The sequence below is a fragment of the Bacillus sp. CDB3 genome (assembly GCF_002081505.1).
In the GTDB taxonomy this organism is placed as follows: Bacteria; Bacillota; Bacilli; order Bacillales; family Bacillaceae_G; genus Bacillus_A; species Bacillus_A cereus_AT.
In genome coordinates this window covers 1-57,671 of sequence record NZ_ALBR01000075.1, presented here as the reverse complement: position 1 = coordinate 57,671, position 57,671 = coordinate 1, and the positions used below count along the sequence as shown (strand labels likewise).

Genomic DNA, 57,671 nt, shown 5'->3' with positions numbered 1-57,671 from the left:
TTGGAATTGCAGCTGAAATCGCTAATACTAATACCGCAAGAACAACTGAGAAAATAGACGCTTGGTTAAAATCGTATGTACCGCCAGTCATAGAGCCGATTACATAGCTCATCATATGTACAAGCGCGAACGACCAAATTAATGCCCAAATGAAACGCATATTTTACACCTCTATTCGTTCAATCTGTCCTTATTGTAACACAATTGAAAAAAGAATATAGAAAAATATTTGTAGATTTTTCAACGCAAATTTGCATTCCGTTCATACATTATAAAAGAGTGGTTTTATACGTTTAGAAAATAAGGCGGGGGAAAAATGAGTATTACGGAACGTTTTTTTTACTTAGAAAAAGAACCATGTGTCATTTATTTACCGGAGAAGCCAAATGGGTTTTCAGTTATGCTCCTCGGTGATTACAACTACTTTATTGAGAATGGTACAAGTTTATGGACACAGCATGCGGGAAGATCTTATTTTTTACATGGCCTTATTGAGGAAGGCTACACGGTCTTTTCTTCTAATTTATATGGAAGACACTGGGGGAATGACCAATCTGTTCGCCTAGCGAAACGTTTATATGATGTTGTTTTGAGAAAAGAGACATTAAATACGAAAATGCACATTATGGCAGATGGTATGGGTGCGCTTGTAGCGCTTGAAATGATGAACAAATACCCTGAAAGTATACGTTCTGTCATTATGTTAAATCCGTGTTTAGATTTGCCAGAATATGTGGAGTTCGAAAAAGAGCATAAGTTTTTTTACAAAAGATTAGTGAAGGAATTAAGTTTGGCGTATGATTCCAAAGAAGAGGAATTAGAATCAAAAATAAATAAGAAATCATTTACGCTTCTTCCGTCTTGTGTACCTGTTAAAATTTTCGTATCAACACAAGAAAAAAGAGGAAGAAAACAATTGTTACGTAAATACGAGAAAATGAGGCAATTCAATCAATGTGATACTTCTGTCTTATTCCATCTTCAAGATGTGAAATATAAAATGGTTAGACAAACGACGGATTTCTTTAAAAAATATGAAGAAGAATTGTGAAGCTCCCATATACATAAATGAGGAGCTATTTGTTTCAAGGGGAAAGGGTTGGTGGTATGGAACGCGTGCTGATTATAGGTGCACTTACGTTTGTAGGTTATCACCTTGTGAATAAAATGATTGCAGAAGAAGTAGAAGTATATGGTCTTGATTTTGATGAATTTGATAGTATGACAAAAATTAATGAAGAGAAATTATTGTTGATTGGGCGAAATGCGTTATTTACGTACTATTCTATAAGGGATGAAGACGGATGGCGATCGGTAGAGGAAGAGAGTTTCGATACAGTTTATTTTTGTTTGTATGAGCCGAATCAGCAAAGTGGCTTTCGGAATGAAAGAGTCATATTACAATATTTAAAACGAATCGTAAGAATGTGTGAAAAAAATAAAGTAAAGTTAAATCTAATTTCTTCTATTGAAATAGGAAGCGCTGAAGAATCTGAAAACAAACGTCTGTTTTCGAAAGTGGAAGAAGGGTTGAAAAAAGGAGAATTACAGTATAGTGCATATCGAGTTCCTACAGTATATGGGCCATGGCAACCGTCGTTTATGATGTATCATCAGCTCATTTTATCAGAACTCGATGAAAAAGAGTGCCGTTGTATAAGTGGAGAAAAAGGAAGTGATTTACTTTACGTTGAAGATGTATGTGAATACTTATGGGAAAATGGAATGAATGTAAAGCACCTCGGTATATATAATTTACTTAGTGGAAAAGAAGCATTATGGGAAAAAGGTATGAGCCTTTTACATGCAGATGGTAAGGTAAACAAAAAAGATGAGCATATAAGAAATGAAGCGGTAGAGGTTGTTTCTCTTAAAAGAAATACGCCGTTAGAATTTGGTTTAAATAAACAATTGGCACATATGAAAAAATATAAAGAGTTATACGAAGGGTAGTGTACGTGTTACACTATTGTATGGACTATAAATTTAAAGTTTTATTGGAGAGGAAGAGCATATATGAACGAAAAAAGCATGCAATTTTTACAAATCGCAATGAAGCATTTACCAGAAGCTAAGGCAATTTTAGATGATAATGGAATTGCACTTGATATGGAGAAAGCACAGCCGGTGTTAGAGCTATTGATGAAAGTAATGGGCGAAGCATATGAGCTTGGGAAAGCTGATAAAGAATAAAAAAACCTTCTTTTTTGAGAGGGAAAGAGGCTCAAGCCGTATGTAGAAGCGGTAAGGGCCTTTTTTTGTTTCGAGCGAGGTAAGGCCAGAGCGGTGATGAGGAGAAGGTCTTAGTTTTGAAGGGAAGCTGATAAAGAATTAACCCGTCTTTTGGAGGGGAGGAGGCTCAAGCCGTGAGTAGAAGCGGTAAGGGCCTTTTTGTTTTGAGTGAAGTAAGGACAAGATGATGGAATAATTTGTATTTCAAAAAGGAGGGGATTTTTCTGTTTCTTTTAATGAAAAATAAAGTTGGTAATACGCCGTCTTTATTTTTTAGCTGAAATATATTCTAGACAAAAGTACATTTATGTTTTAAAATTAGTACCAAGTCATAATAATTGATATAAAACGGAGGGCTGCGATGTGAACGTGGGCATTTTAGGGATCGGAAGATATGTGCCAGAAAAAGTAGTCACAAATCACGATTTAGAGAAAATCGTAGATACATCTGATGAATGGATTCGTACGAGAACGGGAATTGCAGAAAGACGCATTGCCGATGATACAATAGATACTTCATATATGGCGGTAGAGGCTTCTAAAAAAGCACTTGAAGATGCAGGAATTAGCGGAGAGGATATCGATCTTATTTTAGTCGCAACAGTAACGCCGGATCGCGCATTCCCAGCAGTAGCTTGTGTAATTCAGGAAGCAATTGGTGCAAAACATGCAGCTGCAATGGATTTAAGTGCAGCGTGTGCTGGCTTTATGTACGGAATGATTACAGCGCAGCAATTTATTCAAACGGGAACTTATAAAAATGTATTAGTAGTTGGTAGTGACAAACTATCCAAAATTGTAGATTGGAACGACCGAAATACAGCAGTACTATTTGGGGACGGAGCAGGTGCTATCGTAATGGGAGCTGTTTCGGAAGGAAAAGGTGTACTTTCATTCGAATTAGGAGCGGACGGAAGTGGTGGTAAGCATCTTTATCAAGACGAGTATGTTATGATGAATGGCAGAGAAGTCTTTAAATTTGCCGTTCGTCAACTTGGTGATTCTTGTCTTCGTGTGTTAGAAAAAGCAGGACTTACGAAAGAGGATGTGGACTTCTTAGTACCACATCAAGCGAATATTCGTATTATGGAATCTGCAAGAGAGAGATTAAATTTACCGAAAGAAAAAATGAGTATGACAATTGAAAAGTTCGGTAATACATCAGCCTCTTCAATTCCAATTGCGATGGTAGAGGAATTGCAAAATGGACGTATTCAAGACGGTGATTTAATTATACTTGTTGGTTTTGGCGGCGGATTAACATGGGGAGCAGTCGCTCTTCGTTGGGGTAAATAAGGACTGAGAGAAAAAAAGGAGTGTATTTTGTATGGAAAAAAAGAGGGTCGTAATTACAGGATTAGGAGCTGTTACACCGATCGGAACAGATGTTGAAACAGCGTGGGAAAACATTAAAAAGGGTGTATCTGGAATCGGACGACTTACAAGAATTGATCCAGAACTGTTTCCAGCAAAAGTAGCAGCAGAAATTAACGACTTTGAAGTTGAGAAATATATTGATAAAAAAGAAGCGCGCCGTATGGATCGCTTTACACAATATGCAGTAGCAGCAGCGAAAATGGCAGTTGCGGATGCGAACCTTGAAATTACAGAAGAAAACGGACCTCGAATTGGTGTATGGATTGGTTCTGGTATTGGCGGTATGGAAACATACGAAGAACAATTTAAGATTTTTACTGAAAAAGGTCCACGCCGTGTGAGTCCATTCTTCGTACCAATGATGATTCCAGATATGGCAGCAGGTCAAGTATCAATCGCTACAGGAGCAAAAGGAATTAACACTTGTTCTGTAACGGCTTGTGCATCTGGTGCAAACTCAATTGGAGATGCATTTAAAGCAATTCAGCGTGGTGATGCTGACGCGATGATAACGGGCGGAGCAGAAGCACCGTTAACAAGTATGGCATTTGCTGGATTTAGTTCAGCGAAAGCATTAACATTTAATGAAGATCCAGCGACGGCTTGCCGTCCGTTCGATAAAAACCGTAGCGGTTTTGTAATGGGTGAAGGATCAGGAATTCTTATTCTTGAAGAATTAGAGCACGCGTTAGCACGTGGTGCCCATATTTATGCGGAAATTGCTGGTTATGGTGCAACGGGTGATGCGTTCCATATTACAATGCCTGCTCCTGGCGGTGAAGGCGGAGTGCGTGCAATGCGTCAAGCTTTAGCTGATGCAGGTCTAGAGCCAGAAGATATTGATTACATTAATGCGCATGGTACAAGTACAGATGCGAATGAAAAGTATGAAACGATGGCAATTAAAGAAACTTTCGGCGAGCATGCATATAAAGTAGCGATTAGCTCAACGAAATCAATGACAGGTCACTTATTAGGAGCAGCGGGTGCTGTTGAGGCGATCTTCTCTATTAAAACAATTACAGACGGAGTGATTCCTCCGACAATTAACTATGAAACGCCAGATCCAGATTGTGATTTAGATTACGTACCAAATAAAGCGAGACATCAAGAAGTAAACGCGGTATTGAGTAATTCATTAGGATTCGGTGGTCATAACGCAGTATTAGTATTTAAATCGTATAAATAATAGATAAAATAAGGTGTTTTTTCGTAACAAACTACGAAAAAACACCTTATTTATTTTTACGCTCTTTCCTTTTTTCGCATATACATAAAAAAAGGAGGGATGAAGATGGGGGTTGTTGATACGACAAAATGGTTACACCTGTATTATGGACGCCCAGAAAAACTTTGTGAGAAATTTACAAAGTATATTCCATTGCCAAAAGAGAGGTTGTATCGCTTTTTAATCTCTAGAGGTATGTATCGCCCGGTAATGCGGGGTGAGCAGGAAATTAAAGAATTAGAGAAAAAAGAAATTTGGAAAGAACTTAGCATGGAGTATGAAAAATTAAAAAGTTGGTTAAAAGGTCCGGATGTTCCTATCTTTATTTTATTATCAGATTCATATAATCGAACTGTACAAGAAGAGTATAACGGAAAGGCTGGTTTATCTATGCGTCACGTTATTTTCTTATTCGTATGTGGACGTAATTCAGTAGAGGAACTAAAAGCTTTATTAACGCATGAATATCACCATATATGTAGATTGCATCAAATTGAGACGAAAGAAACAGAGTATACATTACTTGATACGATGATTATGGAAGGATTAGCTGAGCAAGCTGTATATGAAAGGTATACAGAAAAAAGATGCGCACCGTGGACTACTTACATTTCAAAAGAAGATGCTATTTATTATTGGAGAAATTCAATACAAGAACGAATAGATGTAAAGAGAGGTACGAGGGAGCATGATGTTTTATTAAATGGACTGCACCCGTATCCGAAAATGCTTGGCTATGCACTTGGATTCCATATTGTAAAAGATTGCGTAGCTTTTGAAGGAGAAGATACACTTTCTTTATTATCTATAGATGCGAAAGAAATATTGAATAAAGCAAATACATTTCATGTTTCGTAAAAAAACAGGAGAGCTATCTCTTGTTTTTTTTATATATTATAGAAGAAAAAATAATAATTAGAATATATTTCCTCAAGTGGAATAAAGTTAAGCAAAAATGAACATAATGATTGGTACAAACAGTAGTGAAGTGAGGGGTAGAGAATGTTATATCTACATGATGTATGGGTAAATTGGTTTGAAGGTGAAGAGAATGGGTATAACGTTTGTCATTTTTACGAGTGGCGGAAAGATGATACGATTGAGCTATTAGATCAAGTGCCATTATTAAAAGTAGATTCCACATTATATCATTACATCGAGAACGAATTGTTAGAGCTTCCGCAAAAGTTACTGGAAGACGTACATCATAAGGCTTATATTCGTAAAAATCACGAACGTTTGCAACAAGAATATTGTTTTGTAGTTACAGATGGAAAAGGAATTATTGCGATTGATTCAATCGGCTATAATGTGCCAATTAGAAAAAGTAGGCTTATACCTCGTCAAGAGCAGATGGTATATGAGATGGTAGAAAATGTGCAAGCAGAAAAGTATGAGTTCCAGGTAGAAGAAATTGAAAAAGAACATCATATTTTATCACCATCTCCTTTCATTATGAATGGCTTGACTCGTAAAGAAAGACAGCTAAAACAATTATTATTTATGGCGTTAGATCAATTACATACAACGAAAAATCCAGCTGAAATTCGCTACTGGTTCACAGAGTGGGATCCATCAGCATACGGAATGGTTCAACATATGGAATTTGAAGATATTTGGGCTAAACTTTATGATGAAGCGAAAACTGGATGGTCTGAGAAACACGAACAATTATGTGAGCGTCTTGTAAAAGGACAGCCGTTTTTTGAAAAGCTATGGGAAATGGAAAATGAGCAGAAGGTAAATTAAAAAACCGCCAATTGGCGGTTTTTTTATGGAGTTGGCAAGAATGTTCGGTGGCTTCGCGCCTCTAGGTCAGGAGCTCCATCCTCCTCACATTCTAAGCGAGCCGCTTCCGCTTTTTAGTAATCCAGCTCCAGCGGCAAGCTCTTCGTGTCTAAGAACCTTCCGCATAAGAAGGCAAAAAGCGCCTTTTATGCGAAAGAACCTTAGCCAGTCAGAGCTGAACGAGCCGCTTCCGCTTTATAATAAAATCCAGCTCCGGCTCCTAGCCCTTCACGTCTAAGAACCTTCCCCACGAGAAGGTAAAAAGCACCTTCTGTGGGAAAGAACCTTAGCCGTCAGGGCTAAACAGTCGCCTCCGCTTTATAAGTTACCTACGTTTTCTACTTAATCCCATTGCGTTTTCTACTTTGCGTAGTTGTTTGAATGCAACGCGGTTTGCTTTTTCTGCACCTTTGTCTAGAATTTCGTCTAGTTCTGGGGAGCTGATTAGTTCGTTATATTTGTCTTGGATTGGGCGAATTGCTTCTACGACTACTTGTGCTAGGTCGCCTTTGAAGTCGCCGTATCCTTTTCCTTCGTACATTGCTTCTATTTCTTCAACTGTTTTTCCAGAGAATGAAGAATAGATTGTTAATAAGTTAGAGATACCAGGTTTATTTTCTTTATCGAATTTCACGATACCTTCAGAGTCAGTTACAGCACTTTTAATTTTCTTTTCAATTGTTTTTGGTTCATCAAGCATACTGATCATTGATTTTGGATTTGGATCAGATTTACTCATTTTTTTCGTAGGTTCTGTTAATGACATAACGCGAGCTCCTACTTTTGGAATGCGAATTTCAGGAACTGTGAACACTTCACGGAAACGTTTGTTGAAACGCTCTGCTAGATCACGTGTTAATTCCATATGTTGTTTTTGATCATCACCAACAGGCACGATTTCAGTGTTGTAAAGTAAAATATCAGCAGCCATTAATGGTGGATACGTAAGTAATCCAGCCGGAACTGAATCTCTACCAGAAGCTTTATCTTTATATTGTGTCATACGCTCCAATTCTCCAACGTAAGCAACTGATTGCATGATCCATCCTAGTTGAGCGTGTGCTGGTACTTCTGACTGTACAAATAAAGTAGCTTTTTCAGGATCGATGCCGCATGCAACATATAGTGCAGCAAGACTGCGGATGTTTTTACGAAGTTGTACTGGATCTTGGGGTACTGTAATTGCATGTTGGTTTACAATGCAGAAATAACAGTCGTGTTCGTTTTGAAGCTCTGTAAATTGCTTCATAGCTCCTAAATAGTTTCCAAGTGTAATTGTTCCACTTGGCTGAATACCAGAAAAGATAACTGACATAAGTAATTCCTCCTAAATTTGAATGTGTGATAGGGAAGAGAAGGCATACAAAAAAGCCCATTCATCCCAAATTACATAGGGACGAATGGACCGCGGTACCACCCTAATTATTTCACCGTTGTGAAATCTCTCAGATCCATAATAACGTCTGGATATAACGCCAAAGCCTACTACTCACGGTTCGGTTTGGTGCTCAAAAGCCCATTCCATATTGCACAATTACTTGTTCACACCAGCCACAAGCTCTCTGAAATTGCCTCAATATGTACTCTTCTTTATCATCGCATACATATAAATTTATTTATTGTTAACTGAGCCCTTTTAATATGAAAGAACTAAAGTTTTATAACAAAATGTTTTGCTGATTATTATATCATATGGAATAGCGTTTGCAAACTACATCAAAATAGTAAAGCTAATGAGAGTCGAGAACAGACCAAGTACGATACCAGTAATACAAATCGGATACGTCCATTTGAATGAATATGTTTTATAAATACGTTCTTTTTTATCGGTAGGTTCCTCTGCTTCTTCAATTAAAGAGTCAATTTTTTTGTTCGTACCAAATACTCTTTGGAATGCGTAAATTGTTACGTTAAAAAATCCATTTTGAAATATGTATAAAAAACCACCTATAAGAATAAAAAACAATGAGATATAGAATGAGATGTTGACAAAATTCAACAAAAACTGAGATGAAACGAGGAATGCGCCAACACTAGAAGCGATTATCGCTACAAAAAATAGTATACAAGAATGAAAAAAAACTTTATTCAAAATATTCCCCTCCGTCAAAATATTACTAGAATTATTATACTATAAAAGTTATAATAAGTAATATAAATAATTTTTTGAAAATTATACGCAATTGAAGCCCTAATTTCAAGATGATGGTAGCAATGTTAATGTATTCCTTTACAAAAAATAAAAAATAAATAATTTATTAAAAATTTTAACAAAAAACAAAAAACTATATTCACAATCGTCATATTATATGTATAATGAAAATTGTAGAAACTTGGAGATTATTCTTTCAATTCTACTTTTTTACAAGTGAGGGTACAGGAAGTGCAATTAGGGGAGGCAATACAACATGAAGAAAAAGATACCGTTATTAATTGCATCAACGTTGACAGTGAGTATGTTAGGAGCTTGTAGTTACCAAAAAGAAGATAACAAAGCAGGCGCAAAAGAAAAAGCCTCAAATAAGCAAGTGTTAAACCTAACTGAAACAGCTGAGATTCCAACAATGGATACGACGTTATCAACAGATGCAGCATCTTCTAACATCATGAATAATACAATGGAAGGATTATATCGTCTGGGGAAAGATGATAAACTCGTTCCAGGTGTCGCTAAATCCTATGAGAAATCAGAGGATGGTAAAAAGTACGTATTTAAATTACGTGAAGATGCGAAATGGTCTAACGGTGAGCCTGTAACAGCTAAAGACTTCGTTTATTCTTGGAGAAGAGCTGTAGATTCAAATACGGGTGCCAAGTTTGCTTACATACTATTTGATGTTAAAAATGTGGAGAAAGTTAACAAAAAAGAGTTACCAGTTGAAGAACTTGGTGTAAAGGCCGTTGATGATCACACACTTGAAGTGGAATTAGACAACCCTGTTCCTTATTTTGTAAGTTTAACAGTCTATCCAACATTTTATCCTTTGAATGAGAAGTTTGTAAAAGAACAAGGAGATAAATTCGGATTAGAATCCAATACGACACTTTACAATGGACCATTCGTTTTAAATGAATGGAAGCATGAACAAAGTTTCAAATTGACGAAGAACCCGACGTATTGGGAAAATAAAGTAGTAAAACTTGAGGAAGTAAACTTCAATATTGTTAAGGATCGTTCAACGGCTATAAATTTATATGAAACAAAAGCAATTGATCGTGTAGTATTAACATCAGAGTTTGTAGATAAATACAAATCAGATGCTGATTTTAAAACAATTAAGAGACCATCTACACAATTCATTCGCTTAAATGAAAAAAATAAGTTTTTAGCAAATAAAAATATCCGAAAAGCAATTGCGATGTCCTTTGAACGTGAAAATATCGGAAAAGTTATCTTAAACGATGGTTCAGAAGGAATGTATGGTTTTGTTCCGAAAGGTTTGGCAAAAGGACCTAACGGAAAAGACTTCCGTGAAGAGAACGGAAAGCTTATAAAAGAGGATGTTAAAGAAGCTCAAAAATATTGGGAAGCTGGTAAAAAAGAACTGGGTGTAGACAAAGTAGAGTTAGAGTTATTAAACTTTGATACTGATGATGCTAAAAAAATCGGAGAGTATTTAAAAGGACAATTCGAAAAGAACTTACCAGGTTTAACAGTTTCAACAAAAATGCAGCCATTTGCACAAAAATTAAAACTTGAAGCAAGTGGAGATTATGCGATGTCATATGCGGGATGGAGTCCAGATTATATGGATCCAATGTCATTCCTTGAAATGTATACAACAGGTAATTCGCAAAATAAAGTGAATTACGCAAATCCAGCATATGATGCACTAATTAAGAAAGCCAAAACAGAAGTAGATGTACAAGCTCGTTGGGATGCTCTATTAAAAGCAGAACAACAACTGCTTGAGGATGCAGCGATTGCTCCAGTATATCAACCTGGAAAGGCATATTTACAACGTAGTTCAATTACTGGCCTATTAGAACATAAATATGGCGGAGAATTTAGTTATAAGTGGGTTGAACTCAAAAACTAAAAATGGTTTCCATCATGAATAAGGGTATATGCCTATGATGGGCATATGCTCTTATTTTAAAAAAATAAAAGTAAGAATATTTTAAACTATCTTATTGCTTTTGAGAAAAACGGGGAGGTGCTTGACTATGGGACGTTATGTATTAAAACGTTTCGTGTACATGGCTTTGACATTATTTTTAATTACTACACTGACTTTCTTTTTGATGAAATTACTTCCGGGTTCTCCGCTTAAAAATCAGGAGAAGTTATCACCGGCACAAAAAGAAATCATTCTTGAAAAATATGGTTTAAATGATCCAGTACCAGTTCAATACGCACGTTACTTAGGTAACTTAGCAAAAGGTGATTTAGGGGTATCATTCCAATATGATAACCGTCCAGTAACAGATATGATTGTGGATCGCATTGGACCATCAGCACAACTTGGTTTACAAGCGATTATATTAGGAACATTTATCGGATTAATTTTAGGAATCGTTGCGGCACTTCGTAACAATACGTGGGTCGATTATGGGGCGACAATAATTTCCGTACTCGGTATGTCGGTACCATCGTTCGTATTTGCCGCATTACTACAATATTTCGTAGGGGTAAAACTTGGTTGGTTCCCAGTAGCATTTTGGAAAGGACCAGAGTTTACAGTAATGCCTACAATTGCTTTATCGATGGCAGTTATCGCAACAATCGCACGTTTCGCTCGTGCAGAGTTAATTGAAGTTATGCAAGCGGATTATATTTTAACAGCGAAAGCGAAAGGAATTAGCCAAGGCGTTATCATTATCAAGCACGCACTTCGTAACGCATTAATTCCAGTTGTAACAATTTTAGGACCAATGGTTGCAGGATTAATTACAGGGACACTAGTTATCGAGCAAATTTATGCTGTACCTGGACTTGGGGAACAATTCGTTAAATCGATTACAGTGAATGACTATACAGTTATTATGGGAACTACAATTTTCTATAGTGCGATCTTCATCTTAGTTATTTTCATTGTCGATATTTTATACGGAATTATTGATCCTCGTATTCGTTTAGCGGGAGGGAAAAAATGATGAAAGATGTACAAAAATTATCTCCAGATTTATTTCAACAAGCCAATCAAAGTAATGTTGATAATGAAGTCATTGCCCGTCCAAGCTTAACGTTTTGGCAAGATGTAAGAAGACGTTTGTTCCAACATAAAGGTGCAATGTTTGGTTTCGTATTATTAATGCTTATTGTACTACTAGCAATTATAGGACCGATGGTAAGTAAGCATTCTTATAAAGAGCAGGATTTAGGTCGTGCGAAAATGCCACCAAAAATTCCAGTGATTGAAAATATTCATTGGCTACCATTTGACGGTACAGATCAATATGGTGTTGACCAATATGAAAAACGTGATATTAAAGAGTACTTCTGGTTTGGTACAGATGATCTTGGCCGTGATTTATGGACAAGAACATGGGAAGGTACACGCGTATCATTATATATCGCTCTTTTAGCAGCAGCAATTGATTTAGTAATTGGGGTTGCATACGGAGGTATTTCAGCATTCTACGGAGGTAGAGTAGATAATATTATGCAACGTATTATGGAGATTATTAACGGTATTCCATATTTAATCATCGTTATTTTAATGGTAATCATTATGGGATCAGGTATATGGTCGATCACACTTGCGATGGCAATTACAGGTTGGATAGGGATGTCGCGTATCGTTCGTGGACAAATCCTAAAATTAAAAAACCAAGAATACGTATTAGCATCTCGTACATTAGGAGCAACGAATACACAATTAATTGTGAAACACTTAATACCGAACGTAATGGGACCAATTATCGTAATGACAATGTTTACAATTCCAACAGCGGTATTTGGTGAAGCATTCTTAAGCTTCATCGGGCTAGGCATTCAGCCACCATTCGCATCACTTGGTTCTCTTGTAAACGATGGTTATAAATCAATTCAAACGTATCCACATATGATGTTCATCCCAGCGGTTGTCATCAGTATGTTAATCTTAGCATTCAACTTAATGGCAGACGGATTACGCGACGCGTTAGATCCAAAAATGCGTAAGTAAAAGAGGGGAGAAGTAAAAATGAAAACATTGCTAGAGGTAAAAGATTTGCAAGTCTCCTTTGATACACATGCAGGTGAAGTACAAGCTGTACGCGGTGTTACTTTTGATTTAAAAAAAGGAGAAACATTAGCGATTGTAGGAGAATCTGGTTCTGGTAAATCAGTTACTTCTAAAGCGTTAATGGGATTAATTCCGAATCCTCCAGGACGTATTAAAAACGGTGAAATCGTATTTGAAGGTCGTGACTTAACGAAATTAACAGAAAAAGAAATGCAGCAAGTACGCGGTAAAGATATTGCGATGATTTTCCAAGATCCAATGACATCATTAAATCCAACGATGACAATTGGTAATCAGATTATGGAAGGTCTTATTAAACACCAAGGGATGAGTAAAGCAGACGCACGTAAAGTTGCTTTAGAATTAATCGACCTTGTAGGTATTCCAAATCCAGAAGCACGCTTAAAACAATATCCTCACCAATTCTCAGGTGGTATGAGACAACGTGTAGTTATTGCGATGGCGTTAGCTTGTAATCCGAAATTATTAATTGCCGATGAGCCGACAACAGCGCTAGACGTTACAATTCAGGCGCAAATTTTAGAGCTTATGAAGGACATTCAGCAAAAAACAGAAGCAGCAATCATTTTCATTACGCATGATTTAGGTGTAGTGGCAAACGTTGCAGACCGAGTTGCGGTTATGTACGCTGGTAAAGTTGTTGAAATTGGAACTGTTGATGAAATTTTCTACAATCCAAAACATCCATACACATGGGGCTTAATCGCATCTATGCCAAGCTTAGATGGTTCAGAGGACGAACTATATGCGATTCCAGGAACGCCTCCTGACTTATTAAAACCGCCAAAGGGTGATGCTTTTGCACCACGTAACCCGCAGGCGCTGAAAATTGATTTTGAAATGGAACCACCTTTATTTAAAGTAAGTGATACACATTATGCGGCAACTTGGTTACTTCATGAGCAAGCGCCAGAAGTAAAACCACCAGCAGTTGTTGAAAAACGTATTCTTCAAATGAAAGCAGGTGAACAACATGACTAAACAACGTGAGAAATTAATTGAAGTAAAAAATGTGAAACAACACTTTGATGTGAGTGGTGGTGTTGTTAAAGCAGTTAATGATATTTCATTTGATATTTACCGCGGTGAAACATTTGGACTTGTAGGAGAATCTGGTTGTGGTAAGTCAACAACTGGAAGAACGATCATTCGTTTATACGACGCAACTGCCGGTGAAGTGTTGTTCGATGGTGAAAATGTACATGGTAAAAAATCACGCGCAGAACTTAAGAAGTTCAACCGTAAAATGCAAATGATTTTCCAAGATCCATACGCATCACTAAATCCTCGTATGACAGTAGGGGATATTATCGCAGAAGGTATTGATATTCACGGACTGGCAAAAGGTAAAAAAGAGCGTATGGACCGTGTTCACGAGCTGTTAAATACAGTTGGTTTAAATAAAGAACACGCGAACCGTTTCCCGCATGAATTCTCAGGCGGACAACGTCAACGTATCGGTATCGCTCGTGCGCTAGCTGTAGAACCTGAATTTATCATTGCGGATGAACCAATCTCAGCACTTGACGTATCGATTCAGGCGCAAGTTGTAAACTTACTAAAACAGTTACAAAGAGAAAAAGGTTTAACATACTTATTCATCGCCCATGATTTATCGATGGTAAAATACATTAGTGATCGCATCGGTGTAATGTACCGTGGTCAAATCGTCGAGCTGACAACAAGTGAAGAGTTATATGAGAATCCAATGCATCCATATACAAAATCACTACTATCAGCAATTCCACTTCCAGACCCAGATTATGAGCGCAATCGTAAACGTATCGTATACGATCCAACTCAGCATGATTATGGTAGCGAAGTACCAACAATGCGTGAAATTCGCCCAGGACATTTCGTATTATGTTCTGAAGCGGAGTATAAGAAATATAAAGAAATCTATCAATAATAAAAAAAAGCCATTCTTCCATTAAGGAAGGGTGGCTTTTTTCTACTATATAAATGAGTTGTCAACATTGTCGGTAAGTCGATATATTGAAAGAATCGCCCATATAAATTTCATTCACTAATAACTACATCTTGATCAAACAAGTGTTACTGCGCCTGAACAGAAACACTGTCTTCTTGCTCATTCGGTTTAACAAGTGCATAACGTTCCCACGCTCTACTTTTCCAGCGGAAGAACATAATAATGGCACGCGTCCATTCGTCGATAGCAATCGCTAACCAAATACCAACGAGTCCCATATCTAAATGGAAGGCGAAAAAGTAACCGAGTGGTAAACTCATTAACACCATAGAGAATGCGCCGATTAAAACAGGGTATTTTGCATCACCAGCTGCACGAAGTGAATTAATGATGACGATGTTCATCGTGCGTCCCGTTTCAAGTAGTACACTTAGTAAAAGAACGCTTGCACCTAATTTAATAATGTGCGGATTATCTGTAAACAGTCCCATTAATTGTGTGCGGAATGTAATAACGAGAACAACCATACATAAAGTTACGCCAATTGCCCATTTTACACTTTTCCATACACGTTCATATGCTTCATCTTTTTCACCGCCGCCAACAAGGCGCCCGATAATAATTGCTGTTCCCATACCAATCGCAATGGCAAATAAATAAGTGAACATGGAAATGTTAGTAGCGTATTGCCTTGCTGCTAATGATTCCGTACCTAAGTATGTTGCGTAATATAAGAAGACAATTTGACAAGCTTGATACATGACTTGTTCGAATGCAGATGGAATGCCGATCTTTAATATTTTGCCAACGTATTCTTTTGATAAAGTGAAGTAATATTGTAATTTCACACGGTATTCCATAACGCGGTATAGTAACCAGAAGAACACAATAAGTGCCAGTAGTCGACTGACAGCGGAAGAAATCGCGGCCCCTTGCACACCGAGTTCAGGAAAACCGAATTTCCCGAAAATAAGTACGTAGTTTCCGGCGATATGAATAATATTCATTCCGAGCGAAACAAACATTGCTTGCTTTGTAAAGCCGTGAACGCGGATAATTGCGGCTAACGAGTTAATAATAGCTTGAAGGAAAATAGCTCCTCCGACGATGGATAAATAGCTTTGTGCATACATTAGTACATCGCCTTGTAAATTCATTGCCATCATCATATGTTTTGAAAATAAAAGAAAACCAGCGCTTATAACGAGTCCGACCACTAAATTTAATGTGACGGCTAATGCTGATATTTTAGATGCTTCCATAAAACGTTTGGAACCGAGGTATTGAGATACGACGATCGCAGCGCCATTCCCGATTACTTCTAGTACCAAAATAGCGATATGAAGATATTGATTTGCTGCACCAACCCCAGATACAGCATCGTCTGATAATGCACTTAACATGAAAGTATCAGCGATCCCCATCAACATAAAAAGAAAAACTTCTAGAAAAATAGGCCATGTTAATAGGAATAAACTTAGTTTCTCAGTTGGCCCACTTTTTGAGTGAATTGCTGTCATATCTGTCCCCTCTTTACCGATATCTATTTTTAGCAAAGTGTATCGTAACATACTTTCATAGCCATTGCACTCATTTTAACCTACATATTTTTAATATGAAGAGACCTCCATTTTATGTTAATAAGAGAAGGATAATTATACGTAAAATATTATAGAATATAAAATTTATTTTTCTCTGATAATTTAGAAAAATATAAAAATAGTGTTTTTTGACGTTTTAGTCAGGAAAAATAGCAATGTGAAACGTTTACAAAGGTTTATTTTTTAACAGAAAATTTTAATAAAATAGAAATATAAATATACAAAGAATATATTTGTGTGTATAATATGAATTATTAGAACATATATATATTTCTTTCTGTTTGAAAATGAAAGGGCTAACATTTTTTTGAGGGGTGGAAGTATGAAAAAAAAGATACCAGTTTTTGTAGCATCAACAGTAGCGATGAGCATGGTTTTAGGGGCATGTAGTTATCAAAAAGATGAGCCGCAAGCGAACGCAAAAGGGGATAGCGGGAAAAGCGGTGCGAAGCAAGTTATAAACTTAATTGAAACACAAGAAATTCCAACGATGGATCCAGCTTTGTCAGCTGATGCAGTTTCTTCGAAAGTAATGAACAACACGATGGAAGGACTATACCGTCTTGGAAAAGATGATAAGTTAGTTCCAGGTGTAGCGAAAGAATTCCAAAAGTCAGAAGACGGTAAAAAGTATACATTTAAATTACGTGAAGATGCAAAATGGTCAAATGGTGAACCTGTAACAGCGAAAGATTTCGTATATGGATGGCAAAGAGCGATTAATCCAGATACAGCTGCAAAATCAGCGTACATTATGTATGATATAAAAAATGCAGAAAAAATTAATAAAAAAGAGATGAGTCCAGATCAATTAGGCGTAAAAGCAATTGATGATCACACATTAGAAGTGGAATTAGACAACTCGATTCCGTATCTTGTTGATTTAATGGTATATCCAATCTTCTATCCTGTGAATGAAAAGTATGTAAAAGAGCAAGGTACGAAGTTTGGTTTAGAGGCAAACACAACACTTTATAATGGTCCATTTACATTAAGTGATTGGCAGCATGAACGTAGCTTCAAGATGACAAAGAGCTCATCATATTGGGACAATAAAGAAGTGAAGCTTGAGGAAGTAAACTTTAATATTGTAAAGGATACGTCTACGCCAATTAATTTATATGAAACAAACGCAGTCGATCGAGCGACGTTATTAGCTGAGTTCATCGATAAATATAAAGGGAAACCAGATTTCAAAACGGTAGAAGATACTTCTGTATTCTTCCTTCGCTTAAATCAAAAAGACCCAGCTTTAGCAAATAAAAATATTCGTAAAGCAATTTCTCTTGGTTTTGACCGTAAACCATTCGTTGATACATTATTAAATAACGGTTCTAAGCCAGCGACGGGATTAATTCCTGACAATTTCATTAAAGGACCGGATAAAAAAGATTTCCGTGCTGAAAATGGAGATATTATAAAACCAAATGTAAAAGAAGCGAAAAAGTATTGGGAAGCTGGTAAAAAAGAACTTGGTAAAAATGAAATCGAATTAGAGATGTTAAATGAAGACGTGGAATTATCGAAGAAAACTGGTGAATATTTAAAAGGTGAGTTAGAAAAGAATTTACCAGGTTTAACAGTGAAAATTAAACAGCAGCCATTCGCGCAAAAACTAAAATTAGAAGATGCGGGTGACTATGTAATGTCATTCTCTGGATGGAGTGCAGACTTCCCAGATCCAGTTACATATCTTGATATGTTCGTAACTGACGGGGCACAAAATAAAATGAAGTATTCTAATCCGAAGTACGATGAGATTATTATGAAAGCGAAGAAAGATGGAAGCGACGTAAACGCTCGTTGGAAAAACTTATTAGAAGCAGAAAAAATGTTACTTGATGATGCTGCGATTGTTCCAGTATATCAACGTGGTAGAGCATATTTACAAAGAGAAACAATTAAAGATATGTACAACCATAAATATGGTGGCGAAGTAAGCTTCAAATGGGCATCAGTAGAGAAATAACAAAAAAGCAGGTGATTACCTGCTTTTTTTAGTACGTACGTTTTTTATAAATGCCTTTTCCGCCAACTTGATTCCAGCCAGATTGTACATCTAAACTTTTGTTAACAAACTTCATTTTTTCTTTCCCACCAAAGAGTTTTTCACCGATGCTATTTGTAATGACACCAATCAATGCTGTTATTCCAATGATGAGGGTAGCAACAATGATAAAATCAGTAAAAAAAGCAATCATATGCAAATTCCCCCTTTGCTTGCCTGTATTTTTATTGTATGAGATAAAAGGTAAAAAAGAAAGAAATGTCAGAAAAATGTTTGGTAATTTTAGAAATCGTATAGACATGGGTGATGAGATTTGTTAATCTAAGAACAGATGTTCTTTCTTTTGTTTTAGCTTGGGGTCTTACATTTCTCAATTGAATTATTGGGAAAAGGTAAGAAAACGTTCTCTTTTAGGCGATTCATGTTATGAAAAAACAATCGTATATAACATGAAGTATGTTGTAAAAAGCAGGCGTCAAAAGGGTTGAAGATTGTTGTTAGATGACAGTTAAAGTGAGTGTAATCATGTTACATAGCAGTGGAATACACGGAGAAGTTTTCTCAACTAGCAGTAAATTTACTGTATATTTCTTGCAAAAACTATTGTATAATGATTATAGAAGTTACTTATTAAAAGTAATTGTTGTTGCTTACATGAATTGCGATTTTTTACTTTGCTATAAGACAAGTTATCGTGAAAAATTGCGGAAGTTAGAAATTTAAACTGTAATTAGTACAGAATTTGTACTCTTTAAGGAGAGTGAGCTTTGTATGGTAACATTATATAGTTCTCCAAGCTGTACGTCTTGTAGAAAGGCGAAATTATGGCTAGAGGAAAATCATATTCCTTATACAGAACGTAATATTTTCTCAGATCCATTAACGATTGAGGAAATTAAAGAGATTTTACGTATGACAGAAAGCGGAACGGATGAGATTATTTCTACTCGTTCAAAAGTTTTCCAAGAATTAAATGTAAACTTAGAGTCTTTACCACTTCAAGATTTATATAAGATGATTCGTGACTATCCAGGGATTTTACGTCGTCCAATTATGATTGACGAGAAGCGCCTTCAAGTAGGTTACAACGAAGACGAAATCCGCCGTTTCTTACCACGTACAGTAAGAACGTTCCAATTGCGTGAAGCACAGCGTCTTGTAAATTAATTATAATAATATGAAAACCTTCTACCTATTATATAGTAGAAGGTTTTTTTTTAATGTTTCACATTTCGTAATCGAACTCGTTGAACGATAATACCGATGCATAAAACGGTGAAAATGAATAAGTAAGGAATACTTGTCGTGAAACTTGGGTTGTTATGAAAAAAAGTTGCAAGTCTGTCTTCATGTGTAATCATTTTTCCTGCTGTATAGGCGAGAACTGCTGCCCCGCAAAAAATGAGGAACGGAAAACGTTCCATGAGTATTAAAATAAGTTTGCTGCCCCAAATGATAATCGGGATAGAAATGAGTAGACCGATTATTACGAGTAATAATCTTCCGTGAGCTGCACCCGCAATGGCAATAACATTATCAAACCCCATAACGAGATCTGCGAATACAATCGTACGCACCGCTTGGAATAAAGTCGTTTTTCCTTGAATCGAAGAAAGATCGTTGTTGTTATCAGTTAGTAAATTTACTGCAATTAATGTGAGTAAAACTCCGCCGATGAGTTGTAAAAATGGGATGTCGAGTAAATAGACAGCTAGTATTGTGAGGAGAATTCGCAGCACAATTGCTAAAATAGTTCCAATCAAAATTGCTTTATTTCGTTTTGATTCAGGTAAATTTCGGCTAGCTAGTGCGATAACAATTGCGTTATCACCACCTAGTACAACATCGATACCGACGATCATTAGTACAGATGTTAAAAACTCTAAGTCCATTCGTCTGCCTCCATTTATGATGTTTTAATAAGCGATATGTATGTGATGAAGAAAGTTTGTTTAGCTTTTATCCCGCGCTTTTGGGATTAAATAATCTTCTCTTATAGAAGTTTCACTTTATTACAGTGTACGGGGCAATACGCAAATGTATGTCCAAATTTTTTGTGAACAGAGAATTGAAATAATGATATTTAGCCGACTATCTGCGGGTAGTAAGACTCCGTCACAAAATCCGGTTATAAAGAAAAGGAGTTAGTTTTGAGCTTTCCTGTCCGTAAATGCCCGATTAGTGTGGCTAATAATCAACGTGGATGAGCAAAGACCCCATCAATTATAGTTTCAGTTTATGTAAGTAGCCGAATGCAGATAGGTATATAACTATTTTTGTAAAATAAATCGATTTTATTTCCATTCTGGAGAATCTTATCATAAAATGAGAGTACAAGAATCTATTGATTTGTCATATGAGTGGGGGATCCCTTCATAACAATTCTAAACAGGAAGGGAGAGTTGTATTTTGGAAATTGAAAGAATTAACGATCATACGATGAAATTTTTTATTACGTACGTTGATATAGAGGACAGAGGGTTTAACCGTGAAGAAATTTGGTATGACCGCGAACGGAGTGAAGAACTCTTTTGGGAAATGATGGATGAAGCTCGCGATCATGATGACTTCTTTATTGATGGACCGTTATGGATTCAAGTGCAAGCAGTCGACAAAGGGATTGAAGTACTTGTAACGAAAGCAGAACTTTCAAAGGATGGACAAAAATTAGAATTACCAATAGGTGTAGACAAAATTATAGATATTCCTTTAGATGAAGGAATCGAATCATTATTCCAGCAAGAATTAGAGGAAGAGGAAATAGAACCGACAGGTACAAACTTTAATGAAGATGGTACGTTTGGCTTTTTAATTAAGTTTAATGATTTTGAAGATGTAATTTCATTAAGTCATCGTCTAATTTTTGAAGATATAAAAGATGAACTGTATTCATTTGAGGACCGCTATTATGTATATGTGGAATTCGATGAAGTGCTACATGATGAGGAAGAGATTGATCGTATTTTAAGTATTGTTTTAGAATATGGGGAAGAATCTACTTTAACGATTCATCGTGTAAGTGAGTATGGAAAGCAAGTTGTGAAAGAGCATGCGCTTGAGACAATTCGTAACCATTTTCCTTCTAAAACGTAGGCCGATTTCTATAGTATGAAATCGGCTTTTTTTATGAAGAATAGGAAAGTTTTCTTAGTAAGGGGGTAAGAGATGAAAAACACGTTAAAACTACTTTTCTTTTTTCTACTATTGTTCGCATTATTTGTTTCATTACGCATGTTTATTGATGTAGCATTTTATTCGGATGTCATGGGTATAAAAGACGTTTCGATTTTAGGTATTATTAGTATTTTATTTACGGTTTCCGCATTTTTAATTGGATGTGTTATTTTCTTAGAAAACAGACATCCATCCAAAACACTTACATGGTTAATCGTACTAGGAATTTTTCCAGTGTTCGGTTTCTTTGCTTATTTATTATTTGGACAAAACTTTCGTAGAAAAAGAATGTTCCAAAAGAAGGCGTTACTTGATGAACAGGCGTTTTTACAATATAAGGGACACGAAGATTATGAAGAACGAATTTTACGAGACCATAAGCATCAAGAATTGTTATTTCGTTTAGCTGATCGATTGGGTGCTTTAAATATTTCATTTCAAACTGAAACGAGGACATTAACAAATGGAGACGAGACGTTTCAGGCAATTTTAGATGGGTTAAATCGAGCGAAACACCACATTCATATGGAGTATTACATTGTGCGTGATGACAAGCTCGGTACAGAAATTAAAGATATTTTAATAAAAAAATCAAAAGAAGGCGTTGTCGTACGTTTTTTATATGACGCGGTTGGAAGTTTTAAATTATCAAATTCGTATATTGAAGAATTGAATGATGCAGGAGTAGAAATGATTCCATTTTTCCCTGTGCGCTTTCCGATTTTAAACGATAAAATTAATTATCGAAACCATCGGAAAATCGTTATTATAGATGGAAATGAAGGGTTTGTAGGCGGATTAAATATTGGTGATGAATATTTAGGGAAGGATAAATATTTCGGTTTTTGGCGAGACACGCATTTATATTTACGCGGTGAAGCAGTTCAAAGCTTACAGCTAATTTTCCTTCAAGATTGGTTTTATATGACTGGTGAGGCAGTATTAGCACCTGAATATTTACAAGCGAAAGCAGTTGAGGGTGATCATTGGGGCGGAGTACAACTCGTTGGAGGTGGACCAGATAATAAATGGGAAACAATTAAACATTTATATTTTGCAATGATTGCTTCAGCTAGGAAATCGATTTGGATTGCAACACCATACTTTATTCCAGACGATGATATTTTATCTGCATTAAAAGTAGCTGCACTTGCTGGTATTGATGTTCGTTTGTTAATGCCAAGTAAGCCAGATAAGCGCACTGTCTTTTATGCATCAAGATCGTACTTTCCGGAGTTATTAGATGCAGGAGTAAAAATATATGAATATGAAAAAGGTTTTCTTCATAGTAAAGTTGTTATCGTTGATTCGGATCTCGCTTCAATTGGGACAGCTAATATGGATATGAGAAGTTTTCATTTAAACTTTGAAGTAAATGCCTTTTTATATGATACAGATAGCATTCGAAAGCTCGTTCAAGATTTTAAAGACGATTTAGAAGAATCCAGTGAAATTCATGTTGACCGATTTCATAAGAGACGTCTTCATAGGCGGATTGTTGAATCGACGTATCGGTTATTATCACCTTTATTATAAAAAGAGATGTCCTAATTTAGGACATCTCTTTTTTTGAGAGGAATTTGTAGTAAATTGTAGAATACAAGGAGTTGAAAGGGTGTGATTGTGATGTTTATTGCAAGGAGAGAAAACGGAGAGAAAATTCATCTATTATATAACCGGGATGAAGAGTGTTTACGCGATATGCGTAAACGAGAAAAATTCTTTTGCACAGCTTGCGGAAAGGAAGTGCAAATGAAATTAGGGAAAGAAAAAAGTTGGCATTTTGCTCATAAGCAAATGGATTCATGTTTGGCCTTTTATGAAGCGGAATCTATGTATCATATGCACGGTAAAGAATTGTTATATAGATGGTTAAAACGTCAAGACTTTCATGTAGATATAGAGCATTATTTGCCGGTAATCCAGCAACGACCAGATATTTACGTAGAGAGAGCAGATAGAAAAATTGCGATTGAATATCAATGTGCAAATCTCTCCATAGAGCAGCTTTATAAGCGAACATATTCGTATTGGCAAGCTAGTATACAAGTTATCTGGATAATCGGTGGAAATCAGTTGAAAAAGCAATCCGCCCATTGGATGACATTTTCCTCCCTTATGGCTTTCTCCTTACAACCTTATCCTCAGCCATTCCTTATTTTCTTTTGTCCGAAACAAAAATCGTTTATGAAATGCGCGTTTATCACTCCGTTTTCTACAAATGTCTCTTTTTCACATACAATTTATTTACCAACCGATACGACTACTGTTGAAATGCTCTTTTCTCCCGTTCCTTTCCGAAAAGAGGTATTAGGACAAGAATGGAAGAGAAAAAAGAACCATTTTCGGCAAAACGCTCTATCTATCTGGAATTATAATCATAAGTCACTATTACGCCTCTTATATCAATATAAATGTACCCCATCGAGTTTTCCTTCTGAAATCGGTGTTCCGCTTCCATCCTCATTTGCTTTTCAAACAAATCCATTTATATGGCAAGCTTTTCTTTATATGAAGTGTATAAGTAAGCTTAAGGTAGGGGAGTATATTTCCCTTCAGTACGCATGTAATTATGTTGCGAAATATACGAAGAGGCGTCTACTTCCGTATTTTGCACAACATATATGGAAGATAGCAGTTGCAGAGTATATGACATTTTTATGTTATATAGGTGTGTTAAATAAAGTAGGTAATAATAAGTATCGAAAAATAAGAGATGTTGTTTTGTTAAAAACAGAGGAGGAAATTATGAAATATGATGACATTTGCTTAGCGCATGCACTATCTCTATTTGAGACAAAGTACAACATGAGAGAGGGAAAAGGGGATATAATAAAGACTGATCGTGAAGGAATTACATAAGAAAAATCGAATTGTACTTAAGTAGAGACATTTAAAGGAGGGCTTAAAGAATGGCTGAACAAAACACAGTAAAATCATTACCAGATCGCAATGAGATTGAAGAAGCAAACACATGGCGATTAGAAGATATTTTCCAAACAGATGCAGAATGGGAAAAAGAATTCCAAGCTATTAAAGAGCTATTGCCAAAGTTAACTGAATTTAAAGGGAAGCTTGGTGACTCTGCAGACAATTTGCTTGAGGCATTGCAATATGAAGATGAAATTTCAATGCGATTAGGTAAGCTATATACATATGCACATATGCGTTACGATCAAGATACAACAAACTCTGTGTATCAAGCATTAAATGATCGCGCAACAAATTTATACTCACAAGTATCTAGTAGCACAGCTTATATCGTGCCTGAAATTTTATCTATTTCAGAAGATACATTGGAAACATTCTTGCAAGAAAATCGAGAACTAAGTGTATATGAGCATGCATTAGAAGAAATTACACGTCAACGCCCGCATGTATTATCGGAAGCTGAAGAAGCGTTATTAGCAGAAGCATCTGAAGTGATGAGTGCATCAAGTAATACATTTGGTATGTTGAATAATGCAGATTTAAAATTTCCATCTATTAAAGGTGAAGATGGAGAAGAAGTAGAAATAACACATGGTCGTTATATTCAATTTTTAGAAAGTGATGATCGTCGTGTGCGCGAAGATGCATTCAAAGCTGTATATGAAACGTACGGAAAATATAAGAACACATTTGCAAGTACGTTAAGTGGGGCTGTGAAACGTAATAATTTCAATGCACGCGTTCGTAAATACGATTCTGCACGTCAAGCTGCATTAAGTAATAATAATATTCCTGAAGCGGTGTATGATCAACTTGTTGAATCGGTAAATGATAATTTACACTTACTACATCGCTACATTGATATTCGTAAGCGTGCCCTAGGTCTTGATGAGCTTCATATGTATGATTTATATACACCGCTTGTACCAGAAGTGAAAATGAATGTGAAGTATGAAGAAGCACAAGAAATGTTATTGAAATCTTTAAATGTACTTGGTGATGAATACGTTGAAATTTTAAAAGAAGCATATGAGAATCGCTGGGTAGATGTATATGAGAATAAAGGAAAACGAAGTGGAGCATATTCATCTGGTGCATACGGAACAAATCCGTATATTTTAATGAACTGGCATGATAATGTAAATAATTTATTTACACTTGCTCATGAGTTTGGTCATTCAGTGCATAGTTACTATACAAGGAAGACACAGCCGCACGTATATGGTGATTATTCAATCTTCGTTGCAGAAGTAGCATCAACTTGTAATGAAGCGCTTCTAAATGATTACTTATTGAAAACGACAGAAGATAAGAAAGAGCGTCTATATTTATTAAATCACTATTTAGAAGGATTCCGCGGCACTGTATTCCGTCAAACGATGTTCGCAGAGTTTGAGCATATTATTCATAAGAAAGTACAAGAAGGACACGCTGTTACGCCGGACATGTTAACGGAAATCTACTATGATTTAAATAAGAAATATTTCGGTGATGCTTTAGTGATCGACGAAGAAATTGGTTTAGAGTGGTCTCGCATTCCGCATTTCTACTACAACTATTACGTATATCAATACGCAACAGGATTTAGTGCAGCGACAGCTCTATCTAAACAAATTTTAGAAGAAGGGCAACCAGCAGTAGAACGTTACATTAACGAATTCTTAAAAGCAGGAAGCTCTGATTATCCAATTGAAGTGCTGAAAAAAGCAGGAGTTGATATGGCATCTCCTGAACCTGTAAAAGAAGCATTACAAGTATTTGAAGAGAAGTTAAATGAATTAGAAGCGTTATTGTTTGAAGAGAAGTAATGAGAAAAGACGAGGGATTTTATCCTCGTCTTTTCTGTTTGGGGCATTTGCTCAATAGGTTGAAATGTCGATATTTGTCGAATTATTGAGATGATTTTCCTTGCTTTTTCTATATTAGAAGGAATTTTTACGACTTATTTTTGTAGTTAAAATCCTTTAAATCGTTTTCTGTAGTTGAAATAAGAGACAGCGATGACGATAACTCCAAATAAAAGAGGGAAGGCAATAATTTTAGGGAAAGCTTGTAGTAGAGAGAGGATGTACAAGAAAAAAGAAACAATAACACATAGAAAGATAAGAAAAATATGAGACTTTTTCATAAGGAAACCTCCTAAATAGCTTTTTTTATAGCTTATTCAAGAATGAAAACGTTTAGAATGTGACAAAAGTGTGAAATTCGACGAAAGGGGTTGTCATCTGACGTCGAATCTTGTAATATAATAAGCGTGAACGAATTCACATACAAACATATACCCCTTTGTTTGAACGTGAAAATTTCTCCCATCCCCTTTAATATTTTTATAAGCCGTAAAGAAGAAGACCTGGTGTTTACACCAGGTCTTTTTCTTTTTCTATCCATTTCCAATAACGCTCGCACTTCACTTCAATCATTTGTACTTTTCGTTTTAGTTGTAATTTTTTTAGTTCGCGCTCTATTTCTTGCTGTGGGCAGTCATATATAAATGAGATTTCCTTTGAAGAAATAAATTGTGTTGCTTCTAGTAATACCTCTAAAGGAGGTAATGGCTCTGGCTCAATCTCGCATTTTACAAGTTCTTTTAATAACTGTACGTATACATCATAGGAATAAATTCCTGCAATTTTAATACCTTCCTCATCTGAATTTGCATGGAAAAATAGGAGGGAAGGTATTTCTGTAATATGCATCTCATTTGTGAATTTCAGGTCGCATTGGAAAGCTTTTTTTGCGCTAACTGAGTGTAGGTCTTTTTTAAATTCCTCTACATCAATGCCGCTATCTTTTGCACATGTAAGCAATAGTTCACCATCTGGGTTTGATACATTTTTAAGAAGAATGTATTCCTGGAGTTTTCGCAAAAACTTCGAACCTGCTTTTCGGCCTTGCAACTCCGCCGCTTTAATTGCCATCGAAACTAGATACGGCGTTGACGATTCCTCTTGCATATGTACTTTTCCATCACATGAAAAACCTTGTAAACTTGTTGTCTTTTCCCACACAAATCGAATATTAGCAGGTTTATTCCATTTGTGTGAGGAAGCGTTTGCCCCGTCCACTTTTCCAGTTACTATATGACGAATAGAGAAGTATTTCCCATATTCAAGCCATAGTTTAATAATAGATGGCTCGATATCCCAGCAATCTTTACAAAGTGGATCAATAAATAAATATGCTTCTACAGACTTATGCTCGCATGTGGAAGGAGAAGGCATATTCATATGCTTTGCTTCCTGCTTATCCATTACACTTCACCTGTTTCATTTGGAGTATTGACCATATGTTGAGCAGTTAATGCTAAACGTTCAAAAACAAACTCTCTTATATGACCGTGCACTCCTGTATCATCCATTGCTTGCTCCATGCATGATAGCCAAGCTTCTGCGCGTTTTGGAGTAATCTCAAACGGAAGATGGCGTGCTCTTAGCATAGGATGCCCATGTTCTTCAGTGTATAAATTAGGACCACCTAAATATTGTGTTAAAAATTGTTTCTGCTTCCTAGCAGTTTCTGTTAAATCATCCGGGAAGATCGGAGATAAGTCAGGGTGTTCACTGACATAGGAATAAAATGTATCCACTAATGTTGCAATGCATTGTTCACCGCCAATTGCTTCAAATGGTGTCATCGGTTGCTTGCTCATCCTTTATAAACTCCTTTTTCCATGAAATGTATATCTATTGTAGCAATGGAATGTTATGAAGAGCAACTAAACAGCCTTCATAACATTCGTTGCTTATTTTATGTGTTGCTAATAAATCTTTAATTTCCAAAAAGGTGAAACATAACCACCAGTAAATCACTTCTACACTGATGGAAATTTCACTTTAGCGCTCTTTGTTTTGTTTGGCAAGGAAAAAGCGTTTTACTTTGTTATTTGTATGACGAACTGGTACGTTATGTTGCTTTAATAAACTCATAAATGAGGCTTTACCAGCTTCCTCATCTTGTACTTCGTATTCGATTTCATAATCATCGTGATTGTAATAGAAACTATGATCAAAGACAAGTGTTCCACCTTCAAACAATGTTTCAGCTCTTTCTGTTGTTAAACTTCCCATATAAGTTAAAGAGGAAACTGGAATTTGTAGTTTCTGAAGTTGATCCATTACAGTGCCTTGAATGATTGCGTTTGTTTCCATCATAAGTTTTGCTTCTTTTTCTGTTATAGATTGATGAGTTTCTAATAAACCAATTTCAGCAGGTTGTTTTAATGTGAATGTATAAGTTCCATCTTTATGACGAATACGAAGTGCAGAGCCTGTATTTTTTAAAGAAAATTGAGTTGTTTCAAAGTAATGATTTACTTGTTTTGTAAATGCTTTAATAGAAAAAGACTTGCATAACCTTTGGAATTCTTCCTCTGTAACCATGTTTTTAAATTCAATTTCAATTTCTTGTGTCATTATATACGCTCCTTTTGAAAAATAATTCTTTACACATTATCGCTTTTTCGCAAATTTGGTTCAATGTTTTATTTGTTTGCGTCCATGTTATGATACAATAATACTGTTAAGTAAGACAGGAAGTTGAGATGGAGGAATTCGAGCATGCAAAATAAAATTCAAGTTAAGAGCGTAGAAATGAGAGAGAATGCGCTTATTTTTTGTGCGGAAAATACTGAAATAGAGGTAAAGGAGTTAAGTGCGCGTAATCACGTACTTGTAGACTCAGATAATTTATCATTTTTATATATCTTAGAAAACGAATCATCTTTCATTTATGTAAGTATTCCGCATACATGCTGGGAAGCAATGCATGAAGCGATGAATAAAGATACAGCAATGTTTATTCGCGTGAATGATATTGAAATGGAATTAGAAGCATTAAAAGAAGAAGTAGAGTATTTAGTTGAAAATATTGAAGGTAATGCAAATTACGGAGAAGAATTAGTAACTGCTGTAGAAAAAGTATTTCTATAAGCAAATGGATTGATTTTGGTGGTGGTTGAAATGAATCGTAATTGGGAAGACTTTTTAGCGCCTTATCACCAAGCGGTGGCAGAGCTGAAAGTGAAACTAAAAGGAATGCGTACTCAATTTGCAATGTTAACGGAGCATTCTCCAATTGAGTTTGTAACAGGAAGGGTAAAGTCGGTTGCAAGTATTATTGATAAAGCGGAGAAGAGAAATGTGCCGTTAGACCGGCTTAGAGAAGATATGCAGGACATCGCAGGCCTTCGAATGATGTGTCAATTTGTTGATGAGATTAAGCCTGTTGTAGAATATCTTCGAAAACGAAATGATTTTGAAATTGTGGAAGAACGTGATTATGTAACGCAAAAGAAAGATAGCGGTTATCGCTCTTACCACGTTGTCATTAGTTATCCTGTTCAAACGATACAGGGAGAGAAAAAAGTATTGGTTGAAATTCAAATACGTACGTTAGCAATGAATTTTTGGGCAACGATTGAGCATTCTTTAAATTACAAATATAGTGGACGTTTTCCTGAAGATATTAAAATACGCTTACAACGTGCGGCGGAAGCGGCATTTTTATTAGATGAAGAAATGTCTTCCATTCGTCTTGAAATTCAAGAAGCGCAAAAGGTTTTTTCACGAAAGCAGGAAACGAAAGATTCTGAATCATAAACTAAAGGGTGTTGGGCGATGAAATTTACAATTATGTCAAAGGGAGATCAATCATCAGATACACTAGCAAGTACGATGAAAGAATACTTGTTAGATTTTGGTTTTACGATGGATGAAAAGGAACCTGATATTGTAATTTCTGTTGGGGGAGATGGAACGCTTTTATATGCGTTTCATCGTTACTATAATCGATTAGATGAAACCGCATTTGTTGGTGTACATACAGGGCATTTAGGTTTCTATGCAGATTGGTTACCGACGGAAGTAGAGAAGTTAGTAATTGCGATTGCTAAAACACCGTTCCAAGTAGTTGAATACCCACTTTTAGAGGTGATTATTCGCTATGTGAATGGTAGTAAAGAGTCGCAGTATTTGGCGATGAATGAAGCGACTGTAAAAAGTGCAGAAGGAACATTAGTAACAGAAGTGGAAATACGCGGTGAGTATTTTGAAACGTTCCGCGGAGATGGTCTTTGTATTTCTACTCCTTCAGGAAGTACTGCGTATAATAAGGCACTTGGCGGAGCAATTATTCACCCTTCTATTGAAGCGATTCAAATTGCAGAAATGGCATCAATTAACAATCGTGTATTTCGTACGGTAGGTTCTCCGCTCGTACTGCCGAAACATCATACATGCGTTTTAAAGCCGGCTGCAGGAATGAACTTGCAAATTACGGTGGATCATTTGACGATGGTTCATCAAGATGTGAAATCAATTCAGTATCGCGTTGCAAACGAGAAAGTACGATTTGTTCGTTTCCGTCCGTTCCCGTTCTGGAAACGTGTCCGTGACTCGTTTGTTGCAGATAAATAGAGAGGGTTTATATATTTGAACAGATTTACATTGAAATGGGATATACAGCTTGCAGATGAGGGGACTTTAGTTAGAGAGTTTTTGAAAACGAAAGGAATTTCGAAGGCTGCTTTAACCGATATAAAGTTTCACGGTGGAGCTATTGAAGTAAACAGTCAACATGCGAGTGTTCGCTACAAGTTACAAGCCGGTGAAGAGTTACAAGTCTTCTTTCCGTTTGAGGAAAGAAGTGAAGGGATGGAAGCAGAAGATATTCCTTTAAATATTGTATATGAAGATGATGCAGTGCTTGTTGTAAATAAAGATGCATATATGTCGACAATTCCGTCTAGGGAGCATCCGTCAGGAAGTGTTGCAAATGCTCTGTTATATCATTATGATAAACAGAACCTTGCAAGTACAGTGCACATTGTAACGAGACTCGATCGTGATACTTCAGGACTTATGTTAATTGCAAAAAATCGATTCGTTCACAACCTTTTATCAAAGCAGCATCAACAAAAAGGAGTGAAACGAACGTATGAGGCGCTCGTTCATGGAATGATTCTAGAAGAGATAGGGACGATTGACGCACCAATCGGACGAAAAGCGGATAGTATTATTGAGCGAACTGTATGTGAAGATGGTCAAAGAGCTGTTACTCATTTTAGAGTGATGGAAAGTTCTTCTAATGAGACGCATGTAGCACTTGCGCTTGAAACAGGAAGAACGCATCAAATTCGTGTACATATGGCGCATATAGGACATCCACTACTTGGGGATGATTTATACGGCGGTCGAAGAGATGTGATGAAACGCCAAGCGCTTCATAGTACGTCTTTGACGTTTTATCACCCTATTTTAGAAAAGGAAATGACTTTTACCGTATGTATCCCAGATGACATGCAATCCGCTTTACATAACAATTAAAAGGGAACAAAATTCTTACTGAACGAAGAATTTTGTTCCCTTTTTTTAGCGGAATAATATTAAAATTTGATTTTCACCAGTACGTTTAATAACGAAAAAGCCACTTTCAGCTTTTGTAGCAATGCCGTCATCATTTGGAAGACAGTATCCGTGTGTTTCGCAAGTACCGTCATCACGTACTAACATTTGTCCAATTAATCCGACAGGAAGCCACTCAGTACGGTCTCTTCTTGATATATATTTACAAGCTGGATCCCATTCTGTATTTAAAAGAGGTTGTGTGTCTTGCGTGTCCGTATGCGCATATTGACGCTTTCCAAAGCTATCTGTTTTATAGCGTTTTTGCCAACTTAAAGCACCGCTATTTCCTATGAGAGCAGGAGTAGCACTAGATATTCCTAATATGAATAAATCATTTGAAGTAGCTTTTCGAATTTTTTCTTCGCTACTAAATGTAACGAAATGACCGACATCAATAGAACTATGATCTGCTGTCTCAAACATTTGTGCAAAATCCGTTCCACTTGCATTGTAAGAAGCGCCATCGATATACATTTCCCCGTTGTGAGCAAGCCATTTTGCACCGATATTATGGTCGGTGTCATTTGTACCATTTGCAATAAACCAAGAATAAGATTCTTCCGCCGTGCCGAAGCGCCCCATAATATGGCTGCCTGCAAAATGAACTGTTGATGTATGCATACCTTCCGCATGAGAAGAGAATCCGTTAGCGATAGTTGCGGTTCCTTCTGCATGTGCTGCTTCGCCTAAAGCAATTGTATGTTTTCCTTCCGCATGAGAATAAGAGCCGCCTGCTGTCGTTTCACTTCCTTCACTATGCGAACTATGTCCAGTTGCTTTTGTTTTTGATCCTTCTGCATGAGAGAAAGAACCTTTTGCATGTGTAAGAAGCCCTTCTGCATGTGAAGCTGTACCTTCTGCATTAGAATGAAGTCCCTCGGCATGTGCATACCGGTTCCCTTTTTTAACTTTTGTATTTTCGGGTGTAGGGGTCTGAATTACAATAGTTTTTTCCGTTTGTATATCATTTGATGGGGCTAATGCTTCTTTTATTTTTTTTACTTGATTTATAATAGTAACTGGAATTTCTGGTTCCACTTTTTTATTTATTGCTACAGGGATGTTTTCTTCCGTATGTTGCTCTGTTTGCTCAGAATGTAATACCTGTTCACTATGATTAGAGAGAGGTTTATTTTTTTGCTGCATCTTTGTTTTTCTATTATCGATTATGCGGCTCATTACAGCATTTTCTAAAGAGACATATTTTGTTCTTGCTTTACTTTTTTTGATGATTCTTGTTCTTCTAGTTCTTCTAAAGCTGCAGCTCGAATGCTACACCAATTGTTAATTCCGTACATGGGCAGATAGAAAGGCGGGAATTTTCTTTTTTGTTTAGAAGATTTTTTCTTCATTCTGTCACCTCCTGCGACAGTATATGCCGTGTACTTAAAAAAAGATGCACTTTATTGCATCTTTTTTTAAGTACATTACCTAGTTTTTATATGAGATATGCCTAAATAATACGGTAATCCCCCGCAATTCATGAATTGCACTAAGTAAGGGGAGTTATGAAATTGGGCGGAATTTCTCAGCGACAAAAGGCAGGGAGGAAGGGACGGAAACGGTCTCCATTTCAGGAAAACGTAGTCCGGTTAGCTTTCCACCAAATACAGCACCAGTATCGATATTGACTGTATGATTTACAAAGCGAGGTTCTTTTACTGGAGTATGTCCATATATAATCCAAGTTTTCCCGTTATATTCTTGCGCCCAGTCGCGACGGACAGGTGAGCCGTCAGCATGCTTTTCTCCTGTAATATCGCCATATAACACAAAGGTTTGTACTTTTTTATCTTGTCTTCCTATGTAATCTTGCCGAATCCCAGCGTGACATACGATTACTCTTTTTTCATCTAGTATGTGATATAAAGGGGATTGCTCATAAAGGGTGATGAACTTTTCTTTTATAATGTTTTGCTTATGAGAAGATAGTGCTTCATATTCAGCGACAGTTGTTTCGAGTCCGTGAGCGATTGTTACATTGTGCCCAAGGAAAAATCGGTATAGTTTATTGCAGTGATTTCCAGGAGCGTAATAAGCTTCTTTTTTATTTATGACAAGTTCCCATACAATTTCAATCATACGTAATGAGTGAGGACCGCGATCTGTAATATCACCAACGAATGCAAGCTGACGTTGGTCAGGGTGAATCGGTAGGCCACTGTTCCAGTTGTATCCTAGTTTCGTCGTTAAATTTTGAAACTCTTGGAAGCACCCATGAATATCCCCTATAATGTCATATTTCATATTTAAACCTCCATCATATTTTTCATTAGTATATCTAAAAAAGGATAGAGATAAAAATGTACCGCTTTTTGTATGGCTTATTTAAACATAAAGATTTTTGTTCTTGAGCGAACATTTAAAATAAATCCAATCGCAATCATGTATGTAAGCAGCGAACTTCCTCCATAGCTCATAAGGGGTAATGTTATCCCTGTAATAGGAAGTAATCCGATTGTCATCCCGATATTTTGGAATACTTGAAAAGTAAACATTCCGATTGTACCAGCGCAAATATAACTACCGAAAGGATCATTACTTTCTAAAGCGATATGAATCATTCGGAAAATGAGTAAGAAAAAAAGTGAAATAATGACACTTGCACCTAAAAAACCAAATTGTTCAGCGACATTAGTGAAAATAAAATCTGTATGTGGTTCTGGAAAATATACTTGTCCATTTTCCCAACCCTTTCCTTGCATTTCTCCTGATCCAGCAGCTAAGAATGCTTGTCGTAGTTGATAGCCTTGCGCATCATATTTGTATGGTGCTAACCAGCCGTAGAAGCGATTTAATTGATATTCTTTTAAAATGTGTGCTTTAAAGAATTCTGTATGAGAAAGAAATATATATATTAATGTAGAACCTGCTGTGACAATGCCGGAGACTAAACCGAAAATAAAACGCCATCGTATACCGGAAACTAGTATCATTGCTGCGAGCATAGCTGAAATTACCATCGTATTCCCTAAATCAGGTTCCTTTGCAATAAGGAGTAGTGGTGGCAAACTTGCTGCGAATATCTTTCCGAGTAATAAAAGATCGCCGTGTATTGTTCTGAAAAAATATTTCTCATTGTGATTTGCTATAACTCGTCCAATGACGATAATTAAAAATAATTTCATAATTTCAGAAGGCTGGAAATTTCCGATACCTGGAAGCTTGTACCAAGCGGTAGCGCCTTTAATTGTAAGGGCACCTGGTACTTGAAGTTCTAGCCCAATAAGTAGTACCATTGCAAAGCTATATAAATACCAAGCAATTTTTTGATAACGATCGAAATCGATAATCATAATAACACCAATGGCGATAAATCCAATGAAGTACCATTGGATCTGTTTTAGTACAAAATTTACGTTTTGCAGAAATGGTGGTAAAGAAGCTTGCGCACTTGCAATAGCGAAACAACTAACAGTCCCAATGGCAAATAAGATGGATAGTAATACGTAGTCTATTTGATATTGAGAATTTGGATCTTTCAATGTATGTATTCCTTTCTATCACCTAGTAAGTATATGGATGACGTCATGATAAAAATAATATGCAAGCAGATTGTTCATACATTTATTCCACTATTTGTGGGAAGTCATACATCACGAGGAAGGAATAGCTCCTCCCTTGTGATGGACTACAGTGTACGGAGTTCTTTTGTAGCTACATTCAAACAATGGGAAAGACGTACATGTGTATCGGCTGTTGGAAGGAGGTTTGGATATAGTTGATAAAATTTGAATGCATTTTTATACCATTCGCACGCTTTTAACAGACTCGCTCTATAATGGGTGCTATCTTGTAAGAAACCATACTTTTTGGAAGTTAAAACGAGATGTGAAAAATCTTCACAGCCTTCAAGGTACTTGTGATGTACTTGCTGTCCTGTATGAAGGCGGAAGGAACTTAAAGGCTCAGTGATATAGATTGCATCACCTTTTGAGAGTAAACTTATCCAAGAAGCCATATCAACACTACAACCATAATTTCTACCATTTAAAGTACCGAAAGGTTCTGCTAATAGATATTTTCGAAAGAGAACGGTCGTAGGTTCACCGATAACGTTTTGTCCCGTTATAAGCATATGGTTTCCAAAATCTTTTCCATTTAGTAGAGTATCTTCATCGTATAAACTTTTCATGGAGGGATGCTGTTCAATTATATCTCCATTATCATTAATCCAAGTGCGATATGATGTGATAAGTGCGAGGTTTTGATCTAAGTCTTGTTGGAAATAGAACATCATTTTTTCGATTTTATTACTATAAAATATATCATCGTCCATTAAGAAATTGATGTACTCTCCATTGGACTGTTCTAAGAGCATAAGGGAGTTATTAAATTGTCCTAGAGTAGAGGCATTTCGAATGTACGTTATATGTTTATGCTTATGCTTATGTAAATAATGTCTGTATATTAATTTTTCTGTTTCATTATTTGTGCTATCGTCCCCTACAATAATTTCAATATTTGAATACGTCTGTGCTAATGCACTTTCTAGAGCAATTTTAAAATAATGTGGTCGATTATAGGTGGGAATAAGGATGGAAACGAGAGGTGAAGTTTCTTTATCATTCATATATAACTACCTTTCAGAATTTTTTTGTGTAAGAATAATATCTTGATAACTTGTGTACGCAGTTCTACTGCACCATGAACCGTAATGGGGAGTATTCATTACTTCTAGACCATACTTATTTAGTAGAGTGCGAATATCTTCCTCAGGATAGGCAACTGCGAAATTGGGAATATCCTTATTCAGAACATAACAATTGTCAATTTGATGATAAAAACCTAACGTACTTAGTCCTGCATTTAAGTAATAGGATGATTCAGGATTAATTAAAAAGAAAGTAATAAAACATCTCCCATCTTTTTTCAGAACTCGTGTAATCTCAGATACATAGTGTTCTAATTCTTTCGGAAGGAGATGGGTAAATACAGACGTTAAAAAAATAAAATCAAATGATTCATCTTCATATGGAAACCTGTATTGAGAAGCATCTTCTTTTCCTTCGGGATTGTAGAATTGATTATATATGTCGACATGTTCAAAATGGAAATTGTTACGGCGTGTTGAAATGTTATTTTTGCACCATGCAATTCCCTCACTGAATAAGTCAAATCCATAATAAGCTCCATCATCACTTACATAATTCATTAATGGAACTGCCATTCGGCCGATACCACAACCTATATCTAACACTGTTTCATTTGATTTTAAATTGCCAATTTGAATAAAATACTGTATGAATTCTTTTCCAACCTTTTCAAAATCACCACCTACATATTGAACGAGTTCTGGAGGTGGGAGTAATGTGATTTTCTTTTCATTTTCGTTCATAAATTTACTCCTTCCTTATAGTAAAGTAGAGCACTGCAGTTTTTAATATATAGTTAATACTTTATAGTAGGAGAAAAATGATATTTAAACTATTACGATATGTAAAGAATGTTTCTAAAAACAACTGATAATGGTGAGGGGACCCTTGCTGTTTTATTATGCTATTAGACCAGTGTAGTAGAGGAGCCCCCGATGAATACATTTTTCACTTTATTCTATTCTTTGCGCCAATAAATACCGAAATCATCAATTTTAGTCATAGGAGCTTTTAAGTTTCTTTGATTTCTGAAATCTGTTACAGCTTCTGCGCATGTTATTAATCCGTAATCATCAATAATAATATATCCACCTGTTGAAACTTTGTCGTATAAGTTTACAAGACTATCCATCGTTGATTCATACATATCACCATCAAGGCGGGCAATTGCAATTTTTTCTACCGGTGCTGAGGGTAATGTATCTTTAAACCATCCCTTTAAAAATTGCACCTGATCATTTAATAAATCGTATTTTCTAAAGTTTTCTTGCACTTTTTCTAAAGAAACGCGTAAGTAATCGAATGTGTGTAAATAATCACCATAATCTTTTGGATACTGTTCTAAATTAGGTTCTGGCAGACCTTCAAACGAATCAGCAACCCACACAGTACGATTTTTGATGTTGTTTGCTTGTAAAAAACCATTCATAAAGATGCATGACCCCCCGCGCCATACACCAGTTTCAATAAAATCACCTTCTATATTTTCACGGACAATAGTTTCCATAGCCTCATGTAATTGATTCATACGTTTTCGACCGATCATACTGTGTGCTGCTCTTGGCCAATCTTTGCCACCTTGACGTTCACTTTTTGAAACGTTAGGGTCAACGATTTTTAAATTATGATTTTCTGCGTACTGCTTAAGAAATAAAGGGAGTGGAACTGTAACTGGTTCATATGATAATTCTTTAGATATATGTAACGTAGCAGGTAAATATGGTTCATATTCTAACCATATTTCAAACAAAATTGTTTTCTTTAATAACTCAAGATAAAGCTGAATAGCGGATCTATTTTCCATATTTGTGCCTCCCGCAAAATGTCATACAACAATATGATTATGTGAGTAGTGAATGTTTCATGATTGAATTCATAATTGAAAAAGCAGTAAAACTGATAACAGTTTTACTGCTAAGTAAAAAATTAAGCGATTTTTTCAATAATAATGGATGCACTCGTACCAAGAGCTAACGATAATCCAAGTCCTGTAACAATCGCTTCAACCATTGATGGAGTCGTTGTAATTTGTGTAATCGCTTGGATAACGATAGGTGCGCCAAAGGAGATTAAGCTTGTGCTTGCACCTGGTATAGTAATTCCATTAACTTGAATTGCAAGGCCACCTAATACAGTTGCTGTTACAGTATATGCGATAACAGTAATTTTATAGAATCCAGTTTCATGTATGAGGAAAGTATCAGGGTCTAATTGAGAAATTGCTGTACCAAACTTAGATCCAACATTATTAAATGGTACTGGATCATCAAATCCAAGAGACAAAGAAATAGCAGCAGAGTTAAATGCGTACAATCCTGCTGGAAGTCCTAATCCAGACGGCCCAGTCGGCCCAGTCGGTCCAGTCGGTCCAGTCGGCCCAGTCGGCCCAGTCGGCCCAGTCGGTCCAGTCGGCCCAGTCGGCCCAGTTGGCCCAGTTGGACAAGTTGGACAAGTCGGCCCAGTAGGTCCAGTAGGTCCGGTCGGTCCAGTAGGAAGTGTAAATGGTGGTATTGGTGGTAAGGTCGGTCCTACCAGATTAGGATCAAATGCACTAGCGGATAATGATTCATCGGGATTTAAGCCATCTGAATAATTATTATTTGACATAAATTCACCTCCATAAAGCTTTCATTATATAGTAGATGCAAACTCGTAAGAAAATGACACGGACATTTGAATTATTGAAAAGAATTCTAAAATGACTTGAACAATATAAAAAAGTGGAAAGTTTTGTATTTGTATAACATATGATTGAGTTGGAAGAAGGTGATTATATTGAACAAGCAAGGCATTACAATTAGTTTATGTATGATAGTTCGAGATGAGGAAAAGACAATAGCTCGATGTTTGGATGCGATCGGAAAAATTGTTGATGAAATTGTAGTAGTTGATACAGGTTCTGTTGATCAAACGAAAGAAATTGTAGAGAAATACACTCCTAATATATATGATTTCCAATGGATTGATGATTTTGCGGCAGCTAGAAATTTTTCTTTTTCAAAAGCGACGCAAGAATATATATTGTGGCTAGATGCAGATGACGTATTATTAGAGGATGCTCAAGAAGCATTGAAACTTTTAAAAAGGGAATTAGATGCTAAAGTAGATGCTGTTTCGATGCCGTACCATCTTGTAATGGATTCTAACGGAAAACCTCTTTATTGCACAAAAAGATATCGACTTGTAAAGCGTGAAAAACAGTTTCAATGGTTTGGTAAGGTACATGAGTATTTAGCTGTTTCCGGTGAAATCTATAATAGTAACGTTGCTATTACACATAAAAAGGAAAAAAAAGTGACGGATCGTAATTTGAAGATTTTTCAAAATACCGTAGCGGCGGGGGAAGAATTGAGTCCAAGAGATTTGTTTTATTACGCGAATGAGTCTATGGATAACGAAAAATTCAACGATGCGGTCCTTCTCTATGAAACATTTCTAAATCAAGACGAAGGATGGCATGAAGAGAAAATTTACGCATGCGGTAAGTTAGGGGATTGTTATGCGAAGCTCGGAATGTGGGAGAAGGCAATTGAATCTTGTGTAAAGTCGTTTCGGTACGATATCCCTAGAGGAGAGAATTGTACAAGAATAGGATATATATATATGGAACAACAAAAATATAATGAGGCGATCTTTTGGTTTAAACTAGCAACGGAAGTACCACTAGCAGCGGATAGTCCGTTTCACAGTCCAGCTAGCTACACATGGCTTCCATATTTGCAAATGTGCATTTGCTATAACAAGTTAGGAGATCCAGACAAAGCATATTATTACAATGAATTAGCAGCTTCTTACGTTCCGAATAATGCTGCAATTGAATATAACCGTAAATATTTTCGAGGTGTTTTTGATAAACAATATAAAGTGTAATGTAGGCTGTTTTTAGGAAATACCTTGTTATTATTCTAATGATGATAGATTGGCTATATATTAGAGTATTAGTAATGAAATCAGTAGAGGTGACATCCTTTGTAAGATGTATTCTGCTCATAGGAGATATATATTTCAAATTCAATTTGCATAAGGAGCGTGTGAAATGAATCGCGAAAAAAGTTCTTTATATGAAGAAAAATCCGATTATTATTATAATGCAGCGAATCCGAATCTATTAAAGCATATAAAAAAGGAATGGAAAGAAGTTCTTGATATTGGTTGCTCTAGTGGTGCATTAGGAGCGGTTATAAAAGAAAATGGCACACGTGTATCAGGTATTGAGGCATTTCCAGAAGCTGCGGAAAAAGCAAAAGAAAAGCTAGATCATGTTGTTTTAGGTGATATAGAGACAATGGATATGCCGTATGAGGAAGAGCAATTTGATTGCGTCATATTTGGGGATGTATTAGAGCATTTATTCGATCCGTGGGCTGTAATAGAAAAAGTAAAACCATATATAAAACAAAACGGTGTAATTTTAGCTAGTATACCAAATGTTGCTCACATTTCAGTATTAGCTCCCTTACTTTCTGGAAATTGGACGTATACAGAATATGGCTTACTAGATAAAACGCACGTACGTTTCTTTACTTTTAATGAAATGCTAAGAATGTTTTTAAAAGCAGGATATTCTATTAGTAAAGTAGATCGTGTATATATTGACCATAAAATGTATGAGCCACTTATTGAAGAGTTATATGGAATTTGTAAAAAATATCGTCTTGGAAGTGGCTTCATGGCTGAGACGGTTGTATTTCAATATATTATTGAAGCAGAAAAATCACAAGTATGAGTGCTGCAGAAAAAACAATATTATTTGTTACGTGTATAAATGATCGGAAATTGTATGCACAATGTGTGCGACATATATTGCAATTGGCAGTACCTCCAGGATACACTATACAGTTTATGCCGATTCGAAACGCAGAAAGTATGACGAGCGGATATAATAAAGCGATTTCGCATCCAGCGAAATATAAAGTGTATATACATCAAGATGTTTTCATTGTAAATGTAGGTTTTTTATATGGATTACTTCAATTGTTTCAGGAACATGAACATCTTGGAATGATTGGTATGGTTGGAGCCCAATATGTTCCTCCAAATGGAACATGGAATGTAGGCAGAGGAGTTGTTGGAAAAGTAATTGGTTATATGAATGATTTATTTTATATGGCCAGTCAAGAAAAGCCATACCATGAGTCAAAAACATTTATGCCAGTTGAATGTATTGACGGTTTATTAATGGCAACGCAATACGATATTCCGTGGCGAGAAGACTTGTTTGATGGGTTTGACTTTTATGATGTATCTCAATCATTTGAATTTAGAAAAGCTGGCTATACCGTTGGGGTTCCTGTACAGCGTGATGCGTGGTGCATTCACTATCATATTGATGTGAATATGACAAACTATGAAAAGTATAGAAAGATATTTGTGGAGCACTATATGTCAGATGTAAATCAAGACGAATAGAGGGGCTACAAAATGAAAGATCATACAATATTAGTCGTTGTTTGTATAAATAATGAAGAGCTTTTCAAGCAATGTGAGAGACAAATAAGAAACCTTTTTGTTCCCCCTGGTTATGTCGTACAAATTTTTCCGATACGAGATGCGAAAAGTATGGCAAGTGCATATAACCGAGCACTTTCATATCCCGCGAAGTATAAGGTTTATATGCATCAAGATACTTATCTTATTAATCGAGAGATGTTTTATACACTTATATCTCTTTTTAAAGATAACGAAAAACTTGGTTTAATTGGCGTAGCTGGTGCTCAGTTTTTACCGGGCAACGGGATATGGTGGGAAGGGAAAAATTTAGTAGGGAAAGTGATTGAATATAGAAGACAGAATTATCAATTATTAAATTTAGATCAGCTGTTTTATGGGAATCAATCATTTATGTCAGTTCAGGCAATTGATGGATTATTAATGGCCACACAATATGATATTCCGTGGCGAGAAGATTTGTTTCAAGGATTCCACTTTTATGATGTGTCGCAGTCTTTAGAGTTTCAAAAGGCGGGTTATTTAATTGGTATCCCTAATCAAGCGAATTTATGGTGTATTCATTACAACGGAGATGAATTTGATGCGGATATATACGAGAAGTACCGGAAAGTGTTTGTAGAACATTATAAAGATATATTATCTCCATCGTAAGGGAGAGATGCAGGGTGAAAGGAATTATTTTAGCAGGTGGTACTGGATCGAGACTATATCCAATAACGAAAGTAACAAATAAACATTTGCTTCCTGTTGGGCGGTATCCAATGATTTATCATGCGGTATATAAGATGAAACAATGCGAGATTACAGATATTATGATTATTACAGGCAAAGAACATATGGGAGATGTTGTTAGTTTCTTAGGAAGTGGTCACGAATTTGGTGTGTCCTTTACGTATCGTGTGCAAGATATAGCGGGCGGAATTGCACAAGCGTTAGGGCTTTGTGAGGATTTTATCGGGGACGATCGCATGGTAGTTATATTAGGAGATAATATTTTTTTCAGATGATATTCGTCCATATGTTGAGGAGTTTACAAAGCAAAAAGAAGGTGCAAAAGTACTGCTTCAATCTGTAGAAGATCCTGAAAGATTTGGCGTAGCGCATATTCAAAACAAAAAATAATTGAAATTGAAGAAAAGCCGACGGAACCGAAAAGTTCCTATGCTGTTACAGGAATTTATTTGTATGATTCGAAAGTTTTTACTTATATAAAAGAATTAAAACCTTCCGCAAGGGGAGAACTTGAAATTACAGATATAAATAATTGGTATTTAAAACGAGGGGTACTTACTTATAACGAAATGAGAGGCTGGTGGACGGATGCGGGAACTCATGCTTCCCTTCAAAGGGCGAATACGTTAGCCCGAGATATAAACTTTGGGAAACAGTTTAACGGAGAATAGGTGAGAATATGAAAGTTGTAGAAACAAACTTTACCGATGCAAAATTGTTAGAACCGAGGTTATTTGGAGATGAGCGTGGCTTTTTTACAGAGAGTTATAATAAGAAGGTGCTAGAAACATTAGGGATTACGTATTCATTTGTACAAGATAACGTATCTTATTCAGCACAGGCAGGAACGATTCGAGGATTGCACTTTCAAAAAAATCCGAAAGCACAAACGAAACTCATTCAAGTTATGCAAGGGGCAATTTACGACGTTATCGTTGATTTGCGAAAAGATTCACCAACATTTAAACAGTGGAAAGGATATATTTTAAGTGCGGATAATCATCGGCAATTATTGGTGCCAAAAGGATTTGCGCACGGGTTTTGTACGCTTGTTCCACATACTATTGTTATGTATAAAGTAGATGAGTATTATAGTGCACAGCATGACTCGGGATTACTTTGGGAGGATAAAGAATTAGCAATTCCATGGCCGGTAACAAATCCTATCTTATCTGATAAGGATCGAATATTACCATCACTTCAGGAATATGAAGATAGTTTTTAAGTAGGAGAGTTGTTTATGAATATATTAATAACAGGTGGAGCTGGATTTATTGGAAGTAATTTTGTTCATTACATGCTGCAAAGCTATGAAACATATAAAATCATTAATTTCGATGCATTAACATATAGCGGGAATTTGAATAATGTAAAGTCTATTCAAGAGCATCCTAATTACTCTTTTGTAAAAGGGAAAATTCAAAATGGAGAGCTGCTGGAACATGTTATTAAAGAGCGTGATGTGCAAGTAATTGTTAATTTTGCAGCTGAATCACATGTGGACCGTAGTATTGAAAATCCGATTCCCTTTTACGATACGAATGTAATCGGGACAGTCACTTTATTAGAATTAGTGAAAAAGTATCCGCATATTAAGTTCGTGCAAGTATCAACAGATGAAGTATACGGTTCTTTAGGGAAAACAGGAAAGTTTACCGAGGAAACCCCGTTAGCTCCAAATAGTCCGTATTCTTCAAGTAAGGCGAGCGCCGACATGATAGCTTTATCTTATTATAAAACATATCAATTACCAGTTATAGTAACGCGTTGTTCCAATAATTATGGACCGTACCAATATCCTGAAAAGTTAATTCCATTAATGGTTACGAATGCACTGGAAGGAAAAAAACTACCGTTATATGGTGATGGCTTAAATATAAGAGACTGGTTACATGTAACAGATCATTGTCGTGCGATTGATATTGTTTTGCATAAGGGACGTGTAGGAGAGGTATATAACGTAGGTGGAAATAACGAAAAAACAAATGTAGAAGTTGTGGAACAAATTATTACTCTCTTAGGAAAAACAAAAAAAGACATTGAATATGTTACGGACCGTTTAGGGCACGATCGCCGTTATGCGATTGATGCAGAGAAAATGAAGAACGAATTTGATTGGGAGCCGAAATATACGTTCGAACAAGGATTACAAGAGACGGTGCATTGGTATGAAAAGAATAAGGAATGGTGGAAACCATTAAAAGAACAGTAAGGGGCATGTAAATGAAAGAGCGGGTTATCATAACAGGAGCAAATGGTCAATTAGGAAAGCAACTACAAGAAGAGTTAAATTCTGAAGAATATGACATATATCCATTTGATAAAAAGTTACTAGATGTAACAAATATATCCCGAATTCAGCAAGTGGTACAAGAAATAAATCCACATATAATTATTCATTGTGCAGCGTATACGAAAGTTGATCATGCTGAGAAAGAACAGGATCTTGCTTATTTAATCAATGCAATAGGAGCTCGAAATGTAGCAGTTGCTTCACAATTGGTAGGAGCAAAGTTAGTTTATATTAGTACCGATTATGTATTTCAAGGCGACAGACCGGATGGATACGATGAATTTTATAGTCCAGCGCCGATAAATATATACGGAGCTTCTAAGTATGCGGGGGAGCAGTTCGTCAAAGAGTTACATAATAAATATTTTATCGTTCGTACGTCGTGGCTATATGGTAAGTATGGAAATAATTTTGTGAAAACGATGATGCGATTAGGTAAGGAAAGAGAAGAACTATCTGTTGTAGCGGATCAAATCGGTTCCCCTACGTATGTGGCAGATTTAAATGTGATTATTAATAAGCTCATTCATACTTCTTTATACGGTACGTATCATGTATCAAATAGAGGCTCATGTTCTTGGTTTGAATTTGCTCAAAAAATATTTTTGTATGCAAATATGAAAGTGAATGTATTACCTGTTTCAACCGAAGAATTTGGATCGGCGGCTGCAAGGCCAAAATATTCTATCTTTCAACATAGTATGCTCAGGTTAAATGGTTTTGCACAAATGCCTTCTTGGGAAGAAGGATTAGAGCGTTTTTTTATAGAAACAAAAAGTCATTAACAAATTTATGTTAATGACTTTTTGTTTGCCTTTAAGCGGTTTTATGGTACTATAATTATAGTATCAGGTACTAATAACAAGTATAAGTATTTCTGGGAGGATATATCATGGAACTATTACAAGGGAAAACATTTGTTGTTATGGGCGTTGCGAACCAAAGAAGTATTGCGTGGGGAATTGCTCGCTCTTTGCATAATGCAGGTGCAAAATTAATCTTCACATATGCAGGAGAACGTTTAGAAAGAAACGTTCGTGAATTAGCGGACACATTAGAAGGACAAGAATCACTTGTATTACCTTGTGATGTAACGAATGATGAAGAACTGACAGCTTGCTTTGAAACGATTAAGCAAGAAGTTGGTACAATTCACGGTGTTGCACACTGTATCGCTTTTGCAAATCGTGACGATTTAAAAGGCGAATTTGTAGATACTTCTCGCGATGGATTTTTACTTGCACAAAATATTAGTGCATTCTCTTTAACAGCTGTAGCAAGAGAAGCGAAAAAAGTGATGACAGAGGGCGGAAATATTTTAACTTTAACATACCTTGGCGGAGAGCGCGTTGTGAAAAACTATAACGTTATGGGTGTTGCGAAAGCTTCATTAGAAGCGAGCGTGAAATATTTAGCGAACGATTTAGGCCAACATGGCATTCGCGTTAACGCTATTTCTGCAGGGCCAATTCGTACGTTATCTGCGAAAGGTGTAGGCGACTTTAACTCAATCTTAAGAGAAATTGAGGAGCGCGCACCACTTCGTCGTACAACAACTCCAGAAGAAGTTGGCGATACAGCAGTGTTCTTATTCAGTGATTTAGCACGCGGCGTAACAGGAGAAAATATTCACGTTGATTCAGGATATCATATCCTAGGGTAAATATAATAGTAATTATAATTTTTAAAGGACAGTCTCTAAATGTTGAGACTGTCCTTTTTATTGTTCTCAGAAAGAACGATTTTTAACGAAAGTTCTTGCCACGTTATGAATATAACTATAATAGTACACGATTTATTCAGCTACGTATGGAAGTGGGAGGGACGAGTGTGAAGAATAAAAATAAAAGTTCAACAGTTGGAAAACCGTTGTTATATATTGCGCAAGTAAATTTAGAACTCGCTACACCGAAAATAAAAAGAATTATCTTAACAAACTTTGAAAATGAGGATCAAAAAGAGAAAAGTAATAGAAATGAAAATATTGTAAGTAGTGCTGTGGAAGAGGTAATAGAACAAGAGAAACAAGTAGAAGAAAAAATAGAAGAAGCACAAGAAGAGCAAGAAGAGAAAGAGCCAGTGAGAACAGTCCCGTATAATAAATCATTTAAGGATATGAATAATGAGGAAAAAGTTCACTTTTTATTAAACCGTCCTCATTATATTCCAAAAGTAAGGTGCAGAATAAAAACGGCTACAGTTTCATATGTCGGATCAATAATATCGTATCGAAATGGGGTCGTATCAATTATGCCGCCAAATAGTATGAGAGATATTAGGTTATCTATAGAAGATATAAAATCAATTGCTATGGCCGGTTTATAAATATGTAAAGGTGGTAGAAGGATTCTACCACCCCAATAGTTTTTTAGTTTACTTATTTAGATAGAAACGTCGCGTAAGCACTGAATAGCGCAGAAACAGCTTAAATCAACAGTAATACAAGTAGGCGTCGCTTTCAATTTTGAATTCGGTACATTTAAAAACGTACAAACTGGATCGTCATCAGGTTTTACAGGGGAGCCGTCACCTAATACAACAACTAATACGCGTAGCACAGCGCAGCTATCGTCATCTACGCTCTCAACACGGAAAACTTCAAACTTACAGTGCTTAGTTTCTCCTAATGCTACTGGCGCAAATGCTTTAAAAGGTTCTCCATTTTTTGTGTATAAAACAAAAGGGCGTGTATTCGCTACTGCAGCACTATTGTGTGCTCCTAAAAATGGGATTTCACAACCAGATCCACACGTAGTAGTAGAACAATCTTGTAGTTCATTGATGAATTTTACAACGTCAACTACACAATGTGAAGAGCTATGGTGTTTATTTTCGTTACAACTCATTAATGTCACTCCTTATCTTCTTGTTTGTATTTACATTAATAAGATATTGGAGTTGAGGAGATTTGGTCACAATCTCAAGACCTTTTTTTTTAAATAGGCGAAAGAGGATAAGGGAAGGTGGAAACATGCTGTTTACAAGTTGGCTTTTATTTTTTATTTTCGCATTAGCTGCTTTTAGGCTCACTCGTTTAATTGTTTATGATAAAATTACAGCCTTTTTGCGAAGACCGTTTATTGATGAATTAGAGATTACAGAGCCTGATGGGAGTGTGTCAACGTTTACAAAAGTAAAAGGTAAAGGATTAAGAAAGTGGATTGGCGAATTGTTAAGCTGTTATTGGTGTACAGGTGTATGGGTTAGTGCTTTTTTATTAGTTTTATATAATTGGATCCCTATCGTTGCAGAGCCGTTACTTGCATTACTAGCTATTGCAGGTGCAGCAGCGATCATTGAGACCATTACAGGATATTTTATGGGAGAATAATATATTTTCATAATACGAGAAAAAGCGGAGTTTAAAAGAATCAGGGAACGGAAATAAGGAGTTGTTCATATAGTGAATAGACAGAATTGACAGTAGAGGAGATGTTTGCTGTGAGCAATAATTCAAGGCGAAATTCATATGACCTGCAGCAATGGTATAATATACAGCAACAGCAACAAGCACAACAACAGGCACAACAACAGGCATATGAAGAACAGTTACAGCAACAAGGGTTTGTGAAGAAAAAGGGATGTAATTGTGGGAAAAAGAAGAACATAATAAAACAATATGAAGAATGAAACACTCATGTTACTGTGAGTGTTTTTTATTATAAAAATAAAAAGCGGTATTTCTTAATTGAAATACCGCTTTTTACTAACCAATTTGTACAACTGTTAATGCTGCAGCACGAACATCTACACTACCGCGTAATTCGACTGGTACAATTTGAATTAAGTTGCCAGGATTTAAGTTAATAAGGATAACACCGCTGGAGATATCTACTTCACCAGTGCCAATAACGTTAGAGCGGACTGCAGTACCTGAGCCTGGGATAATATTGTCTGGTGTATCTAATGATAAGAAGAAACGAGCAGCTTCAGGGATTGCATTGGAATTATCAAGGCTTATTGATAATGTATAACTGATTTGATAAATACCAGGTAGTTGAATTTTAATCCCATCTCCTACACTTATCGTATCGTTTATTATCGGAACCATAATGTTTGGATTTGGACTTGTGCTAGGTAATAGTAATGGTGTGAATAATGAAGCAAATTGAGGCGTAGAAGCATTAAAAGCAAAACCGAAGGCAGTTAGTGTACTAGCTGGTTTCGCCTCGCAATCAATTTTAGTAAATTCGCAATCAGAAGAGAACATGTTTTTCACTCCTTTATCTGTTTCTACTTTCAGTTAATGAAAAGGACAGGTTCTATGTTCTAGACAAGTTCCCAATTTTATGAAAAATACATAATAATACCTTTTAAGCATGGATTGGGTGGCAGAGAATTCTGCCACCCAATCCATGCTTAAATCAGTATTTAGTTTTATATAGAAACATCGCGTAAGCATTGAATAGCGCAGAAGCAACTTAAATCAACAGTAAGACAAGTGGAGGTTGATACTAATCTTGCATTTGGTACAGCTAAAAACGTACAGATTGGATTGTCATCAGGTGGTACAGAGGTACCATCACCTAATACTACAGTTAATACACGCAATACAGCGCAATCATCATCATCTATACTCTCGACACGGAAAATGGGAGATTGGCAGCTAGTAAGGCTTGCAGATGGCGCGAATGCTTCAAATGGTGTTCCAGCCTTTGTGTATAAAATAAAAGGACGTGTATTCGCTACGGATGCACTATTATGCGCGCCTAAAAATGGGACTTCGCAACCAGATCCGCATGTTGTAGTTGCACATTCTTGTAGTTCATGTATAAAACGAACGACATTAGATACACAGTTGAAATCACAATCATGGTGATGATGATCTTCATTACAATTGCAGCTCATTATGTTCACTCCTTATCGTGAGTTCTGACATACACTATTACAATATGAACGGGATATGGTTGATATTACGTTAATTCTCAGGATAGAAACAGGGAATTTATATAGAGGGGATGTACATAACGTGATATGCAAAAAGACACCCTTATTTAATGGATGTCTTTTCAGGTAAATCTTTTCGCGTAGTATATAAAAAACGAGATATATCTAGTTTCTTTCCTCTGAAAAATTGCGGGGAGGAAATATAAAGTTCTTCTTTAGCGCGTGTAATGGCGACATAGAGTAATCGTCTTTCTTCTTCTAATGCTTCAGAAGTATCCGTCACACGGTCATTTGCATCTTTTAAAGAAGAAGTATGCGGCAATATACCATCGCTTGCACCAAGTAAAAAGACGCATGGAAACTCAAGGCCTTTCGCGTTATGAATTGACATAAGGGATACGGCATCTTTTTGCGGCATTGTTTTTAATGCTTCCATTTCTTTTTGACCTTGAATCGCCTCGTCAATAAATTGTAAGTAAGCTGGAATATCGGTGAAACGAGTTGCAGACTCCATTAATTCTTCTAACATTTCTTCTTGTATGTCTTTATGCATCGTAAAGGAAGAACGATCGTTACTTTGTAAGTACTCTAAATATTTTCCTTTACCATGAATAATTTCTTTTAATGCCTTTTTCGGTTCTAATTCTTTTATAAATTTAATAAAATCGATGCGCTCATTTACCTTTTTCACTTGAAAAGGTTTCAAGCTCGGATTTAATAATAAGAAATGAAGAAGAGAAGGGAAACGCCCCTCACCATATTTCCATTGCTCCCGTTCAATAAATGAAATACATTCATCACGGCCGATATACATCGTCGGCAATATGTTAGAAAGGGATTCTAGGCGAAACGGTTCTAGCACGAGTCGTAAATGATCTAATACAGGCTTAATTAAAGAGTGCTCGTAAAATGATTGACTCGCACCGTGTTTAATAAACGGGATTTTATGAATTGTAAGCTGATCAAGTAACGAACGGCTTACAGAATGTGTGCGATACAGTAAACAAAAATCTTTATAGTTTCGCTCACCGCTATCTACCTTTTCTTGAATGAGCTGCAAAATTTGATTTGCTTCATCAAGAGTTGTAGCTGGTCGTGCGTAAAATGGTTGTACACCTTCTTCACGAACAGAATATAGCTCTTTATCAAAACGTTCTTGATTTAGCTTGATAACTTCATTTCCAAGTCCGACGATAAATGGATTGGATCGATAATTCGTATTAAGCGCAATAATCGTTGTATTATCAAATTCTTTTGGAAAAGATAAAATAATTTGGTGACTTGCTCCTCGCCAACCGTAAATCGCTTGATCGTCATCACCTGCGATAAATAAATTATTTCTTGGCGTGGCTAACAATTTTACAATTTCATATTGTGCATACGATGTATCTTGGAACTCATCTACTTCAATGTAGTGAAAACGTTGTTGCAATTGAGTAAGCAAAGGAGCATTATTTTCTAACATATAATAGGTTTCTAATAAGATGTCGTCAAAATCGATATAATTGTATCGTTGTTTTACCTCTTCAAAACGTTCGTATACTTCTTTGAATTCTTGTTCAACCGGTGTTTTCGCTTTTACATCTTTCGGACGATTCAATTTGTTTTTCTCAAGTGAAATCATAGCGAGTATTGTTTCGGCATCATAATCGTCTTTTAAGCGTAATTCTTTCAAAATTTTCTTTATCATAATTTGTTTATGTTTTTCATTTGCTAAAATTTGCTGATTATATCCTTGACTACGAAGCAATTTTAAAAAGACAGAGTGGAATGTACCAGCAACAACATAGCTACTTGCAGCATGATTCATACCAGGCAAGTTTGCTACACGACTTCGGATTTCTTCAGCTGCTTTTTGTGTAAACGTAAGCAGTAAAATATTTCGCGGATGAACATGTTTTACATTAACTAAATAACCAACGCGAGTTGTTAAAACAGATGTTTTACCACTGCCAGCGCCAGCTAGTGTAAGAACAGGTCCTTCTGTCGTTCGCACTGCTTCTAACTGTTTTTCATTTAAATAAATACCTTGCTGTTCTAAAGCACGGAAATACGCCGCATCTGCATCTTCTTCCATAATTAAATGGGTAGACGTTTTCGGAATATGGTATGTCGCTTGCGGAATGCCAGCATGTGTTAACGATTTTTGTGAAAATTTTTCTTGTGTCATATATTCACCTTCAAAACTATAGCATCAACATTTAACTTTAGCGGAAGAAAAAGAAAATAGCAATGTAAAAAACAGGAGGGGTTACCTCCTGCTACAAATTTATCCCGCAAATAGCGGGATTGGTTCAACTAATAATCAGTGGGGGATGAACAAAACCCCCACTGATTAAAGTTTCACTTTACAATTCTTTTATCATTACGACGTGCGGGATATTAGCTTCCATAAACACATCAGAAGCCGTTACGTACCCTAGCTTTTTATAGAAAACTTCAGCATGTGTTTGGGCATGAAGTTTCAATTTCGGTAAAGACTCTTCCTTTGCGTAAGCTTCAAGTGCATCCATAATGATTTTGCCAATTCCTTTTTTACGATGGGAAGCTAGTACACAAATGCGTTCCATTTTCCCTATTCCATCAACGATGCGAAAGCGACCTGCACCGACTGGAACGTCATTGTCATATGCAACAACGTGCGCCGATGTATCTTCGAATTCATCGTACTCTTCTTCAGAAGAAACACGTTGTTCTTCTACAAAAACTTGTTTACGTACGGAGAATGCATCACTTAGCTGCGCGTCTGTTTGTACGATTTGTGCGTGCAAATTAGTTGTTCCCCTTTCCAAGGTGGAATGTTTCATGTACAGTCCAAGTTCCGTTTTCTAATTGATATAGAAGGTGGAAACGATCAATTGGTTGTTCATAATAGAAATCTTTCATACGTAATCGACCTAATACATCAGCATGCTCTGCATCTGATAAGTCTTGACCGATTGTTAAATGAGGTACGAAAGAGTATTCACGCTCTTGTGTAAAGAAACCATTATGCATTTCTTCATTTAAGAAAGTTAGTTCAGGTGTTTTTTCTACTTTAAAATAAAGGACATTATTAACAGGTGCGAATGAACCGACTTTGCCAACATGAAGGGTGAAAGGGTTCGTTTTATTTGCGATTGTATGTAACTCGTTTACAATCGATTCTAGTTGATCATCTTGCGTCTCAAAGGGTGTTTTCAATGTAATATGTGGCGGAACTAATGCGTAGTGCGGATCATAACGTTTACGCAATCCGTTCGCTTTATCTTGAATCATTTTTGATGGAAAAATTACAATGCCTAATTTCATGTTCCAATTCCTCCCTTTGTAAGTCTAGTTAGATTTTGAGAATAACTCTCTTAATCTATTATATCAAATTATTCTGAATACTGCTCTCTATTATTTCATTGATAGAATATGAGAGAAAGCTTTCGGTAAATCAGCTTGCCAATACTTCCAAGTGTGATTCCCTTCAAACTCTTCATAATGCGTGATGAAATTTCTATCTATAAGAAGTTTATTTAACTCACGATTTGGTTCTACGAAATCAGATACTTGTCCGTCTGTGCGCTTTACAGCTGTTTCTTCTGTCCCAATGACGTGATAAAGTTCTAACGCCTGTGGATCTTTAAAGTCTTCTGCTAAGTTCATGACTGTTTCATCAACAAATGGTGATTGCATAACGACTTTACCGAATGTATGCGGATACATAAGTGCAGTCATGAAAGATACTGTACCACCAAGAGAATCTCCAATTAAAACGCGACCTTTACCCATTTGATACGTTGGATAATTTTCATCAATATATGGAGCAAGCTCGTGAGCAAGGAAACGAATGTAAGCAGCATTCTTTACATCATTCGGGAAATATTTTTCCTTACGATCGTGTACATTTTTATATGGAATACCGACAATAATTGTGCGGTCGATTTCTTCTGTTTCACGAAGACGCTCAATTACACGGTGTGCTTTACCAAGCTGAAAATAATCTCTACCATCTTGTGCAATAACAACCGTATGCTTATGGAGAGGTGTGTAATTTACTGGTAAATAAACAAGAAGTGTAAGTTCCTCTTGAAGTGATGTACTAAAAAATGAAATTTCTTCAATTCGCCCTATTGTTTGATTCATGTATATCCCCCTAAATAAAAATTTACTATGATTGTAAGAGCGACGCTTGTAGTGAAAAGGAAAGAAATATTCACTAATAGGTGCCTCAATTTCTATTTTACCATAATGGTACGAAGAATCTAAAAAATTAGTATTTAAGTTATGAAAGAAAACGGATATAATGAAGTGGGATTTTTTACAGGTGAGAGGGGAGACAAGGTTTGAAACAAGAAAAATCAATCGCACTACCATTAGCAATTTCAATTATAGCAATTTCATTCGCAGCAGTTTTTGTAAAGATGTCCTCAGCACCATCTTCTATTTTAAGTATGTATCGATTATGGATTATCGTGCTTATTATGCTGCCAATCGTTTGGAAAAAGCGGGAAGAGTTTAGTAGGATTCAAAGAAAAGATTGGGGATTTTTAATCGGATCTGGTTTCTTTTTAGCGCTTCATTTTCTTTTATGGTTTGAATCTTTAAAGCATACGACAGTTGCTAGTTCGACGATTATTTTAGCACTTCAACCAATCGTATCTTTAGTTGGAGGGTTTTTCTTATTTAAAGAAAGAACAACATACTCAGCTATTGCGACAATGGGAATTGCGATACTAGGTGTAATGTGTATTGGCTGGGGAGATTTAGGGCTAAGTGAACAAGCGATTTATGGGGATATATTATCCTTTTTAAGTGTGATAGCAGTTGTCGGTTATTTATTTATCGGGCAAACAACAGTAAAGAAAGTATCACACTGGATTTACAGCTTTACAGTTTTTGCATTCGCAGGGATTTTTATGGGGATTTATAATATAGTGCTGCAAGTACCTTTTACAGGTTATACGAAGTGGGACTGGACCGTTTTTCTTTTACTTGCGATTGTGCCGACAGTGTCACATGTCATTAATAACTGGTTATTAAACTACGTAAATGCAACAACGATTTCAATGAGTATTTTAGGAGAACCAGTTGGGGCATCTATACTAGCGTTCTTCTTACTTGGGGAAAAATTAAACGCAATGCAAATTATAGGTAGCATGCTCGTATTATTTGGTGTATCTGTTTTCTTACTGCAGCAACAAAAGCGAACATCAAAAAATGTGGTGAACAAACCGGCTTATACACAGGAATTATAACGAGCCTATTCTAATATACGAAAAGAGAAGTTATTGGTAACTTCTCTTTTTTTGTTCTATGCAGAAAATAAAACAGATCAATAGGGGGAATTCCCGCCATATAGCATGAAAAAAGATAATATAAAGTGGAGTTAAATCATACGTTTCTCATACAAATATAGAAGGGGAAGGAGAGACCAAATGAAAGATATTTTAATGAAATACATGACAAAGCTTACAACATTAAGTGAAGAGCAGCAGCGTATAATCGTGGAAGAATTACAAATTGAAGAATATAAAAAAGGAACAGTACTCCTAAGGCAAGGAGATGTTCCGTCTAAATGTTACTTTGTATTAAAAGGATGCGTGAGGCAACATTGTATAGATGAAGCCGGGAAAGAAGTTACATCAAATTTTTATACAGAAGAACAGGCAATTGCAAATTTCAATCATCATAAACAAGATAAATCATCCCCACATACATTAACGTGTCTAGAAGACTGCCTAGTTGTAGTGGGCGACCTGTATTGTGAAAAGGACATGTATAAGAAATATTCACAGTTAGAAGAAATGACACGTCAAATGATTGAATACAATTTTGGTGAGGTACAAGAAGAACTTACATTATTTATTGCATCGACACCAGAAGAGCGCTACAAATCATTATTACAAAAACGACCTCATTTAATCAATCGTGTTCCTCAATATCAATTGGCAAGTTATCTAGGTATTACGCCAGAATCATTAAGTAGAATTAAGAAACGACTCAAACAGTAGAGTTTTTTCCACCTCTAATCAATAGCCATATACTAAATCCTAGTTCACCTGCGATCATCGGTAGTTGAAAGACAACATTAAGAATGGAAATCATCGCATCATATTGTGAAAACATTGTATTCATGACGTGAATTACGATATAACCGATAGCAGCGATGAATAGTAATACACTAATCAATTTCGGTATTTGTTTAGATAGAAAAGTTACATATCCTAAAGCGAAAAGATGTAAGCCGAAAATGATTAACCCTACAGACCAAATGTATTCAAAAGCTTCTAGAAATAACATTGTATATGCTTCTAAATTAGCAACTGTACTTTTTGAAAGAAGTAATACAAATGTTAAATTGAATATAGCAATCCCAAGTATAGCTGTATACATAAGACGAAGACAGGTAGCTAGTAATGAGAGGCTAGCATGGATAGGTTTTAGAAAGAAATAAAGAGCCCACGAGGCGATAATATCCGTAATAAAAATGATAATCCATCCGAAAATTTCTGCTTTGAAAAGTGAACTTGAAGTTTGAATATTATGGAGTGTCGTGCTCGCATTACTTGGTACAACGAGATTTACATGAACAAAACCGTAAGAAAAAAATGCAGTGAATGCCATGATAAGAAGAGAAGTGCCTGCAAATAAGGCAAATTTTCGCTCAGTCATAATACGTCCTCCTATTCTAATGTTGTTTTCATTGTAATAGAGAAGAGGAGGAGATTCATTGACTTAAATCAAGAGAGGGGAAGTTTAGTGGAATTTCCATCAAAAAAAGATGTATGGTTATATCCGATTTTTTTCGTTGTCATTGGAGCGTGTTTTGCTCCCATATTTGCAGGGAGAGAATATTTTCTTTTATTTTTTACAATTCCGTTAGCAATATTATTTATTTGGAGTTGGTTTTCGACAAAATATATTGTCGGAGAAGAAACAATTACTATTAGATCAGGTCTCGTTAAAAAGCGTATATTTATACGAGATATAAAACAAATTTCAAATACGGAAAATCCAATAGCAGCTCATGCATTATCCCGCTATTTGTGGGCAGTAAAACTCCCACCTCAAAATTCAGCTGGAGCAAAGAAGTTAGGTGGGAGGTCAACTGCCCGTAAACGCCCGATTGGTTCAACTAATAATCAGTGGGGGATGAACACCCCCCACTGATTAAAGTTTCACTTTATCATTCGATCGAATTGAAATTGTTTACGGGTCATATGAAACAGAGATTATTTCTCCTCAAAATAAAGAACAGTTTATTAATCTTGTGAAAAGTAAAAATCCGCACATTGAAATAAAGTAAAAGAGTGGCTATGAAGCCACTCTTTTACTTTGGATTTGTCATATAAGGTTGTACATGAATGACGCATAGGTCACGAAATTTTCCCTCAGCAGTTGTAACAATTACGACTGCTCTTCCTGCACTTTTTCCAGTAATCGTTACCGTATCACCTTGTGGATACATTGTGACGACATCAGCATTCATATTTGTCCAAATAAGTTCTTTATTCGTTGCTTGCATTGGCAAAACGGAAGCTGATAACTTAGTACTTTGTCCAGTTCTTACTTTCAACTTATTTTTTTCCATATGAACACCGATGACTGAAATAACAGAAGGAGCAATAGAAATTTTGGGTGGATTAGGTTGTATGTTTAAACAAGAAGCAGAAGTATTTGTGATAGGTGAAAATTTTCTTATATGTTGTCGCTGGAAAGCTGCTAACATGTTGGAGTCCCCTTTCTGTATAAGTGCTGATACTAATACTATAAAGGAGTAGTGTTATGTTAAATTTAACGAAACATAAAGAATTTGTTAAATTTGAGAAGAAGATTGTCGAACTGTAATAAAAAGAAAGCTCTGCTGTTATGATAACAGC

At 36.1% G+C, this 57,671-nt stretch carries 60 protein-coding genes, 4 pseudogenes and 1 other annotated feature (1 of these 65 running past the window's edge); of the genes and pseudogenes, 38 read left to right on the top strand and 26 right to left on the bottom strand.

The features are described 5' to 3' along the window. Nucleotides 1-160, bottom strand: the 5' portion of a protein-coding gene (locus CDB3_RS18410) for a YjzD family protein (protein WP_001211112.1). The gene continues 23 nt to the left of window position 1, outside the view; 160 of the gene's 183 nt are visible here — the first part of the coding sequence; it begins with the start codon at nt 158-160; its stop codon lies off the left edge, out of view. 156 nt (nt 161-316) lie between these two features. Here CDB3_RS18410 and CDB3_RS18405 point away from each other — a divergent pair, with 156 nt between their 5' ends. The 7 genes from CDB3_RS18405 to CDB3_RS18375 all read left to right on the top strand — a co-directional run bounded on the left by CDB3_RS18405 (nt 317) and on the right by CDB3_RS18375 (nt 6,586). Then, nucleotides 317-1,051 carry a lipase family protein gene (locus CDB3_RS18405; protein WP_000028709.1) on the top strand — a complete coding sequence of 245 codons (735 nt, stop codon included), beginning with the start codon at nt 317-319 and terminating at the stop codon, nt 1,049-1,051. Nucleotides 1,052-1,080: 29 nt separating this feature from the next. Next, complete coding sequence (locus CDB3_RS18400; protein ID WP_128855482.1) at nt 1,081-1,953, top strand: NAD-dependent epimerase/dehydratase family protein; 873 nt, start codon at nt 1,081-1,083, stop codon at nt 1,951-1,953. 63 nt (nt 1,954-2,016) lie between these two features. Next, nucleotides 2,017-2,193 carry a ComZ family protein gene (locus tag CDB3_RS18395; protein ID WP_001003333.1) on the top strand — a complete coding sequence of 59 codons (177 nt, stop codon included), beginning with the start codon at nt 2,017-2,019 and terminating at the stop codon, nt 2,191-2,193. 402 nt (nt 2,194-2,595) lie between these two features. Continuing rightward, the gene (gene fabH / locus CDB3_RS18390) at nt 2,596-3,528 is read left to right on the top strand and encodes a beta-ketoacyl-ACP synthase III (RefSeq protein ID WP_001100550.1); all 933 of its coding nucleotides are present in this window, start codon (nt 2,596-2,598) and stop codon (nt 3,526-3,528) included. A gap of 31 nt (nt 3,529-3,559) precedes the next feature. After that, nucleotides 3,560-4,798: a beta-ketoacyl-ACP synthase II gene (gene fabF / locus CDB3_RS18385; RefSeq protein ID WP_128855481.1), complete on the top strand. Its 1,239-nt coding sequence runs from the start codon at nt 3,560-3,562 to the stop codon at nt 4,796-4,798. Between the two features lie 105 nt (nt 4,799-4,903). Then, the gene (locus CDB3_RS18380; RefSeq protein WP_128855480.1) at nt 4,904-5,695 is read left to right on the top strand and encodes a DUF2268 domain-containing putative Zn-dependent protease; all 792 of its coding nucleotides are present in this window, start codon (nt 4,904-4,906) and stop codon (nt 5,693-5,695) included. 144 nt (nt 5,696-5,839) lie between these two features. Next, a complete protein-coding gene (locus tag CDB3_RS18375) occupies nt 5,840-6,586 on the top strand; it encodes a YjbA family protein (RefSeq protein WP_000966130.1) in 747 nt (248 codons plus the stop codon). A gap of 364 nt (nt 6,587-6,950) precedes the next feature. Here the strand turns inward: CDB3_RS18375 and trpS are convergent, their stop codons facing one another. Together trpS and CDB3_RS18365 are read right to left on the bottom strand one after the other, a co-directional pair. Further along, nucleotides 6,951-7,940: a tryptophan--tRNA ligase gene (trpS, locus tag CDB3_RS18370; protein ID WP_000110997.1), complete on the bottom strand. Its 990-nt coding sequence runs from the start codon at nt 7,938-7,940 to the stop codon at nt 6,951-6,953. 74 nt (nt 7,941-8,014) lie between these two features. Further along, nucleotides 8,015-8,231: a binding site (T-box leader), on the bottom strand. 105 nt (nt 8,232-8,336) lie between these two features. Further along, nucleotides 8,337-8,717 (bottom strand): DUF3899 domain-containing protein, encoded by a 381-nt coding sequence (locus CDB3_RS18365; protein WP_044741196.1) that lies wholly within the window; start codon nt 8,715-8,717, stop codon nt 8,337-8,339. A gap of 316 nt (nt 8,718-9,033) precedes the next feature. Between CDB3_RS18365 and CDB3_RS18355 the strand changes: the two genes are divergently transcribed. The 5 genes from CDB3_RS18355 (at nt 9,034) to CDB3_RS18335 (ending at nt 14,725) form a co-directional block, all read left to right on the top strand. After that, nucleotides 9,034-10,665: a peptide ABC transporter substrate-binding protein gene (locus CDB3_RS18355; RefSeq protein ID WP_128855479.1), complete on the top strand. Its 1,632-nt coding sequence runs from the start codon at nt 9,034-9,036 to the stop codon at nt 10,663-10,665. A 127-nt stretch (nt 10,666-10,792) separates the two neighbouring features. After that, nucleotides 10,793-11,722: an oligopeptide ABC transporter permease gene (gene opp3b / locus CDB3_RS18350; protein ID WP_000534165.1), complete on the top strand. Its 930-nt coding sequence runs from the start codon at nt 10,793-10,795 to the stop codon at nt 11,720-11,722. Next, complete coding sequence (gene opp3C, locus CDB3_RS18345; RefSeq protein ID WP_128855478.1) at nt 11,719-12,735, top strand: oligopeptide ABC transporter permease; 1,017 nt, start codon at nt 11,719-11,721, stop codon at nt 12,733-12,735. Before opp3b ends, opp3C begins: the two co-directional genes overlap by 4 nt. An 18-nt stretch (nt 12,736-12,753) precedes the next feature. After that, nucleotides 12,754-13,797 carry an ABC transporter ATP-binding protein gene (locus CDB3_RS18340; protein ID WP_000854345.1) on the top strand — a complete coding sequence of 348 codons (1,044 nt, stop codon included), beginning with the start codon at nt 12,754-12,756 and terminating at the stop codon, nt 13,795-13,797. Further along, a complete protein-coding gene (locus CDB3_RS18335) occupies nt 13,790-14,725 on the top strand; it encodes an ABC transporter ATP-binding protein (RefSeq protein WP_000166341.1) in 936 nt (311 codons plus the stop codon). Before CDB3_RS18340 ends, CDB3_RS18335 begins: the two co-directional genes overlap by 8 nt. A 146-nt stretch (nt 14,726-14,871) precedes the next feature. Here CDB3_RS18335 and CDB3_RS18330 read toward each other — a convergent pair whose 3' ends face one another. After that, the gene (locus CDB3_RS18330; RefSeq protein WP_128855477.1) at nt 14,872-16,317 is read right to left on the bottom strand and encodes an MATE family efflux transporter; all 1,446 of its coding nucleotides are present in this window, start codon (nt 16,315-16,317) and stop codon (nt 14,872-14,874) included. 352 nt (nt 16,318-16,669) lie between these two features. Between CDB3_RS18330 and CDB3_RS18325 the strand changes: the two genes are divergently transcribed. Next, nucleotides 16,670-18,316 (top strand): peptide ABC transporter substrate-binding protein, encoded by a 1,647-nt coding sequence (locus tag CDB3_RS18325; protein WP_128855476.1) that lies wholly within the window; start codon nt 16,670-16,672, stop codon nt 18,314-18,316. A 28-nt stretch (nt 18,317-18,344) separates the two neighbouring features. On the opposite strand, the gene CDB3_RS18320 is transcribed toward CDB3_RS18325, so the two are convergent. Then, the gene (locus CDB3_RS18320) at nt 18,345-18,548 is read right to left on the bottom strand and encodes a hypothetical protein (protein WP_000559981.1); all 204 of its coding nucleotides are present in this window, start codon (nt 18,546-18,548) and stop codon (nt 18,345-18,347) included. Between the two features lie 578 nt (nt 18,549-19,126). Here CDB3_RS18320 and spx point away from each other — a divergent pair. Continuing rightward, nucleotides 19,127-19,522 (top strand): transcriptional regulator Spx, encoded by a 396-nt coding sequence (spx, locus tag CDB3_RS18305; RefSeq protein ID WP_000258267.1) that lies wholly within the window; start codon nt 19,127-19,129, stop codon nt 19,520-19,522. 50 nt (nt 19,523-19,572) lie between these two features. Here spx and CDB3_RS18300 read toward each other — a convergent pair whose 3' ends face one another. Next, complete coding sequence (locus tag CDB3_RS18300; protein WP_071744644.1) at nt 19,573-20,247, bottom strand: TerC family protein; 675 nt, start codon at nt 20,245-20,247, stop codon at nt 19,573-19,575. 517 nt (nt 20,248-20,764) lie between these two features. Here CDB3_RS18300 and mecA point away from each other — a divergent pair. From mecA to pepF, 4 genes are all read left to right on the top strand, one after another. Further along, nucleotides 20,765-21,448, top strand: coding sequence for an adaptor protein MecA (gene mecA / locus CDB3_RS18295; protein WP_000402127.1), 684 nt, complete (start codon nt 20,765-20,767; stop codon nt 21,446-21,448). A gap of 72 nt (nt 21,449-21,520) precedes the next feature. Continuing rightward, nucleotides 21,521-23,065 (top strand): cardiolipin synthase, encoded by a 1,545-nt coding sequence (locus tag CDB3_RS18290; RefSeq protein ID WP_097830035.1) that lies wholly within the window; start codon nt 21,521-21,523, stop codon nt 23,063-23,065. A 90-nt stretch (nt 23,066-23,155) separates the two neighbouring features. Continuing rightward, entirely contained in the window at nt 23,156-24,391 is a 1,236-nt protein-coding gene (locus CDB3_RS18285; protein ID WP_128855542.1) for a competence protein CoiA, read from the top strand. A gap of 50 nt (nt 24,392-24,441) precedes the next feature. After that, complete coding sequence (gene pepF / locus CDB3_RS18280) at nt 24,442-26,268, top strand: oligoendopeptidase F (RefSeq protein ID WP_128855474.1); 1,827 nt, start codon at nt 24,442-24,444, stop codon at nt 26,266-26,268. A gap of 146 nt (nt 26,269-26,414) precedes the next feature. Here pepF and CDB3_RS31745 read toward each other — a convergent pair whose 3' ends face one another. From CDB3_RS31745 to CDB3_RS18265, 4 genes are all read right to left on the bottom strand, one after another. After that, nucleotides 26,415-26,588: a hypothetical protein gene (locus CDB3_RS31745; protein WP_000748141.1), complete on the bottom strand. Its 174-nt coding sequence runs from the start codon at nt 26,586-26,588 to the stop codon at nt 26,415-26,417. Nucleotides 26,589-26,817: 229 nt separating this feature from the next. Next, entirely contained in the window at nt 26,818-27,711 is an 894-nt protein-coding gene (locus CDB3_RS18275; RefSeq protein ID WP_128855473.1) for a ClpXP adapter SpxH family protein, read from the bottom strand. Beyond that, complete coding sequence (locus CDB3_RS18270; protein WP_000043388.1) at nt 27,711-28,109, bottom strand: globin domain-containing protein; 399 nt, start codon at nt 28,107-28,109, stop codon at nt 27,711-27,713. The genes CDB3_RS18275 and CDB3_RS18270 overlap by 1 nt, the downstream gene beginning before the upstream one ends. A 184-nt stretch (nt 28,110-28,293) precedes the next feature. After that, nucleotides 28,294-28,872, bottom strand: coding sequence for a CYTH domain-containing protein (locus tag CDB3_RS18265; RefSeq protein ID WP_097830039.1), 579 nt, complete (start codon nt 28,870-28,872; stop codon nt 28,294-28,296). 144 nt (nt 28,873-29,016) lie between these two features. On the opposite strand from CDB3_RS18265, the gene CDB3_RS18260 reads away from it, so the two are divergent. The 4 genes from CDB3_RS18260 to CDB3_RS18245 are packed head-to-tail and all read left to right on the top strand — an operon-like array spanning nt 29,017 to nt 31,782. Next, nucleotides 29,017-29,388, top strand: a complete 372-nt coding sequence (locus tag CDB3_RS18260) for a UPF0738 family protein (protein ID WP_097830040.1) — start codon at nt 29,017-29,019, stop codon at nt 29,386-29,388. A 30-nt stretch (nt 29,389-29,418) separates the two neighbouring features. Then, nucleotides 29,419-30,057, top strand: coding sequence for a GTP diphosphokinase (yjbM, locus tag CDB3_RS18255; RefSeq protein WP_128855472.1), 639 nt, complete (start codon nt 29,419-29,421; stop codon nt 30,055-30,057). Nucleotides 30,058-30,075: 18 nt separating this feature from the next. Then, a complete protein-coding gene (locus tag CDB3_RS18250; RefSeq protein ID WP_000673196.1) occupies nt 30,076-30,873 on the top strand; it encodes an NAD kinase in 798 nt (265 codons plus the stop codon). Nucleotides 30,874-30,888: 15 nt separating this feature from the next. Next, nucleotides 30,889-31,782, top strand: coding sequence for an RluA family pseudouridine synthase (locus CDB3_RS18245; protein ID WP_128855471.1), 894 nt, complete (start codon nt 30,889-30,891; stop codon nt 31,780-31,782). Nucleotides 31,783-31,827: 45 nt separating this feature from the next. Here CDB3_RS18245 and CDB3_RS18240 read toward each other — a convergent pair. From CDB3_RS18240 to CDB3_RS18210, 7 genes and pseudogenes are all read right to left on the bottom strand, one after another. Then, a pseudogene (locus CDB3_RS18240) lies at nt 31,828-33,215 on the bottom strand (peptidase G2 autoproteolytic cleavage domain-containing protein). 154 nt (nt 33,216-33,369) lie between these two features. Further along, nucleotides 33,370-34,110, bottom strand: a complete 741-nt coding sequence (gene prpE, locus CDB3_RS18235) for a bis(5'-nucleosyl)-tetraphosphatase PrpE (protein ID WP_128855470.1) — start codon at nt 34,108-34,110, stop codon at nt 33,370-33,372. A gap of 77 nt (nt 34,111-34,187) precedes the next feature. Continuing rightward, entirely contained in the window at nt 34,188-35,348 is a 1,161-nt protein-coding gene (locus CDB3_RS18230) for an FtsW/RodA/SpoVE family cell cycle protein (RefSeq protein ID WP_128855469.1), read from the bottom strand. A gap of 146 nt (nt 35,349-35,494) precedes the next feature. Beyond that, on the bottom strand, nt 35,495-36,436 hold the full coding sequence (locus CDB3_RS18225) for a glycosyltransferase family 2 protein (RefSeq protein ID WP_128855468.1): 942 nt from the start codon (nt 36,434-36,436) through the stop codon (nt 35,495-35,497). A gap of 6 nt (nt 36,437-36,442) precedes the next feature. Beyond that, complete coding sequence (locus CDB3_RS18220; protein WP_128855467.1) at nt 36,443-37,201, bottom strand: class I SAM-dependent methyltransferase; 759 nt, start codon at nt 37,199-37,201, stop codon at nt 36,443-36,445. Between the two features lie 215 nt (nt 37,202-37,416). Further along, nucleotides 37,417-38,262, bottom strand: a complete 846-nt coding sequence (locus CDB3_RS18215) for a TylF/MycF family methyltransferase (protein ID WP_128855466.1) — start codon at nt 38,260-38,262, stop codon at nt 37,417-37,419. Nucleotides 38,263-38,384: 122 nt separating this feature from the next. Next, nucleotides 38,385-39,065 (bottom strand): BclA C-terminal domain-containing protein, encoded by a 681-nt coding sequence (locus CDB3_RS18210; RefSeq protein WP_128855465.1) that lies wholly within the window; start codon nt 39,063-39,065, stop codon nt 38,385-38,387. Nucleotides 39,066-39,230: 165 nt separating this feature from the next. Here CDB3_RS18210 and CDB3_RS18205 point away from each other — a divergent pair, with 165 nt between their 5' ends. The 10 genes and pseudogenes from CDB3_RS18205 to CDB3_RS18160 all read left to right on the top strand — a co-directional run bounded on the left by CDB3_RS18205 (nt 39,231) and on the right by CDB3_RS18160 (nt 47,259). Next, nucleotides 39,231-40,328, top strand: a complete 1,098-nt coding sequence (locus tag CDB3_RS18205; protein ID WP_128855541.1) for a glycosyltransferase — start codon at nt 39,231-39,233, stop codon at nt 40,326-40,328. 166 nt (nt 40,329-40,494) lie between these two features. Continuing rightward, entirely contained in the window at nt 40,495-41,184 is a 690-nt protein-coding gene (locus CDB3_RS18200; RefSeq protein WP_128855464.1) for a class I SAM-dependent methyltransferase, read from the top strand. Beyond that, the gene (locus tag CDB3_RS18195) at nt 41,181-41,867 is read left to right on the top strand and encodes a glycosyltransferase family protein (RefSeq protein WP_128855463.1); all 687 of its coding nucleotides are present in this window, start codon (nt 41,181-41,183) and stop codon (nt 41,865-41,867) included. The genes CDB3_RS18200 and CDB3_RS18195 overlap by 4 nt, the downstream gene beginning before the upstream one ends. 12 nt (nt 41,868-41,879) lie before the next feature. Next, nucleotides 41,880-42,560: a glycosyltransferase family protein gene (locus tag CDB3_RS18190; RefSeq protein ID WP_097830052.1), complete on the top strand. Its 681-nt coding sequence runs from the start codon at nt 41,880-41,882 to the stop codon at nt 42,558-42,560. Between the two features lie 14 nt (nt 42,561-42,574). Then, nucleotides 42,575-43,312, top strand: a pseudogene (locus CDB3_RS18185) (sugar phosphate nucleotidyltransferase). Nucleotides 43,313-43,320: 8 nt separating this feature from the next. Then, entirely contained in the window at nt 43,321-43,866 is a 546-nt protein-coding gene (gene rfbC, locus CDB3_RS18180) for a dTDP-4-dehydrorhamnose 3,5-epimerase (RefSeq protein WP_097830054.1), read from the top strand. A 15-nt stretch (nt 43,867-43,881) separates the two neighbouring features. Then, entirely contained in the window at nt 43,882-44,853 is a 972-nt protein-coding gene (gene rfbB, locus CDB3_RS18175) for a dTDP-glucose 4,6-dehydratase (protein ID WP_128855462.1), read from the top strand. 11 nt (nt 44,854-44,864) lie between these two features. Then, entirely contained in the window at nt 44,865-45,719 is an 855-nt protein-coding gene (gene rfbD / locus CDB3_RS18170) for a dTDP-4-dehydrorhamnose reductase (protein WP_128855461.1), read from the top strand. 107 nt (nt 45,720-45,826) lie between these two features. Next, on the top strand, nt 45,827-46,597 hold the full coding sequence (fabI, locus tag CDB3_RS18165; protein WP_000421885.1) for an enoyl-ACP reductase FabI: 771 nt from the start codon (nt 45,827-45,829) through the stop codon (nt 46,595-46,597). 146 nt (nt 46,598-46,743) lie between these two features. Next, nucleotides 46,744-47,259, top strand: a complete 516-nt coding sequence (locus CDB3_RS18160) for a spore coat CotO family protein (RefSeq protein WP_128855540.1) — start codon at nt 46,744-46,746, stop codon at nt 47,257-47,259. A 56-nt stretch (nt 47,260-47,315) separates the two neighbouring features. Here CDB3_RS18160 and CDB3_RS18155 read toward each other — a convergent pair whose 3' ends face one another. Beyond that, nucleotides 47,316-47,780 carry a CotY/CotZ family spore coat protein gene (locus tag CDB3_RS18155; RefSeq protein WP_128855460.1) on the bottom strand — a complete coding sequence of 155 codons (465 nt, stop codon included), beginning with the start codon at nt 47,778-47,780 and terminating at the stop codon, nt 47,316-47,318. Nucleotides 47,781-47,905: 125 nt separating this feature from the next. On the opposite strand from CDB3_RS18155, the gene CDB3_RS18150 reads away from it, so the two are divergent. Together CDB3_RS18150 and CDB3_RS18145 are read left to right on the top strand one after the other, a co-directional pair. Beyond that, a complete protein-coding gene (locus CDB3_RS18150; protein WP_000899662.1) occupies nt 47,906-48,265 on the top strand; it encodes a DUF1360 domain-containing protein in 360 nt (119 codons plus the stop codon). A 101-nt stretch (nt 48,266-48,366) separates the two neighbouring features. Beyond that, a complete protein-coding gene (locus tag CDB3_RS18145) occupies nt 48,367-48,564 on the top strand; it encodes a cytochrome C oxidase subunit III (protein ID WP_128855539.1) in 198 nt (65 codons plus the stop codon). A gap of 76 nt (nt 48,565-48,640) precedes the next feature. Here the strand turns inward: CDB3_RS18145 and exsF are convergent, their stop codons facing one another. The 6 genes from exsF to CDB3_RS18115 all read right to left on the bottom strand — a co-directional run bounded on the left by exsF (nt 48,641) and on the right by CDB3_RS18115 (nt 53,934). After that, nucleotides 48,641-49,144 carry an exosporium protein ExsF gene (gene exsF, locus CDB3_RS18140; RefSeq protein WP_128855459.1) on the bottom strand — a complete coding sequence of 168 codons (504 nt, stop codon included), beginning with the start codon at nt 49,142-49,144 and terminating at the stop codon, nt 48,641-48,643. 167 nt (nt 49,145-49,311) lie between these two features. Then, the gene (gene cotY, locus CDB3_RS18135) at nt 49,312-49,782 is read right to left on the bottom strand and encodes a spore coat protein CotY (protein ID WP_128855458.1); all 471 of its coding nucleotides are present in this window, start codon (nt 49,780-49,782) and stop codon (nt 49,312-49,314) included. A gap of 142 nt (nt 49,783-49,924) precedes the next feature. Next, a complete protein-coding gene (locus CDB3_RS18130; protein ID WP_128855457.1) occupies nt 49,925-51,991 on the bottom strand; it encodes an ATP-dependent helicase in 2,067 nt (688 codons plus the stop codon). Nucleotides 51,992-52,169: 178 nt separating this feature from the next. Further along, nucleotides 52,170-52,592, bottom strand: coding sequence for a GNAT family N-acetyltransferase (locus CDB3_RS18125; protein ID WP_128855456.1), 423 nt, complete (start codon nt 52,590-52,592; stop codon nt 52,170-52,172). Between the two features lies 1 nt (nt 52,593). Further along, the gene (locus tag CDB3_RS18120) at nt 52,594-53,112 is read right to left on the bottom strand and encodes a YjcG family protein (RefSeq protein WP_070141304.1); all 519 of its coding nucleotides are present in this window, start codon (nt 53,110-53,112) and stop codon (nt 52,594-52,596) included. A 90-nt stretch (nt 53,113-53,202) separates the two neighbouring features. Then, nucleotides 53,203-53,934, bottom strand: coding sequence for an alpha/beta hydrolase (locus CDB3_RS18115; protein ID WP_128855455.1), 732 nt, complete (start codon nt 53,932-53,934; stop codon nt 53,203-53,205). Between the two features lie 200 nt (nt 53,935-54,134). On the opposite strand from CDB3_RS18115, the gene CDB3_RS18110 reads away from it, so the two are divergent. Together CDB3_RS18110 and CDB3_RS18105 are read left to right on the top strand one after the other, a co-directional pair. Continuing rightward, entirely contained in the window at nt 54,135-55,046 is a 912-nt protein-coding gene (locus CDB3_RS18110) for a DMT family transporter (protein ID WP_128855454.1), read from the top strand. A 180-nt stretch (nt 55,047-55,226) separates the two neighbouring features. Next, entirely contained in the window at nt 55,227-55,802 is a 576-nt protein-coding gene (locus CDB3_RS18105) for a Crp/Fnr family transcriptional regulator (RefSeq protein ID WP_071744674.1), read from the top strand. Here CDB3_RS18105 and CDB3_RS18100 read toward each other — a convergent pair. Next, a complete protein-coding gene (locus CDB3_RS18100) occupies nt 55,792-56,463 on the bottom strand; it encodes a DUF4386 domain-containing protein (protein WP_128855453.1) in 672 nt (223 codons plus the stop codon). The two genes, CDB3_RS18105 and CDB3_RS18100, sit on opposite strands and share 11 nt — an antisense overlap. Before the next feature lie 87 nt (nt 56,464-56,550). Between CDB3_RS18100 and CDB3_RS18095 the strand changes: the two are divergent. Both CDB3_RS18095 and CDB3_RS18090 read left to right on the top strand, forming a co-directional pair. Next, nucleotides 56,551-56,823 (top strand): annotated as a pseudogene (locus CDB3_RS18095) (PH domain-containing protein); the annotation flags it as partial. A gap of 151 nt (nt 56,824-56,974) precedes the next feature. Then, a pseudogene (locus tag CDB3_RS18090) lies at nt 56,975-57,097 on the top strand (PH domain-containing protein); the annotation flags it as partial. Nucleotides 57,098-57,121: 24 nt separating this feature from the next. Here the strand turns inward: CDB3_RS18090 and CDB3_RS18085 are convergent. Then, nucleotides 57,122-57,520 carry an Ig-like domain-containing protein gene (locus CDB3_RS18085; RefSeq protein ID WP_128855451.1) on the bottom strand — a complete coding sequence of 133 codons (399 nt, stop codon included), beginning with the start codon at nt 57,518-57,520 and terminating at the stop codon, nt 57,122-57,124. Between the last annotated feature and the right edge of the window lie 151 nt (nt 57,521-57,671).

Coding starts and splice junctions, on each gene's coding strand:
- CDB3_RS18405 (WP_000028709.1), top strand. CDS start 317: ATGAGTATTACGGAACGTTTTTTTTACTTAGAAAAAGAACCATGTGTC.
- CDB3_RS18395 (WP_001003333.1), top strand. CDS start 2,017: ATGAACGAAAAAAGCATGCAATTTTTACAAATCGCAATGAAGCATTTA.
- fabF (WP_128855481.1), top strand. CDS start 3,560: ATGGAAAAAAAGAGGGTCGTAATTACAGGATTAGGAGCTGTTACACCG.
- CDB3_RS18380 (WP_128855480.1), top strand. CDS start 4,904: ATGGGGGTTGTTGATACGACAAAATGGTTACACCTGTATTATGGACGC.
- CDB3_RS18375 (WP_000966130.1), top strand. CDS start 5,840: ATGTTATATCTACATGATGTATGGGTAAATTGGTTTGAAGGTGAAGAG.
- trpS (WP_000110997.1), bottom strand. CDS start 7,940: ATGTCAGTTATCTTTTCTGGTATTCAGCCAAGTGGAACAATTACACTT.
- CDB3_RS18355 (WP_128855479.1), top strand. CDS start 9,034: ATGAAGAAAAAGATACCGTTATTAATTGCATCAACGTTGACAGTGAGT.
- opp3b (WP_000534165.1), top strand. CDS start 10,793: ATGGGACGTTATGTATTAAAACGTTTCGTGTACATGGCTTTGACATTA.
- opp3C (WP_128855478.1), top strand. CDS start 11,719: ATGATGAAAGATGTACAAAAATTATCTCCAGATTTATTTCAACAAGCC.
- CDB3_RS18340 (WP_000854345.1), top strand. CDS start 12,754: ATGAAAACATTGCTAGAGGTAAAAGATTTGCAAGTCTCCTTTGATACA.
- CDB3_RS18335 (WP_000166341.1), top strand. CDS start 13,790: ATGACTAAACAACGTGAGAAATTAATTGAAGTAAAAAATGTGAAACAA.
- CDB3_RS18330 (WP_128855477.1), bottom strand. CDS start 16,317: ATGTTACGATACACTTTGCTAAAAATAGATATCGGTAAAGAGGGGACA.
- CDB3_RS18325 (WP_128855476.1), top strand. CDS start 16,670: ATGAAAAAAAAGATACCAGTTTTTGTAGCATCAACAGTAGCGATGAGC.
- CDB3_RS18320 (WP_000559981.1), bottom strand. CDS start 18,548: ATGATTGCTTTTTTTACTGATTTTATCATTGTTGCTACCCTCATCATT.
- spx (WP_000258267.1), top strand. CDS start 19,127: ATGGTAACATTATATAGTTCTCCAAGCTGTACGTCTTGTAGAAAGGCG.
- CDB3_RS18300 (WP_071744644.1), bottom strand. CDS start 20,247: ATGGACTTAGAGTTTTTAACATCTGTACTAATGATCGTCGGTATCGAT.
- CDB3_RS18290 (WP_097830035.1), top strand. CDS start 21,521: ATGAAAAACACGTTAAAACTACTTTTCTTTTTTCTACTATTGTTCGCA.
- CDB3_RS18285 (WP_128855542.1), top strand. CDS start 23,156: ATGTTTATTGCAAGGAGAGAAAACGGAGAGAAAATTCATCTATTATAT.
- pepF (WP_128855474.1), top strand. CDS start 24,442: ATGGCTGAACAAAACACAGTAAAATCATTACCAGATCGCAATGAGATT.
- CDB3_RS31745 (WP_000748141.1), bottom strand. CDS start 26,588: ATGAAAAAGTCTCATATTTTTCTTATCTTTCTATGTGTTATTGTTTCT.
- CDB3_RS18275 (WP_128855473.1), bottom strand. CDS start 27,711: ATGGATAAGCAGGAAGCAAAGCATATGAATATGCCTTCTCCTTCCACA.
- CDB3_RS18270 (WP_000043388.1), bottom strand. CDS start 28,109: ATGAGCAAGCAACCGATGACACCATTTGAAGCAATTGGCGGTGAACAA.
- CDB3_RS18265 (WP_097830039.1), bottom strand. CDS start 28,872: ATGACACAAGAAATTGAAATTGAATTTAAAAACATGGTTACAGAGGAA.
- CDB3_RS18260 (WP_097830040.1), top strand. CDS start 29,017: ATGCAAAATAAAATTCAAGTTAAGAGCGTAGAAATGAGAGAGAATGCG.
- yjbM (WP_128855472.1), top strand. CDS start 29,419: ATGAATCGTAATTGGGAAGACTTTTTAGCGCCTTATCACCAAGCGGTG.
- CDB3_RS18250 (WP_000673196.1), top strand. CDS start 30,076: ATGAAATTTACAATTATGTCAAAGGGAGATCAATCATCAGATACACTA.
- prpE (WP_128855470.1), bottom strand. CDS start 34,110: ATGAAATATGACATTATAGGGGATATTCATGGGTGCTTCCAAGAGTTT.
- CDB3_RS18225 (WP_128855468.1), bottom strand. CDS start 36,436: ATGAATGATAAAGAAACTTCACCTCTCGTTTCCATCCTTATTCCCACC.
- CDB3_RS18220 (WP_128855467.1), bottom strand. CDS start 37,201: ATGAACGAAAATGAAAAGAAAATCACATTACTCCCACCTCCAGAACTC.
- CDB3_RS18215 (WP_128855466.1), bottom strand. CDS start 38,262: ATGGAAAATAGATCCGCTATTCAGCTTTATCTTGAGTTATTAAAGAAA.
- CDB3_RS18210 (WP_128855465.1), bottom strand. CDS start 39,065: ATGTCAAATAATAATTATTCAGATGGCTTAAATCCCGATGAATCATTA.
- CDB3_RS18200 (WP_128855464.1), top strand. CDS start 40,495: ATGAATCGCGAAAAAAGTTCTTTATATGAAGAAAAATCCGATTATTAT.
- CDB3_RS18195 (WP_128855463.1), top strand. CDS start 41,181: ATGAGTGCTGCAGAAAAAACAATATTATTTGTTACGTGTATAAATGAT.
- CDB3_RS18190 (WP_097830052.1), top strand. CDS start 41,880: ATGAAAGATCATACAATATTAGTCGTTGTTTGTATAAATAATGAAGAG.
- rfbC (WP_097830054.1), top strand. CDS start 43,321: ATGAAAGTTGTAGAAACAAACTTTACCGATGCAAAATTGTTAGAACCG.
- rfbB (WP_128855462.1), top strand. CDS start 43,882: ATGAATATATTAATAACAGGTGGAGCTGGATTTATTGGAAGTAATTTT.
- rfbD (WP_128855461.1), top strand. CDS start 44,865: ATGAAAGAGCGGGTTATCATAACAGGAGCAAATGGTCAATTAGGAAAG.
- fabI (WP_000421885.1), top strand. CDS start 45,827: ATGGAACTATTACAAGGGAAAACATTTGTTGTTATGGGCGTTGCGAAC.
- CDB3_RS18160 (WP_128855540.1), top strand. CDS start 46,744: ATGGAAGTGGGAGGGACGAGTGTGAAGAATAAAAATAAAAGTTCAACA.
- CDB3_RS18155 (WP_128855460.1), bottom strand. CDS start 47,780: ATGAGTTGTAACGAAAATAAACACCATAGCTCTTCACATTGTGTAGTT.
- CDB3_RS18150 (WP_000899662.1), top strand. CDS start 47,906: ATGCTGTTTACAAGTTGGCTTTTATTTTTTATTTTCGCATTAGCTGCT.
- CDB3_RS18145 (WP_128855539.1), top strand. CDS start 48,367: ATGTTTGCTGTGAGCAATAATTCAAGGCGAAATTCATATGACCTGCAG.
- exsF (WP_128855459.1), bottom strand. CDS start 49,144: ATGTTCTCTTCTGATTGCGAATTTACTAAAATTGATTGCGAGGCGAAA.
- cotY (WP_128855458.1), bottom strand. CDS start 49,782: ATGAGCTGCAATTGTAATGAAGATCATCATCACCATGATTGTGATTTC.
- CDB3_RS18130 (WP_128855457.1), bottom strand. CDS start 51,991: ATGACACAAGAAAAATTTTCACAAAAATCGTTAACACATGCTGGCATT.
- CDB3_RS18120 (WP_070141304.1), bottom strand. CDS start 53,112: ATGAAATTAGGCATTGTAATTTTTCCATCAAAAATGATTCAAGATAAA.
- CDB3_RS18115 (WP_128855455.1), bottom strand. CDS start 53,934: ATGAATCAAACAATAGGGCGAATTGAAGAAATTTCATTTTTTAGTACA.
- CDB3_RS18105 (WP_071744674.1), top strand. CDS start 55,227: ATGAAAGATATTTTAATGAAATACATGACAAAGCTTACAACATTAAGT.
- CDB3_RS18100 (WP_128855453.1), bottom strand. CDS start 56,463: ATGACTGAGCGAAAATTTGCCTTATTTGCAGGCACTTCTCTTCTTATC.
- CDB3_RS18085 (WP_128855451.1), bottom strand. CDS start 57,520: ATGTTAGCAGCTTTCCAGCGACAACATATAAGAAAATTTTCACCTATC.